This is a genomic window from Aeromonas sp. S16(2024) (assembly GCF_041403065.1).
Classification (GTDB): Bacteria; Pseudomonadota; Gammaproteobacteria; order Enterobacterales; family Aeromonadaceae; genus Aeromonas.
Window position 1 is genome coordinate 1 of the sequence record NZ_JBGLQX010000028.1, and the last position, 48,874, is coordinate 48,874.

Sequence of the window (48,874 nt, forward strand, 5' to 3'; positions counted from 1 at the left end):
GCGCACCTTGTCGCGAATAAAGTCAAAAGAGATGAACTTGTCGATTTTGCGCAGGAGGTGGTCTTGGGGGACAAGTTCTTCGAGAGTGACCATCTCGATCTCAAGTTGCTGAGGTGTGGGTTCTCTGAGCATGGTGCAGTCCATTTATTGACCATGCAGCAATTAGATCAAACCCCGAGATCGGCGTCCAGGGGTTTGTCATCAGTCTGAAGCCGACTCCCTGGAGTCGGCTTTTTTTATTCGCTCCTTCGTACACAGGCGAGCCCTCAGCGGGCCTGCGGATCCTCCATCCCCTCCACTTCTTCCACCTCGGGCGATGCGGGCGTAGCAAAGTTCGCGGGCACCGTCTCCCCTTCCGGATCCCTTATCGGCTCCAGCTCGGCCAGGGAAGTGGGCGCCCGCGGCCGCCCAGATAGCCCGCCAGCAGGGTATTGAACATGCCGTGACCCAGAACGAAGCTCACCAGGCCGGTCAGGGCCTTGTGAGTGTTATGGCACACCTCCTCGTGGCAAGCAGACATGGTCGCGCCCGTTTCTTGGCCGGCTTAACCCGATAGTCCCGGCCCTGTCGGGCTATTCTTAACGGGATCCCATCAAGGAGGTCGTCAAAATGAGACTCATGCTGTTGTTGGCAGCCCTGCTCTTCGCCGGGAGCGCCATCGCCTTCCACTGTCCCATGGACATGAAGAGGATTGATGATGCCCTGGCCACGAACCCCGCCCTCAGCGCCGAGAAACTGGCCGAGGTGAAGCAGCTCAGGGCCGAAGGAGAGACCCTGCATAACGCGGGTAAACATCAGGAATCCGTCGATACCCTGGCCAAGGCCATGGCCATCCTGGGCATAGACCAGGGCTAAGGTCACAGGACCCCCTCGCGACTGTCTGCGTCGCAGCGCACCCAAACGAGGTACCCGTGAAATAACAAAGGCCCTCGCCGTGAATGACGAGGGCCTTGTCATGTCGGGAAGCCTGCCCCAGTCAGGCCGATACCCGGCCACTGTAGACCAGGGTGCAATAGTTGAAAGATACCCTGCCGCCCACCGCATGGCGGCCAAACTCGCGGCGGATGAGCGCCGTCATCTGCTCATGGGCCGGGGTGCCGACGGCGGGGGCATAGGAGGAAGAGTTGAGCCGCCCCAGCACGCCGTCCAGATCGAACAGCTGGTGGTTCTCGAAGCGATCGAGCCGATACTCACCCTCGAAGAAAGCACGAAAGTCGTGCTCGCCGAGGTTGCGATGATTGACCTCCTCGTAATCCCCCGAATAGGCGTGCAACCCCTCCTCATAGGCCTTGAGAAACGGGGTGTCGGTCAGCCTGTCATTCCAGATGAGGGCGACCCGGCCACCGGGTCTGAGCAGGCGCTGGCACTCCTGCCGAAAGGCCGCGCGATCGAACCAGTGAAACGCCTGGGCGACAGTGACCAGATCCACCGAGCCCGCCGGCAGCCCGGTGGCCTCCGCACTGCCGTGGGACCAGCCGATATTGCCCACATCCGCCAGCAGTCGTCTGGCGGCGGCGCGCATCTCATCATTGGGCTCCACCGCCCAGACCCGCGCCACCCGGGGCGCGAGCAGGGCAGTCAGGATGCCGGTGCCCGCCCCTATGTCGGCCACCTGGGCCTCGGGCCCCATGGCAAGCTGCTGGGCCAGAAAGTCCAGCATGGCCGCCGGATAACCGGGGCGGTACTTCACATAAGCCTCGACCCGGGTCGAGAATCGCTGGGTACTGTCCATCGCGCACACCTCTCTTGTCAGTGACGGGCGCCATTGCCCGCATCCCGTTGCCCTGGCTGTCGCTCAACACGCCAAACCGGGTGATCCGGATCCCTATGCCACTACACTTGACGACATCATGCAACTCCCCGGCTGGTAACAGACGGGTCCAGGAGCCACCAGATGATGACAACCGCAAAGAACAGGATCTGCCTCTGGTATGACGGGGATGCCGAGGAGGCGGCACGGTTTTACGCAAGCCTCTTCCCCGACTCCGCCGTCGACGCCGTGCACCGCGCCCCGGCCGACTACCCCGCCGGCAAGCAAGGGGATGTGCTGACGGTCGAGTTCAGGGTGATGGGGATCCCCTGCCTCGGGCTCAACGGCGGCCCCGAGGTCAGCCACAGCTGGACCTTCTCGTTCCAGGTCGCCACCCAGACCCAGGCCGAGACGGATCACTACTGGCACGCCATCATCGAGAGCGGCGGCCAGGGGAGCGAATGCGGCTGGTGCCAGGACAAGTGGGGCATCTCCTGGCAGATCACCCCCTCGCCCTCACCGAGGCGATCACAGATCCCGAGGCCGAGGCTAAACGGCCGTTTGGGGACGCCAGAAACAACAAGGCCACCCCAGCGGGTGGCCTTGTGCTTATGGGTTGTCAGCCCTTCCGCGCGCCGTGATTACTTGGCGTAATCCTCGGTCGGAACGCAGGAGCAGAACAGGTTGCGATCGCCGTAGACGTCGTCGATGCGGTTCACCGAGGGCCACAGCTTGCTGGCGCGCACGGCGTCGGACGGGAAGACCGCCTCGGCGCGGGTGTAACCGCGGCTCCACTGCTCGTCCATGACGTCATCCTGGGTGTGCGGCGCATGGACCAGGGGGTTGTCGGTCAGGCTCCAGTGGCCGTCCTGCACCCGGGCTATCTCGGCACGGATGGCGGTCATGGCCTCCACGAAGCGATCCAGCTCGCGCTTGGATTCGGATTCGGTCGGCTCGACCATCAGGGTACCCGCCACCGGGAAGCTCATGGTCGGCGCGTGGAAGCCGTAGTCCATCAGGCGCTTGGCCACGTCCATCTCGCTGATGCCGGAGGCCTCCTTGAGCGGGCGGATGTCCAGGATGCACTCGTGGGCCACCCGGCCGTTGCGCCCGGTGTAGAGCACGGGGAAGGACTCGCCGAGCTTCTTGGCCAGGTAGTTGGCGTTGAGGATGGCGACCTGGGTGGATTTCTTGAGCCCCTCGTCACCCAGCATGGCGATGTACATCCAGCTGATGGGCAAAATGCTGGCCGAACCGAAGGGTGCGGCAGACACGGCGCCGTTGTCACGGCTCTCTTTCTCTGTCTTGACCACCGCATGACCGGCCACGAAGGGGGCCAGGTGCTGCTTCACGCCTATGGGGCCCATGCCCGGGCCGCCACCGCCATGGGGAATGGCGAAGGTCTTGTGCAGGTTGAGGTGGGAGACGTCAGCACCGATAAAGCCAGGCGCCGTCAGCCCGACCTGGGCGTTCATGTTGGCGCCGTCCAGGTAGACCTGACCGCCATACTGGTGAACGATGTCGCACACCTCCTTGATGGTCTCCTCGTACACCCCGTGGGTGGAGGGGTAGGTCACCATCAGGCAGGAGAGCTGGTCCCCCACCTCCGCAGCCTTGGCACGCAGATCGTCCAGATCCACGTTGCCAGCCTTGTCGCAGGCGGTAACGATGACCTTGAGGCCCGCCATCTGGGCGGAGGCCGGGTTGGTGCCGTGAGCAGAGGCCGGGATCAGGCAGACATCGCGATGCCCCTCGCCACGGGACTCATGGTACTTCTTGATGGCGAGCAGACCCGCGTACTCCCCCTGGGCGCCGGAGTTCGGCTGCATGCAGACGGCGTCATAACCTGTCACCTTCACCAGCCAGTCTTCCAGGTCTGCCAGCAGCAGCTGGTAGCCCTGGGTCTGCTTGAGCGGCGCGAAGGGGTGCAGCTTGCCGAACTCGGGCCAGGTCACCGGGATCATCTCGGCGGTGGCGTTGAGCTTCATGGTGCAGGAGCCGAGGGAGATCATGGCGTAGTTCAGGGCCAGATCTTTCGCTTCGAGACGGTGGATGTAGCGCAGCATCTCGGTCTCGGAGTGGTACTTGTTGAACACCTCGTGGGTCAGCACGGCGTCGGTGCGCAGCAGATCCTGCGGGATGGCCTGATGGCCCTGAGCCGCCTTGTCGAGGGCCTCCACATCCAGGCCGTGGCCTTGGCCGAGGAACAGATCAAACAGCTCGGCCACGTCGCCACGGGTGGTGGTCTCGGAGAGGGACACACCGACCGCGCCGTCCAGATCCGCGCGCAGGTTGATGCCCAGCCCCTCGGCACGGGCGATCAGCTCTGATTTGCCTGCGGTCAGGACTGTGAGGGTGTCGAACCAGCTGTCGTGCTTGAGGGCCAGGCCCTTGGCCTTGAGGCCGAGCGCCAGGATGCTGGTCAGGCGATGAACGCGGGAGGCGATGGTTTTCAGCCCCACCGGGCCGTGGTAGACGGCATAGAAGCTCGCCATGTTGGCCAGCAGCACCTGGGCGGTACAGATGTTGGAGTTCGCCTTCTCGCGGCGGATATGCTGCTCGCGGGTCTGCATCGCCATGCGCAGGGCATTCTTGCCACGGGCATCCTTGGAGACGCCTATGATGCGGCCCGGCATGGAGCGCTTGTAGGCATCGCGGGTGGCGAAGAAGGCCGCGTGAGGGCCACCGTAACCCATGGGCACGCCGAAGCGCTGGGCAGAGCCGAACACCACGTCGGCACCCAGTTCACCCGGAGATTTGAGCAGCAGCAGGGAGAGCATGTCGGTCCCGACGCAGGCCAGCCCCTTCTGGGCCTGGACGGCGGCGATCAGGGAACGCAGATCGGTCACCTGGCCTGTGGTGCCCGGGTACTGGAACATGGCACCGAACACCTCTTCGCTCACCGCGTCAGAGGCGGGGCCCACGGCCACGTCGAAACCGAAGTGCACCGCTCGCTCCTTGACCACGTCGATCACCTGGGGGTGTACGTCGTCGGCCACGAAGAAGAGGTTGGACTTGGACTTGGCCATGCGCTTGGCCAGCGCCATGGCTTCGGCGGCGGCGGTGGCTTCATCGAGCAGGGAGGCGCTCGCCAGATCCATGCCGGTCAAGTCCAGGGTGAGCTGCTGGAAGTTCAGCAGCGCCTCGAGACGGCCCTGGGCCAGCTCCGGCTGATAGGGGGTGTAGGCGGTGTACCAGCCCGGGTTTTCCAGCACGTTGCGCAAGATGACGTGGGGCACGTGGGTGTCGTGATAGCCCATGCCGATGTAGCTCTTGGCGATCTGGTTCTTGGCGGCATAGCCCTTGAGCTTGGCCAGGGCCTCCACTTCGGTCATGGGGGCGCCGATGCCGAGCGGGCCCGGGCGACGGATGGCGGCAGGGACAGTCTGCTCAATCAGATCGTCCAGGCTCTCGGCCCCCACGGTGGCGAGCAGGGCCCGCACTTCTTCCTCACCCGGGCCGATGTGACGGCGGATGAAATCGGTTTTTTGCTCGAGTTCAAACAGTGACTGGGTCATTTCCCTATTTCCTGGTATTAAGTCCTGATAACCAAGACCTGATGTTCCTGATAGCCGGCGGAAACCGGCTCCACTCATGTTCTGTGTCCGCCGCAGGCAGACGGGGAATGCGGCAAGGGCATCCCGAAGGCGCAAAGGCTGCACCCTTCCTGCAACCTCCATGGCCGCAGGATGGCAGTCATACAAGAGGGCCCTGCTGTGTTGGCAGGGCCCGGGGGCATTACTCTTCGTCCACCACGTTCTGGTAGCCTTCGGCATCCAGCAGGTTGGCGAGCTCGCCCGCGTCGTCCAGCTTGATGCGGAACAGCCAGCCGGCGCCGTAGGGGTCGGAGTTGACCAGCTCTGGGCTGCCTTCCAGCTCTTCGTTGATGGCCAGGATCTCGCCACTCACCGGGCTGTAGATGTCGGAGGCGGCCTTGACAGACTCGGCCACGGCGCAATCTTCGCCGGCACTCACCTGCTTGCCCACTTCCGGCAGATCGACGAACACCATGTCTCCCAGCAGATCCTGGGCGTGCTCGGTGATACCGACCACGGCTTCGCCGTTGGCTTCAACACGAACCCACTCGTGGGAGGTGGCATATTTCAGTTCGCTCGGGATATGGCTCATTTGTGCTTCCTTTATGCTCTTGGATCGCTTCAACAAAAATGGGTCGGCGAAGGGACACCCCTTCGCCGCAATCAATCATTACACCAGGGGCTGGCCGTTGCGCACGAAGGCCGGCTTGGTGACCTTCACGGTGACCAGCTTCTTGCGGATCTCGACCTGGGCTTCAGCGCCGATGTCGCGAGGAACCCGCGCCAGGGCGATGCTGTAACCCAGGGTGGGGGAGAAGGAGCCCGAGGTGATCACCCCTTCGCGCGGCTCACCGCTCGCGCTGGTGAAGGTGACCGGCATGCCAGCACGCAGCACCCCTTTCTCTTCCATCACCAGACCAACCAGCTTAGGGCTAGTGCCGGCGGTCTTCTGGGCCTCCAGGGCGGCGCGGCCGATAAACTGGCGGTCGGCAGGTTCAAAAGCCAGGGTCCAGGCCATGTTGGCGGCCAGGGGCGAGATTGACTCGTCCATGTCCTGGCCGTAGAGGTTCATACCGGCTTCGAGGCGCAGGGTGTCACGGGCACCCAGGCCGCAAGGGGCCACGCCGTTGTCCAGCAGGGCCTGCCACAGATCGCACGCCTTCTCTTGCGGCACCACTATCTCGTAACCGTCTTCACCTGTGTAACCGGTGGTGGCGATGAAGAGATCCCCGGCCTGCACGCCGAAGAAGGGTTTCATGCCCTCGACCGCCGCATTCTGCTCAGGGGTGAACACCTTGGCCGCCTTGGCCTTGGCGTGGGGGCCCTGCACCGCGATCATGGCAAGCTCGGGGCGCTCGGTCACGCTCACGGCAAAGTCGATGGCGTGGTGGCGGATCCAGGCCAGATCCTTCTCGCGGGTGGCGGAGTTCACCACCAGGCGGTAGAAGGTATCGGTCAGGAAATAGGTGATGAGGTCATCGATGACGCCGCCTTCCGGGTTGAGCATGCCGCTGTAGAGGGCCTTGCCGGGGACGGTGAGCTTGGCCACGTCGTTGGCCAGCAGGTGTTGCAGGAAGGCTTTGACCCGCTCGCCGGTCAGGTCGACTATGGTCATGTGGGAGACATCGAACATGCCCGCATCGCTGCGCACCGCGTGGTGCTCTTCCAGCTGGGAGCCGTAGTTGATGGGCATTTCCCAACCGTGGAAGTCCACCATCTTGGCGCCAGCTTCCAGGTGTTTGGGATGCAGTACAGTAGTCTGGATCATCGCTGTGTTTCCTTAAGCGTTCGCGACAACGCTCGCAATCCGCTCCGGCTCCCCAGCACAGCGGGAGGGCGGACCACAAGGTCTGTGCTCGTTCCCACCCGTGGGGCAGGAGTGATTCCTTGAACGGTGCGGATTATATGACAAGAGCGCCCGGGTGCCGCTCAAAAAAAACTAATACCGCACCGACAAACTGACACCAGACACTAAGACAAAAACAGTGATAAAAACAGTACAAACCCGGCATGCGCGAGATTTAATGTTGATTTTTACCGTTACGTCACAATTTACAGAAAAACGTTTCGCTCCCCGCCAACATTAAAGGCTGACACCCCGGAGGGGCATTCAGCCTCATCAGATTAGTTTTATTGTCAAAATCCGGGAGTAATATTAGATTTTTTCATCCTTTATTCACCCCTCTCGCCAATATTGATGCTGAGCGGATACTTAGGGCTGCAATAGCGAGCGCAACAGTTCGGCATCCAATCCCGCCACCTCCTGTTGTCCCCCCAGCACCCCTTCGGCCAGCTCTCGCTTCTGGGCGTGCAAGGCGACGATCTTCTCTTCCACCGTCTGCTCGCACACCAGGCGATAGACAGTCACCGCCTCGGTCTGACCGATCCGATGCGCCCGATCGCTGGCCTGATCCTCCACCGCCGGGTTCCACCAGGGATCGAGGTGGATCACTGTATCAGCCTCCGTCAGGTTCAGCCCGGTTCCCCCCGCCTTGAGGCTGATGAGAAACAGCGGCACCGGCTCGTGCTTGAAGCGCCGCACCGCCTGCTGGCGCTGACTGACGCTGCACTGACCGTCCAGATAGCAATAATCGAAATGCGCCTGTTCTAACCTGCTGCGCAACAGGTTGAGCAGCCCGACAAACTGGCTGAAGACAAGAATACGATGACCATTGTCGATAGAGTCTCGCACTAGTGTCATCGCCGCATCGAGCTTGCTCTGCTCCTGTTTCCAGTCGCTCACCAGCAGCGCTGGCGAGCAGCAGATCTGACGCAGTCGGGTGAGCTGGCTCAGCATCTCCATCAGCGCCGATCCCTCGCCGCTTTGCATCCTGCTCACCGCCTCCCGCCGACTCGCCTCATAGAGGCTCTGTTCGGCCTTGGAGAGCTGAACCCGGTGGATGATCTCGGTCTTCTCCGGCAGCTCGGTCAGCACCTCGCGCTTGAGGCGGCGCAACACAAAGGGGGAGATGATGGCCCGCAACTGGGCCAGGTGCGCCGGATCGCTGGCCGCCTTGCCAAATCGCTGCTTGAAGCGGGCCTGGCTGCCGAGCAGCCCGGGATTGATGAAATTGAACAGGCTCCATAGCTCGCCAAGGTGGTTCTCCACCGGCGTGCCGCTCAGGGCGAGCCGAAAATCCCCCGCCAACTCGAACAGCGCCTTGGCCCGCACCGTGCCGGCATTTTTGATCTGTTGTGCCTCATCAGCCACCAGGGTGGCCCAATGCTGTGCCGCCAGCGCCGGATGAGACGGCAGCAGACCGTAGGTGGTGAGCAGCAGATCTCCCGCCTTCAGGCCACCCAGCGCCTCCTCACGGTTACTCTGTTCGTTAAGGACGATGACGTTGAGCTCGGGGGCAAAGCGGCTCGCCTCCTCCCGCCAGTTACCGAGCAAGGAGGTAGGTACCACCACCAGCGCCGGCCCGGCCTGCTGGCGCAATCGCAGCAGGGTGAGCGCCTGAATGGTCTTGCCAAGCCCCATATCATCGGCGAGACAGGCACCGAAACGGTGGCTGGCGAGGTTAGCCATCCACTGAACGCCGCTCTTTTGGTACTCCCGCAGCGGTGCCATCAGCGACGTCGGGCACTCCACCTGGCGCTGCCACTCTTTCGCCAACGCCTGCCAACCGGCATCCCCCTCGACCGAGCTCTGCTCCAGCAGACGCAGCAAGGGGTAGGCAAGCTTGATCTCCAGCTCCTGCTTCTCATCCAGCAGCGCCGAGAGCAGGGTCATCTGCTCCTGCAGGGCCTTGCTCATCATCACCCGCGTCTGATCATCGAGGATCAGGTAACGCTGCCCACTCTTGAGGCCTCGCAGCAGTTGGCGCAGCTCCAGCACCCGCTGGTTGTCTACCTGAAGCCCCCCTTCTACCTGGAACCAAGCCTCTTTGGAGGTAATGTTCAGGCGCAGCGACTCCGTGCCCAGAGCCGTGATCTTCTGGCTGGCACTGTGCCAGCGCAACTCCATCCCCAGCGGTTCGAGGATGGCCGGCAACGTCTCGATCAGGGTCATGGCCTCGGTACCGAGATACCACCAGCTCTCGCCCTTTGGCTGCCCCAGCGCCTTGCGCAGTTGCCGGGCCAGCGCTTTCTCAGCCTCGATGTCCCGCTGCCAGTAGTGATGAGCCGTGCTGTTATCCCGAATAAAAGCCACCCCCTTCCCCAATACCTGAGGGTGCCGGACACCGCTATTTTCATGGATGGTGCAGAGTTGCAACCGGACCTCCCCCTCTTGCAGGTTGAGCAAGGCGCAGTGCTTGCCCGGCCAGGGGGTGATGCGGGTATGGCTGACCAGCGCTGGATGCGGGCTGTGCCAGTCGAGCTCGGCGCAGCGGTTGAGGGTCTCCTGCAGGCGCGGCAGTGCCTCGGCAGGTAACTGGGGGACCCGTGCCATCCCGTCGATCACCCGCGCCACCTCGGCAGGCAAGCCTGTGACCTGCCACCAGTCCGGGGTGATCTCGTCGATGTCAAAACCATCCCGGTTGAGATCCTTCACCAGTGGCTGCAAACTGGCCTGCCACCCCGCCCTGGTCTCTTCAAGCAGCAACAAAGGGGTGGTGAACTGCAAGGAGAGGGGCTCCCCTTGCGCCGTTTGCAGATGGGGATGGTTCCCGAGCAACTTGAGTGTTGCCAGGGTCGGCTGGTCACTGTAATAGCCTCTGCGCCGCTGACTCACCAGGATCTGCGAGTCCAGTTCGTGCAGTAGCTCCTCCGGCAGATTTTCCACATGCCAATGATCCAACAGACGACCGGATGTCCACCCTCCTTTGGCACTGATCTTTTGCAGGCGCGCCGCCAGTTTGCAGGGATGGGCGCTGAGCTGCCACACCAGACGCTCTTGTACCGCCGCCTGGCTGGCGGCAGGTTGCAGCATCTCCAACCAGCTCTCCCAAGGGGCGGTCCGATGAACCAGCCCAAAGAGCGGCAGTTGGGTCGGCATGGCCGCCAGATAGGCGATCAGGTCGAGGCAGAGTCGGTGCAGCAACCCCTCCTGCGGTGTATCCAGCACCTTGGAGAGCGGCTGCTTGCGCAAGGCTGCGCCCACCGCCTCCTGATCCTGGCAGAAGAGCAATTCACACAGGCAGACCCACAGCTCGCCGCAGGCCAGACGGGTGTTTTTCGGCACATTGAACAACTCGGGTAATCGATCCATCACTCTCAGACTGCTGGTCATGGCACCGTTTGCCAGAAAATCCACCGCCTCCTTCAGCCAGGGATCCTGCTTCTTGCTCCAGGTTTTCAACTGCCTGAGCCAGGGGGACAAATCGGCCTTCGCCAGCCGCATCAGGCCGAGCCAGACCAGGGTCAGGTTACCCGGGAAGAAACCACTTTTGGATTTGACCCGAAGGCGCCAGCGCGTCAGGGCATCGACCAGCGCACTCCCCAGGGGCCCTTCGCCCCCCTGAGTCAGCAGTGTGATCAGTTCGTCGGCACTGTCGACATACGCCGGGATCGTCTGACCGAGCAGCACCCCTTGCTCATAACCAGCCGCATCGGCCAGCGCTTGCACCGCCACATTGCGGCTCTGCGCCGCCAGTTCCGCCCAGTTAAAACAGATGAAACCGGTCTGGTGCTCATATTCAGCCCAACAGCTCAGCAGCTGGGCTTGTCCTTCAGCCGGCAGCAGGGGATAGACAAGCAGGGCGTAGGGTGAACAGCAGATCTCACGCTCAATGCCCTTGAGCGGGCCATACCATCTTGTCATGGTGGGATCGAGCAGCTTGCCCCGAATGTTATCTAACTGGCCATCGTCAAAGAGTGATCGGCCCCCGGCCCGCCCCCATTCCCCCCGCAAAAAGCTCGCAAGGGAGAGCCAGAAACCGTGACGAGTCAACCGATAGGCACTCTTGCCGCGGGCGGCGATGAGCCCCATCTCGATCAGTTCATCCAGTTGCTTTCGCTCATCTGAGTTGAGGATCCGGCCAACGATGCTACGCAGCCCGGTCAGGCTCTGCTCACGGTTCAACGCCACACTGTCGATGGCTTTTAACTGAAAGGGGGTCAAGATTTGCTGCATTTTTCTGTTCCGGCGATCAGGCTCAAGGGGTCATTTACCCTGACGAGCCCTGAATAAATCGAGGCATTAATGAAGAAAGTGGCGGGATATCATAGTGTCTCCCGCCTTCGAGTTAGATTTTTTCACCCTTGGCCAGGGCCGGCAGCTCACCGTCCAGCCCCATGGCCGCCCGGATCACCCCTTGTTTGAGCGGCGCCAACCCATCGACGGCCCGCAATCCCACCCCGCGCACCAGCTTCTTGAGGGGGTGGCTGCCACCAAATAGCCGCTTGAGCCCCTCCATCGCCGCCAGCATGCGGGCGGCCTCGCTCTTGCGCCAGCGCTCATAGCCGCGCAGGTTGGCCAGCAGGCCGATATCCGCCCCCGCGCTCTGGCTCTTGAGGAGCTGTTCGGCCAGGGCCGCCGCATCCAGCAGGCCGAGGTTGACCCCCTGCCCCGCCAGCGGGTGTATGGTGTGGGCCGCGTCTCCCACCAGCACCAGCCGCTCGCGGGCAAAGTCCCGGGCGTAGCGGGCGGTGAGCGGAATGGCGCTGCGGGCCCCCTCCACCTTGCACAGCCCCAGCCGTCCATCGAAGGCGGTGGTGAGCTGGCGACTGAACCCTTCGTCATCCAGGGCGCACAGCGCCTCGGCCCGCGTGGCAGGCACCGACCAGACGATGGAGCAGAGGTCGGGCTCCCACAGGGGCAGGAAGGCGAGCGGGCCGTCGGGGGTGAAGATCTGGCGGGCCACCGCCTCGTGGGGCTCTTTGCTGCGCACCGTCGCCACCAGGGCGTGATGGCCGTAGTCCCAGCTGGTGAGCGGTATGTCCGCCTGGCGGCGCACCCAGGAGTGGGCACCGTCGGCGGCCACCACCACGCGAGCCGAGAGGGCGCGGCCATCTTCCAGCAGCAACAGGGCCCCCGCCTCGCTCACTTGCAGGCTCTGGGCCCGGGCCGGGGTGAGCAGGCTGATGTTGCTCGCCCCCGCAATGGCATCGAGCAGCGCCAGCTGGATAACCCGGTTCTCGACGATGTGGCCGAGTGCCGGTTGGCGCAGGCTGGCGGCATCAAAGCCGATATGGCCGAAGCTGTCCTGCTCCCACACCGCCATGCTGTCGTAGGCTTGCAGGCGGCGCGCCACTATGCCGTCCCAGGCGCCGACCCCCTGCAGGATGCGTTGGCTGGCGAGGCTCAGGGCGCTGACCCTGTTGTCCGGTGCCTCCCCGAGTTGGGTGTCGGGCAACTGCCCCTCGACGATGGCGACCTTGAGCGCGCTGCTCTTGAGGGCGGCGGCGAGCCCAAGGCCCACCATGCCGCCCCCCACAATCACCACATCCACATTTTGCATCTGCATCATCTCTATCCTTTCGTGGCTGATCGCCAGGATCAGCAGGGGGACGCCCGCTGGCATCCCCGCATCAAGTTGTCCGCTGCGGCCTCTTCTGGGCACACCTCATTTTCGGCACAGATCGGCGACAAACCCCAGGGTACGGGAGGCAAGCGGTGCCTGCAGCCAGGGCAGTCGCTCCATCAGGGAGAGTGCCAGATTGCGGCCGGCCACCAGGGGGGCATGGCCGTTGGAGAAGAGCTGGGCCAGGGAGGAGGTGAGCCAGATGGTCTGCTCCTGATCCCCCTTGCGCCGCTGCCAGTAAGCGCTCAGCACCTCGAAACTGCCGATGTCCTCCCCGGCCGCGAGGGCCCGGGCCACCGCCTGGGTGAGCAGGTCCAGGTCGCGCATGCCGAGGTTGAAGCCCTGGCCGGCGATGGGGTGCAGCAGATGGGCGGCATTGCCCACCAGCACGGTGCGCTGGGCCAGGGGATAGTCGGCCACCGTCAGTACCAGGGGGTAGAGATGGCGCGCCCCTGTGCGCACGAAGCGCCCGAGCCGCCAGCCAAAGGCCTGCTGCAGGCGGGCCAGGAAGGCGGCATCATCCAGCGCCATCAGGGCCTGCGCCTCGTCCCGCGGGACGCTCCACACCAGGGAGGAGAGCCCCTCCTGCATGGGCAGCAGCGCCAGCGGCCCCCCTTCGGTGAAGCGCTCGAAGGCCCGACCGGCGGGATCCTCGGCGGTCTTGACCGTGGCGATGATGGCGCTCTGCTCATAGTCATGGCGACTGACCGGCAGCTTGAAGTGCTGGCGCACGAAGGAGTTGCCCCCATCGGCCGCCACCAGCAGCCGGGTCTGATAGCGCTCGCCACTGGCGAGGGTCAGCGTCACCCCCTCCTCCTGCGGCGCTATGGTGGAGAGCTGGGCCGGACAGCACAGCCTGATGTTCGCGGTGGCGTCCATTCCCTGCTGCAGCTCGATGCCGGCGGCGGAGAGTTCGATCACCTGGCCGAGGGCGGGCAGACCAAACTGCGCCGCCGTGAGCCGGGTCTGGCCACAGTGACCCCGATCCGAAACATGGATATGGGTGATGGGGGCGCAGTGAGGGGCAAGACGGGACCAGAGCCCGTGACGGGCCAGCGCCTCGCAGGTGCCCGCAGAGAGCGCGATGGCACGGGCATCGAAGCCGGGATGGGCATTGAGTTCGGGGGCGCTCGCCTCCAGCAGCAGGATCTGCAGGGGAGTACCGCTCGGCCCTTTCAGGGCGGCGAGGGAGAGGGCCAGCACGGCGCCGCTCATACCACCGCCGACGATAGCCACGTCGACGTGAACCGGATCAGAATGAGACATGAGAAGAGGGCATAGGCTAAAAACGTGGGCCAATGCTATCACAAAGGCGGGATGGGGGATGCGAGGCCACGGGCAAAAAACCGATTTGCCACCGTCAGTTGGCATGCAAGAGAGCGCCGAGCGCCCCCTCCCCCCTGGCAGAGCCGTCACGTCAAAAGAGCGCCATCAGGCGCTCTCTTATATGTCCGAGTGGGGACTCTTGCGGGATTCAGTGCAGGGTCGGCGGGGTGCTCGGGGTATCCGGGCGCTTGCCAAACTCCTCGAACGCCATCATGACCCCGAGGCGCACGTGTTCGTAGAGCACCAGGAAGGAGGCTTCGTTCTCGTCATCCTCCTGATCAAACTCCGCAGAGACCTGGGTGATGCTGGCAATGTCCTGGATCATCTCCTGCAGCTCCTCGGAAGCCTTGGAGAGCTCCTGCTGCACCACGCCGAAACCGGCCAGGAAGGCCTGGGACCAGTCCACCAGGGCATCGATGCGCTCGTCGAGGGGAGCCTCGTCGCTTGGCAGCAGCAGCTCGACCCCTTTTTGCGCCATCAGGCTCTCGATGACCCCCTGATAGAGATCGGTCATCACCTGGCGCACCGGCGCCGGCAGACCGAAACCATCGTTGATCAGATCGTTGAAAGGGGGCAGCCAGCTCTTGTCATCCAGTACCACGCCACCGCACACCAGGCCGCAGATCACGCCATGGGCCTCGACAGCCGTCGCCATCAGCTCGTGCTGCTCCATCAGGTCGGCCACGGCCGCGTATTTCAGGGGGTTCGTTTTGCTCATCGAAGATCCGCTCAAAGTTCAGGCAAATATGCAAAAATTATGGCCGAGATCCTAGCATTCTCCCCCTCCCAGAGCCAGCAAGGCCTTGAAACTTCTGCATCTGCGCTATATAGTCCCGCCCAGTTGTCCACGTGGATAAAGACGGGAATCAGCCCCGCCGTATTGAGGAAGGCATGAGCATAGAGGCCGTAGAAATCGTCATTTTGGGACGTCCCTACAAGGTATCCTGTCCCTTGGGACAACAGGATGCCCTGCGCCAGGCCGCCGACCAGCTGAGTGACAAGCTTATCGAGCTGCGTCAACGCTCCAAGGTCTCCAGCAATGAACAGCTTGCCATCATGGCGGCGCTCAATTTCTGTCATGAGCTCTGCCTTGAAAAAGAGAAGAACCACCAATACTCTGAGACCATGGACAAGCGGATCAAGATGCTGCAGCGCACCATAGAAGCGGCCTTGATCGAGCACGGACAATATGGTGATTCCAGCGATGAGGGCCTTAAGCCCTAACCGCGACCCGTTTTAAAATTCCCTGGGGTGTGCGTCAGCCGGTTCAAGTCCCCGAGCCGATAATCATACCCAACAGGAGTTCTATCTTCTGACTATTGCGCATGCTCGGCCCGACCGAGAAGCCTGCGGCCAGTTTAGAGCTCCGCCTTGAACTCACGGTTCAAGGGCCCAAACCGGCAACGGCATCTCCGGGGTACCTAGCACAAGAGCCCGTCATTGATATGACGGGCTCTTTCTTTTTCTGCACACTGCCCTGCAGCCCATCGTCCATGAACCAGGTTCAGTAAAAAGCCCGCCGACGAGGGCGGGCTCTTCACCTGAGTTGGCTGCCTCAGACGGCCATCTGCTCGTGGGGGGAGCCATGGTGGCGCAGCCAGAGGAAGCTCAGGGCCACGATCAGCACCATCACCACCATGATGGCCCCCAGAGTCAGCTGCCCTTCCATCGGGAAGCTGGCGGCCAGCAAGGTCACGATACCGGCCCCCAGGTTCTGCATGCCCCCCAGGATGGCCCCGGCGGTGCCCGCCTGACCCGGGAAGGGCTCGATGGCGCAGGAGGTGGCGGTCGGGTAGAGGATGCCGCTGCCGATAAAGTAGACAGCCGCGCCCCCGACCAGGGAGGCCGCACTCACCACCCCGAACAGGCCAGGCACCAGTATGATGAGGGCCCCCAGCCCCAGGAAGGCGATGCCAAGGCGCATCAGCTTGCCCTGACTCAGCCGGAAGCTCAAGCGGGCGGAGAGCCAGGCGCCGAACAGGTAGCCGGGCAGCGGCAGCACGAACAGCACGCTCACTGTGCGGGCGCTCAGCTTGAGCACGTCGCCGAGCAGCACCCCGGCCGCCGCCTCGAATACCGCGAGTCCCGCGAAGGTCGCCATCAGGCAGAGCAGGTTGCCCTGAAAGCGCGGGTTGCCGAGCACGTGGCGGTAGGCGGCGCCGACCCGCAGTGGCTGCTGACGGGCGCTCGCCGGCAGGGTCTCGCCAAACCAGGCCAGCAGGGCCAGGGTGGTCAGGGCGCCGAAGCCGAACAGGAACCAGTAGCCAGCGCGCCAGTTGAACAGCTCGGTCAGCCAGCCCCCCAGCACGGGTGCCAGCAGGGGGGAGAAGATCACCCCCATGCTCACCAGGCTGTTGGCGCGGTTGAGCTCGGCGCCGCTGTAGCGATCCCGCATCACGGTCCTGCTCATGGCGCCACCGGCTCCCGTGCCTAACCCCTGGATGAAGCTGCCGGCCAGCAGGGCGGCAAAGTGCGGGATCAGCTGAATGGTCAGGGTGCCCACCAGAAACACCATCATGCCGATGAGCAGCACAGGGCGGCGGCCGATGCGATCAGACAGCGGACCGTAGACGAACTGGGAGAGGCCGTACGGGATCAGGTAGCAGGCCATCACCGCCTGCAACTGGCCGGAGGCCACATGAAAGTCCCCCGCCATCATGGGAATGGAGGGCACATAGAGGGTCTGGGTCATCTGGCCCACGGCGACCATCAGAATGGTCAGGAAAAACAGCGGATAAAAACTGTGCCGATACATATCTCAGTCCCGAAAAATCATCGAAAAGCTGCCCGCCTCTGGCAGAGAACCGCAGAGGGGATCCAATAAACAGGGTCAATCAAAGGTGAAACGCAAGGCGGAGGACCCGCACCGGCCAGGAGCAGGACGCTCTTTGGCTTGCGGTGATCTTAGTGATTCATGTCACAAAAAACGAACGAATCTTTATAATCTGCTTTCCCAAGTTTTTCTAATGTGACGGGGCCAGCGGCCCCGTCGAACTGACATCGAACGGGAGCGGGGCGCCTGTGTCCAGGCGCCCCGCTCCCCTTAGCCCACCCGCCCCAACCCGGCGGGCGCCAGCCCCTGCTCGGGTGTGCCAGCCGCACCCAGTCGCAGGCAGCGCCCGGCCACCTTGCCCGCCAGCGCCTCGTCATGGGTCACCAGCAGCAGGGCGCAGCCTATCTCCGCCAGCTTCCCCAGCAAGCAGGCGATGGTCTGCTGCTGGCTAAGGGGATCGAGCCGGGAGGTGGGCTCGTCGGCAAACAGCAGCACGGGGCGCAGCAGCAGGGCCCGGATCAGGGATAGCCGTTGCAGCTCTCCCCCCGACACCTGGCTCGGCAGCCGGCTCAACAGGCTCTCATCGAGGCCTAGCCTCGCCAGATAGTCGGTGAGAGGCTGGCGGGGCAGCCTGTGCAGGCGCAGCAGATCGTCAAACTGGGTGGCGAGACGCACCCGGCTGGCGAAGGCCTGCACCGGATCCTGATAGAGCTTCTGCCAGCGGTAAGGGGCTATGCCCCCCTGGCGCAGCACCCGCCCTCGCAGCGGGCGCTGCAACCCCAGCAGCACATTGCCGAGGGTGCTCTTGCCCGCACCGCTCGGCGCCATGATGGCGAGCCGCTCCCCCCGGGCCAGTGGCAGGTCGAGCCCCTCGAACAGGGTCTGATCCCCGTAGCCCATGGCGAGCCCCTCCCCCCTGAGCAGCCAGTCGCCGGTCGGGGGATGCACGGCCTCGGGCCAGGCCGAGGGCTCCGCCGCCAGCAGGGCGCGGGTGTAGGCATGGGAAGGCGCCTGCAGCACCTGCTCGGCGGGCCCCTGCTCCACTATCTCTCCCCCCTTGACCACCAGCACCCAGCCCCCCAGCGCCCGGGCCAGGGAGAGATCATGGGTGATGGTCAGCAGGTGGCGCCCCTCGGTCAGATAGCCCTGCAGCAATGTCTGCAGCCTGGCACTGGCCCGGCGGTCGAGCCCCTTGGTGGGCTCGTCGGCGATGAGCAGGCGCGCCTGCCCCAGGGTGGCGGCGGCAAAGGCGGCGCGTTGGGCCATGCCCCCGGAGAGCTGGTGCGGGAAGTGGCGCTCCCGCCCGGCAAGCCCGAGCCGCTCGAGGGCGTCCCGCGCCCGCGAGCGCGCCTCCTTGCCGCCCGCCAGCCAGCCCTCCTCCACCTGAGGCAGCAGCCCCATGGTGGGGTCCAGCGCCAGCACCGGCTCCTGGGGCAGCATGGCCAGCTCCCGCCCCCAGAGGGCGCGCAGGGCCAAGGGGTCCGCCAGGCTGTGGCACAGGCCGTCCATCGCCATCTCACCCCGGCCGCGCAGGGGGGCAGGCAGGGTCCCCATCAGGGCATGGGCCAGCAGGGATTTGCCCGAGCCGCTCTCCCCTATCAGGGTCAAGGCGCTGCCGGGGTAGAGGGTGAGATCCAGCGCCTGCAGCAGGGTCTGTCGACCGTCATCCACCTGCAGGCCCTTGATATGAATGGTCGTCATGGGGTGACTCCTTGCGGGGATCCAGGATGAAGGGTGCCCTTCTGATTGAGCAGCACCAGGGCCAGCAGCATCACTCCCATCACCAGTATGGGGGCCAGCAGCAGGCGGGGCGCCTCCTGATAGTGGGGCAGCGCCTCCGTCATCATCAGGCCGAGCTCAGGGGTGGGTGGCTGGATACCCACCCCGACGAAGCCCAGGGTCGAGAGGGTCAGGATGGCCCCGGCGAGGCCAAAGGCCATCATGGTCAGCAGCTGGGGAGCCAGCTCGGGCCAGAGGTGGCGCCGCAGGATCTGGGCGTTGCCAAAGCCCAGCAGCCGGGACGCCTCCACCTGGGGCGAGGCAAGCAGCGCCCGGCTGCGAGCCCGCACCACCCGGTAGTACTCCACCCACTGGGCCATGGCCAACCCGAGATAGAGGATGGCGAAGCCCCCCTGGGCCATGGCGGAGAAGAGCAGCACCAGCAGCAGGCTCGGCAGGGCCAGCACGCCGTCGGCCAGGCTGCGCAGCAGGCCGTCGACCCAGCCGCCGCGCCAGGCTGAGAGCCAGCCCAGCAGCGACCCCAGCAGGGCCGCCGTCAGGACGCACAGCATCCCCAGCAGCAGGGAGAGCCGGGTCGCTGCCGCAAGCCGCGCCATCAGGCTGCGGCCCATCTGATCCCGCCCGAGCGGCTCCTGCCAGGAGGGATCGGCCAGGAACTGCACCAGATCCTGGGCGGCGGGATCGGGCCAGAGCACGGGGCCCAGCAGGGCGAACAGCACCACCAGCAGGAGCAGGCTTGCTCCCGCCTTGAGAGAGAAAGACATGATCAGGACTCCTTGGGACCGCGGGGATCGATGGCGAGGCAGAGCAGATCCGTCAGGGTATTGAGCAGCACGAAGAGCGCCGCCAGCACCAGCACGGTTCCCTGCACCATGGGGATGTCGCGCCAGAAGATGGCATGCACCAGGGCATGGCCGATGCCGGGCCAGGCGAACAGGCTCTCGACCACCACCACCCCTTCGATGAGCAGCACCAGCTGAACCCCTGTGTAGGCGATGACGCTGACCCCGGTGTTGCGCAGGCCGTGACGCCTGAAGACCCGGGCGGGCGAGAGCCCCTTGGTGAGGGCGAAGCGGTAATAACCGGACTGCACCACGGTGAGCACGCTCTCGCGCACCACCCGGGAGAGCACACCCGAAAGCCCCAGCCCCAGGGTGAGGGCGGGCAACAGCAGGTTGCTCCCCTCCCCGTGGCCGGCGGCGCTGACCCAGCCCAGCTCCACCGAGAGCAGCACCATGAGCACCAGGCCGAGCAGGAAGGGAGGCAGCGCGCGCATCAGCACGCTCCAGCCCAGGGTCAGGCGATCGCACCATCCCCCCGGACGCAGGGCGCTCAGGCTGCCGAGCGGCAGTGCCAGCAACAGGGCCAGGGCCACGGCGGCCACCGCCAGGGACAGGGTGGCCCCCAGGTGGTGGCCCACCTCGCTGGCCACAGGCGTGCCCGTCACCAGGGAGCTGCCAAGATCCCCCTGCAGCAGGGCCCCCAGCCAGTCACCGAAGCGGGAGAGGGCCGAGCCGGCCAGCCCCAGCTCGCTTCGCACCGCGTTGGCGGCCTCGGCGGTGACATAGTCATAGCCGTAGCGGCCCGCGGCGATGCGAAAGGCAAGGTCCCCGGGCAGGGATTGCACCATCAGAAAGCAGAGCCCGGCCACCAGCAGGGCCACCATCAGCGCCTGCACCAGCCGCTGGCCCAGTATTCCCATGACGGCAGAGAAGGGCGCCGCTGTCATTGTGCACTCCATGTGAGTTTGTCCAGACGGTAGCTGCGCTCCTGGGGATCCAGCTCAAAGCCCTTCAGCTCACGGCTGACCGCCGCGCTCTGGCGATACCAGGCGATGGGCAGGAGGGGCAACTCCTGCTGCAGGGTGGTGGCGATGTCACGGCGCAGTGCCGCGGCCTCCCCTGCGGGCAGGGTCTCCTTGCCAAGGCGGGCCAGTGTTTGCTCCATGGCTTGGGATTGCCAGTTCATCACCCCCCAGTCGGCACCGGCGGGGGCCAGATCCCCCAGCAGGGTGACCAGGGGATCCGGCACCAGGGCATAGTTGCGGGCATAGAGGCCGAGCTGGAGCGAGCCATCCTGATGACCGGCCGGGATCTCGCTCGAGTTGCCCACCGCCACCTTGAGGTCCACCCCCACCGCCTTCCACTGCGCCTGCAGTGCCGTGGCCAGCAGGGGCAATTCCGGGCGATCCGGGAAGGTGCGCAGGGTCAGGGCGAAGCGCTCCTCCCCCTTGTGCAGCACGCCATCCGCCCCCAACAGCCAGCCTGCCGCCGCCAAGGCCGCCTGAGCCGCCTTGACGTCATAGGCGAGCGGGGTCAGCCCGGGTTGATGCCACTCCCCCAGGGTGGGAGGGAAGAGCTGGGTCGCCGCCATCTCGGGATCCCGCAGCAGGGCCGCCGCCATGCCACGGCGATCGATGGCGAGGCTGAGGGCGCGGCGCACTACCGGATCCTTCAGACGGGGATCGGTCCCATTGAGCTTGAGCTGTATGGTGCGCGGCAGGGTGACGGAGACGATGGAGACCCGGGGCGCCTGCTGCAAGCGGCGGATGCTGACCGGATCCAGCCCCCAGGCGATGTCGGCCTGACCGCTCTCGGCCATCAGGGTACGGCTCTCGGCGCGGCCCACCGTCAGGTAGCTCACCTGCGAGATGGCAGGCTGGGGGCCCTGCCAGCCATCGAAACGCACTGTCTCTATCCGCTGGGGCTGCTGCAACCGGGTGATGCGATAGGGGCCTGAGCCGATGACCTGGGTCACCTCCCCCTTGGCATCATAGGCCCCCTTCGCCAGGATCTGGGTGCTGGGGTGAGCCAGCACGGCGGCCAGGGGCGCGAAGGGGCCGGTGAGGGTGACCAGCAGGGCCCCCTCATGGGCCTCGATAGACGCGATGGGGGCACTGGTCATGACGCCGGGCTTGCGCCATGCCTGCTGCAGGGCAAAGGCGGCCTGCTCGGCGCTCACCTCGCTGCCATCGTGAAAGCGGGCCCCGGGGCGCAAGGTGAATCGCCATTGCAGGCCATCCTCGGAATGAGACCACTGGCTGGCGAGCCCGGGTTGCAGATTGCCCTGGCTGTCGACCTCGACCAGGGTCTCCGCCACCTGCATGCGGGTAAAGAAGACCCCGTTGCTGGCAGGGTCGACACTGTGGATCTCCCAGGGCCCCACCATGGCCAGCGGCTTGCCGTGAGCCACATTCATTCCGGTCATCAACACCAGGGCGCACCATCCCCAACGGGCGTGTATTTTTGTCATCCTTTCCATCCAAACGATAATGATTACCAACCAAGAGCTGGCGTTATAACATAACAGTTAATCGAGATGAATGACTTTTCATTTTTGATAGATGGCTTATTTGCAGCGGGAAAGGGGGAACAGATGAGCGGTCCAGCAGGCGTGAAGGGCGGCAATGGGGCTGCAATCATAAAAAGCGATGGCCCGTCATCGGGCCATCGTCATCATCCTAGCGGGTCACCATCTGCTGTGCCCGCTTGACCAGATCCTCGGGGCTCTCGTTGCGCAGCGGTATGGTGATGCCCTTCTGGCAGGCGGGTCTGGCCTCCATGCGCGCCATCCAGGCCTGCAGATGGGGCAGGCCCTCGATGGAGATGCCGCTCCAGTCATGGATCCGCACCCAGGGCCAGGTGGCGATGTCGGCGATGCTGTACTCGTCGGCCAGGTACTCATGGTGCGCCAGGTGACCGTCGAGTACCTCGAACAGACGGCGCCCCTCCTTCTGGTAGCGCTCGATGGCCGCCGGGATCTTCTCGGGGAAGTAGCGGTAGAAGACGTTGGCCTGCCCCATCATGGGGCCGACGCCACCCATCTGGAACATCAGCCACTGGATGGCCTGGGAGCGGCGCTTGGGATCTTGCGGCAGCAGCTTGCCGGTTTTTTCCGCCAGATAGATAAGAATGGCGCCGGATTCGAACACGGCGAAGTCACCGTTGTCCCGATCGACGATGGCCGGAATGCGGCCATTGGGGTTGATGGCCAGAAACTCGGGCTTCTTCTGCTCCATGGTCGAGAAATCCAGCGGGATCACCCTGTAAGGCAACCCCAGCTCCTCGAGGGCGATCGACACCTTGAACCCATTGGGCGTGGCGGCAGTGTACAACTCTATCATCTTGGACTCCTTGGACGTTCAAACGTAATGATCAGGCCTGGGCACTGGGGCGGGCGCTCACCCGCTCATGCCAGGCCTGCAAATGATGCTGGTGCGGGGCGATGCGAAGGCCGACCACCTTGCCAAAGTCGATGGTGCACAGGGCCAGGATGTCGGCGATGGTGAAGCGCTCTCCTGCCACATAGGGCACCTCGGCAAGACGGGCATCGAGCCTGGCAAACCAGGCCAGGGCTGCTGCTTGCACTCCTCCCCCCACTATGCCCTTCTGCGCCAGAAACATCCTGACCCGGCGGGCGTTGGAGGCACGGTTCAACTCATAGACCTTCATCTCGCCTCCGTTGTCGGAAACACTGCGGGCCGCTTCCCATTCCCATGAGGAGCAAAAGCCAAGCGGCACAATATCGGTCTGTTGGAACATTCATGCCAACGACTGGCGTAAAATGTTTCCCTGCCCCTTATGACAAATATTGCGCCGCTTGAACAGCCCGAATAGAGGGGGGATCGATTAGCTGCACAGCACCACGGGTTGACGCTGTCGCAGCAGGATGAGGCGGGAGAGGAGCGGGAAATAGGACTCTAACTTGCTCTGCAGTACCAGGCTGCAGGCGGGATCCGCCAGCTCCGCCTCGTCCAGCACTATGCCATTGGAGACGAAGTAGAAGCGCGGATCCCTGACATCCGGCCCCTGGGGGGGCGTCTCATATTGTCGATGAACCAGCAAGGGCAGCACGGGCAAGCCCAGAGTAGTGCCGCCGGCGGGCCAGACCGGCTCCGGCCATGCCGCACCATCTTCTTCCAGCAGCAAGATGGCCGCCTCCTCCTTCGAGGGTTGCCACTTATCCGGTTGTGCCACCCTCACCTCGGTGAAGTAATCCCCCTCTACGCTGGCGGCACGCAGTGCGGCCAGCACACCCAATGTCGTCGCTGCCGACGGTTTTTGACTGACTAATGACAGATTCATGGCTCATGTCCCTATGCTCACCACAGCCTGTTAATCGGCTGTCGCGTTAAGACTAGCCGATAACGGGTCTTTATTGGAGCCGTCAGATCTGCCAGCACTCGCCCTGACCGAATGCGGGTACCATGGTTGCTATTCCAGAATATCTTGGTAAGATACCGCGTCCTTTTATCCCCCGTTCTTTAACATCCAGTGGTGAACCTATGCATCCGATGCTGAATATCGCCGTGCGCGCTGCGCGCAACGCCGGTCAAGTTGTAGTAAAAGCCTTCTCCCAGCCCGAGAACATCGAGGCTATCCAAAAAGGCAGCCACGACTTCGTGACCAACGTTGACCGTGAAGCCGAAGCGGCCATCATTCACACCATCAAGAAGTCTTACCCGGAACACAGCATCGTGGCTGAAGAGTCTGGTGAGATTACCGGTACCAATCCGGATTACCAATGGATCATCGACCCACTGGATGGCACGACCAACCTGGTCAAGGGCATTCCGCACTTTGCCGTCTCCATCGCCCTGCGCGTCAAGGGCAAGACCGAACAAGCCGTCGTTTACGATCCCATTCGTGACGAGCTGTTTACCAGCACCCGTGGCAACGGCGCCCAGCTGAACGGCTACCGCATCCGTGTCGGCAAGGCCAAAGAGATGGCTGGCACAGTACTGGCCACCGGTTTCCCGTTCAAGCAGAAGCACCACATCGAGCCGTACCTGAAGATGTTCCAGAGCATGTTCATCGAGTGCGCCGATATCCGCCGCGCCGGCTGCCCCGCGCTGGATCTGGCCTATGTGGCCGCTGGTCGCATCGACGGTTTCTGGGAAATCGGCCTGAAGCCTTGGGAAACGGCCGCCGGTGAGCTGCTGGCCAAGGAAGCCGGTGCCATCGTCACCGACTTCGTGGGTGGTCACAACTACGAGAACTCCGGCAACATGGTGGTTGCCAACCCGCGCGTCCTGAAAGAGATGCTCGGCAAGATCCGCGAAAATCTGCCGGACTCTTTGGCTAAATAAGCTGGCCAGGTCAGTCGCGAACCCTTGAAAAAAATGCCAGTCGGCCCAGCCGACTGGCATTTTTTTATCTCAGTGATCGGAAAAATCAGCCGCTGCAGCGTGGAACCGGCCCCTGCCAAGTTCCAGATGAGCAGGCTAGAGGTGCATGGTTTTTCACTTTAGATGGTGCCGTTGCGCCCCATGTTGATCACGACCCGCCGGTTCTTGGCTCGGCCCGCGTCCGTCTCGTTGGAGGCCACGTGCTGTTTCTCGCCATGCCCCTCCACCGAGATCTTGCCCTCCTCGATGCCAAGATCCACAAACACCTGCTTGATGGCATCTGCCCGCTTCTCGGAGAGCTTCTGATTCGGCCAGCGACCGCCGTAGCTGTCGCTGTAGGCGTCGATCACCACCACGTCTATGCTCTTGTCCGCCTTCACGTAGTCGCCGATCAGCGCCAGTCGCCGCCTGGAGGCAGGCGACAGCTGATCGCTGTTCTTGTCATAGGAGAGCACGCTGAAGGCGATGTCGTTGAAGCTGTAGGGCAAGAGGCCGCTCAGGCAATCCATGAAGGCCTGGTATTTGACCCTGAAGTTGACCGAGGAGAGCGACACCCGCACCGGCCTGTCCTGGCGATACCAGTCTCTGTACTGGAAGGTGGGCATGCGCCCCCCCTCCAGCTCGTCCAGCATGGTCCAAGCGGTCTGCCCCGCCACCAGGCCGTCGAACTGCTGATAGAACTGCAGCTGGCTTATCTGGCGTCCGGAGACACCGGGGCGCCAGCTGGGGGGCATGATCCCGAGGCTCACCGTCTGGGTCCTGGCCTGCGGCCGCTGCCCCTTCAGCTCGAAGTCCAGGTTGATCTTGCGACCGGCCCGGCTGACGAAGGCACCCGTGCCCCAGCGGGGTATGGGGTGTTCGAGACGGCACTCCACCTGAGTATCCGAGGTCAACCGCCAGACGGATTGATCCAGACCGGCACCGAACTCGGTCACTCCCGCCTGCAACTGCATACTCACGGATATGCTGATCAACCCTAACACCCAAGCATTCAACGGCTTGCCCTCCACACGATCTCGGATTAACTATCGGCAGCGGCAAGCCAAGCTTTAGGGCAAAACCTCAATGGGGAGCGGGGCGCTCCATCAGTTTGAAGCTGGCGATGCGGGCCGTCAGATCCTGGGCCAGCTGATCCAGCTCGACACTGTTTTGTTGCAGGGTCTCCGAGTGCAGGCGGTGGGCCTCATAGACCTCCCGAATGGTCAGCACGTTGTGCTGGATATCGTCGGTCACATAACGCTGCTCCTCGGTGGCGGTCGCCACCTGGGCGGTCATGTCGTTCACCTTGCGCACCTCCTTGACGATATCGGTCAGCTCGCTGCCTGCCCGTTTCGCTTCGGTCACACTCAGCCCCACCTGCTCGGTGCCCAGGTGCATGGCCGTCACCGCCTGACTGGCGCCCTGGCGCAGACGGGCCAGCATACGCGCAATGTCATCCGCCGCCTGCTGGGTGCGCGAGGCCAGCGCCCTCACCTCCTCCGCCACCACGGCAAAACCGCGACCGGATTCGCCGGCGCGGGCCGCCTCGATGGCGGCGTTGAGGGCCAGCAGATTGGTTCTGTCCGAGATCTGCTTGATGAGGCTGAGCGCCTCGCCGACCGACTCCGTCTCCCGATGCAGGTTGTCCACCAGCTGCTGGGTATCGACCAGGGTGCCCGCCACCTGCTGGATGGCGTCTATGGTCTGATCTACCTCCCTGTCACCCTGATGGGCACGTCCGATGGCCTGCTGGGTCGCCTGCGAAGTCTGGGTGGCGTTGCGGGCAATCTCCGCCACCGTCGAGGCCATCTCGGTCGCGGCGGTGGCGACCAGATCCACCTGGCCAACCCCCTTGGCCACACCGGCGTTGACCTGTGCTATCACCTCTGCCGAGGCGGCGGCGCTGCGCGCCAGCACGTCGCAGGAGCGGCGCACCGCCAGCAACAGCCCTTCCAGATGTTCGAGGAAGCGGTTCAGATCCTGTGCCAACGCCCCCAGTTCATCGCCGGATCGCCAGTTGACCCGCACCGTCAGATCGTTCTCCTGCACCAGCCGCTTGAAGGTGTGATGCAGCGCCAGGAACCCCAGATGCAGGTCGCGCACCACCCGCCAGCAGACGGCACTGGTCAGGGCCACGCACAACAGTACGCCGAGGGCGGCCCACCAGAAGTCGCTGGCACTCCTGGCCCGCATCTGCTCAACCCGATCGTACAGCTGTTGATAGAGGCGATCCTCGCTCTCCTTGAGCAGGCTTATCTTGTCGGTACTCAAGGCAAACCAGGCTTCGGCATCCACCCCAAAGCCGCCGCTGGCCGCCTTCTCCAGCGCCAGTTTTTCGATGTCGGCCACCTTGGCCACCACGGGAGAGGCCAGGCTGTCGGCCAGCAGCTGACGTTGTGAGGGGCTGGCTAACGCCTGGAAACGTTCGAGATAGGTATTCTGGGCGGCGAGGAGGGAGATGTATTGCTGCAACAGCGCCGGGGTGAAGCTGCCTCGCGCGAACACATTGCTCAGGGTCGCCCGCTCCAGCCCCATGCGTTCCTTGCTCTGCAAGAAGGCGGCGTAGGCACTGGTCTGCAGCGCTATGGTGGCATCCTGACTGCGAATGCTGACCTGATCCACCACCGCCAGCAACTGGGTGATGAGACGGGTATAAAAGCCAACCTGCTCCGCCACCTCGACCCCCAGGGCACCAACCCGCTCACGCATGGCGGTGAGCCCGGTCAACCCCTGCTGCACCTCTGTCAATGCCAGCAAGGCAGGATCCTGATGAAAACGCGCCAGCAGAGTGTCGACCACCTTGCGCTGGGCAGGCAGGGCATCACGGAACTTGTTGCCGCCAGAACCGAGGAAGCCGGCCGACATGCCACGCTCCTTTTGCAGCTCATGGGCGAGCTGCGCCGCCTCCCGCACCACTCCAAGTGCAGCCTGTGCCTGACTCATCTCCTGCTCGACCCGATAACGCTCATAGACGTATCGACCGGAAAAAAACAGCAGGGCCAACAGTGGCAGACAGACCACCAGCAACATCTTGTGCGCCAATCCCAGCTTCTTCATCGCCTCTCCCCTCCATGGTTGAAGTGGCCAATTATAAGCGCAACTGCTTTTAATAGAACCAGTTGGCCTGCGCATGGCGGCCCAGGAGGGACAAGGGCCGGCTTTTTTGCCATAATGCCGCCTCCTTTCACGCCGACCGAGATACCATGACCGACGCCGTTCACACCCTCAAGGGCCGTTTTCGTGGCTTTTACCCCGTCGTCATCGATGTTGAAACCGCCGGATTCAATGCCAAGACCGATGCCCTGCTGGAGATCGCCGCCTATACCCTCAAGATGGATGAGCAGGGCTGGCTCATGCCCGATCAGATCTTCCATTTTCATGTGGCGCCATTCGAAGGGGCCAATCTGGAGAAGGCCGCCCTGGAGTTCACCGGCATAGACCCCTTCAATCCACTGCGCGGCGCCGTGGACGAGAAGGAAGCGCTCACCGAGATCTTCAAGGGAGTGCGCAAGGGCATGAAGGAGAGCGACTGCGGCCGGGCCATCATTGTGGCCCACAACGCCACCTTCGATCACGGCTTCGTGATGGCTGCCGCCGAACGGGCCGGTCTCAAGCGCAATCCGTTCCATCCCTTCGCCACCTTCGATACCGCAGCCCTCTCGGGCCTGGCACTGGGACAGACGGTGCTGGCCAAGGCCTGTCAGAGCGCGAACATCCCCTTTGACAATAAAGAGGCCCACTCCGCCCTCTACGACACCGAGCGCACCACAGAGCTGTTCTGTCATATCGTCAACCGCTGGAAGAGCCTGGGGGGTTGGCCCCTGGCCACTCCGGAGGACGCACCCGCCGATGACAACCCCAGCAGTGCCATTGGGGAATGAGAAAGAGGCTGCCTTGGCAGCCTCTTTCCATGAGGTCGGAACCGCCGCCGGGCATCTGGTTTGACCAGAACGGCATAAACAGGGTCATCCAGCACCGTTTTCAGCATTCCATCCCGACAGCGCTGGATTAGCTCGGCAGGAATGCCGTGAAGAGGCCATTTTGCCGTTTTTTTTCTCGACATTTGTCACGTTTTTCGCAAACTAGCTGACTTTCCCCCGACAGACAGCAACACAATCTATAAGGAAATCAAATGAATCCTGTTGTTATCGCGGTGGCGCTGATGCTGGTGCTCAGCCTGCTGCGGATCAATGTGGTGGTCTCTCTCGCCATCGGCGCCATCGTCGGCGGCCTGCTCGGCGGCCTCTCCCTCGAACAGACCCTCAGCACCTTCACCGGCGGACTGGGTGGCGGCGCAGAAATCGCCCTCTCCTACGCCATGCTGGGGGCCTTCGCGGTGGCCATCTCCCGCTCCGGGATCACCGACCTGCTGGCCCGCAAGGTGATCAGCCAGCTAGGTAAGGATGCCAGTTCGTCCCGCATCCTCTGGGTCAAGAGCCTGCTGTTCACCTCGGTACTGGGGGTCTCCATCTCCTCCCAGAACCTGATCCCGGTCCACATCGCCTTCATTCCCATCCTGATCCCGCCGCTGTTGCACGTCATGGCCCAGATGCAGATCGATCGCCGCCAGGTGGCCTGCGTCATCACCTTCGGCCTGACCGCGACCTACATGCTGTTGCCGGTAGGTTTTGGTGGCATCTTCCTCAACAACATCCTGGCCAAGAACCTGATCGACAACGGGGTGGCGGTCGAGTTCAGCCAGCTGCCGCTGGCGATGGCAATCCCTGTTCTGGGGATGTTCGTTGGCCTGCTGGTCGCCCTGTTCATCACCTACCGCAAGCCGCGCCAGTATGATCTGGAGAAGATCCTGGCCGCCGAGCCGGAAACCGTCGAGCTGAACCTCAACCATATCTGGGTCGCCCTGCTGGCCATCGCCGTCGCCCTGGGGCTGCAGCTGATGACCAACAGCATAGTGCTGGGGGCCCTCGCCGGTTTCATCATCTTCACCTGCGGTGGCGTCATCAAGTTTCGCGAGAGCCAGGACGCCTTCACCCAGGGCGTGCGCATGATGTCCCTCATCGGCTTCATCATGATCTCCGCCGCCGGCTTCGCCGCCGTGATGAAGGAGACCCACGGGGTGGAGAGCCTGGTGCAGTCCGTCTCCGGCATGATGGCGGGCCACAAGGGGCTGGCCGCCTTCCTGATGCTGCTGGTGGGCCTGCTCATCACCATGGGGATAGGTTCCTCCTTCTCCACAGTGCCCATCATCGCCACCATCTATGTGCCCCTGTGCATCCACCTCGGCTTCTCCCCCATGGCGACCATCGCCCTGGTGGGGACCGCCGGTGCGCTGGGGGATGCGGGCTCCCCCGCCTCCGACTCGACGCTCGGCCCCACCTCGGGCCTCAACGCCGACGGTCAGCACGACCACATCTGGGACAGCGTGGTGCCCACCTTCATCCACTACAACATCCCGCTCATTATCTTTGGCTGGATAGCCGCCATGGTGCTCTGACCCAGCGCCACGCAGGCAGACGAAAGGCGACCCCAGGGTCGCCTTTATTGTCTCTGGTGCCCGTCTCAAGGGGCCGGTTGCAGACTCCGCTTCCCGGCGAGGGCGGCCATACTGGCCGTCAGCGCCAGCGCGAGGCCCGCCCAGCCCACATCGACCCAGCTCCCCTGCTGCCAGGCCAGCATGGCCAGGCTTGAGCCGAGCGTTCCTCCCAGGAACATGCCCGTCATGAAGAGGGTATTGATCCGCCCCCTCGCCTCGGCTCTGAGGCCATAGATGAGCTGCTGATGGGCGACGAGCGCACTCTGTACCCCCAGATCCAGCAAGATGACCCCGAGCGCCAGCCCGACCAGAGAGAGCCATGTCTCGAACAGGATCCAGGCCAGCACCACCAGCAGGGCGCCCACCAGCACCACGGGCCTTGCTCCCAGCCTGTCGGCCATCCGTCCTGCCAGCGGGGCAGCCACCACGCCCGCCACGCCAATCACCCCGAACAGCCCGGCGACCTCGGCCCCGAGTCCGTAGGCGGGATCGGCGAGGTAGAAGGCCAGCACAGTCCAGAAGGCACTGAAGGAGGCAAACAGCAAGGCCTGGGTCAAGGTGGCGCGGCGCAAGGCGGGCTCTTGGCGCCACAAGCCGATCAGGGAGTGCAGCAGGCGGGCATAACTCAGGGTGGAGCGAGGCAACCCCAGCGGGATCATCCGGGCCATCAGCAGCCCCCCCAGCAGGGCCAGTGGCACCCCGCACCAGAACATGGCCCGCCAGCTGCCATAGGCGGTGACAAGGCCCGCCAACGTACGGCTGAGCAGGATCCCGGCCAGCAGGCCGCTCATCACGCTGCCGACCACGGCACCCCGCCTGGCCGGGTCGGCCAGAGTGGCCGCCACCGGCACTATCTGCTGGGCCGCCGTGGCGCCTATCCCGAGCAGGACGGAGGCCAGCATCAACATGGTCGCCCCCGTGGCCACGGCCGCCATAGAGGAGGCCAGTGCAATCAGCACGAACTGCCCCAGAATGAGCCAGCGACGCTCGACCACATCCCCAAGCGGCACCAGCAGCAACAGGCCGGCCGCATAACCGAGCTGGGTCAGCATGGCAATCAGGGGGATGGCGGATTGGCCGGGAAAATCCTGTGCCATTACCGCCAGCATGGGCTGGTTGTAATAGATGTTGGCGACCGCCAGACCGCAGGAGAGGGCCATGGCAAAGACAAGGGCGGGGCCGGGCGTGCTGTTGGCCATGGCGGCCCGCTCGGTGGAGACTGATGAACTCATGATGCCATCCTCATAGATGAATGAACCCCGTGCAGGCACGGGCTGGATGAGCACAGCCTACCCATGGACACGGGGCGGCAGTAGCAGGCGCCACGCCATAACACCTATTCCACCCCGGCATGCTCCGGCCCCTGCCCCACGCCGGGCAGCCCGGCCACGAAGGTCAGGAAGGCGCGCGCCTTGGCGCTGAGTTCGCGACCTGCCGGCAGCAGGGTCCAGAGCTCCAGCGTCGGCAATTGCCACCCCGGCAGCGCCACCACCACCTCCCCCCGGGCAAGCTCGGGGGCGAACATCCACTCGGAGGCGATGCCGAGCCCGAGCCCCGCCAGCACGGCGGCCCGCATCCCCTCGGCGGCCGAGACCGTCAACCGTCCCCGCCCTCGCACCGCAATCCGTTCGTCTCCCCGGCAAAACAGCCACTGCTGCCCCGTGCCGGGCTTGGGGCTGTAGAGCACCAGATCGTGATCCTGCAACCCCTGGGGGGAGGCCGGCATGCCCCTGGCCGCGAAGTAGGCCGGAGTGCCCAGCACCCGCATCTCGCAGCGGGAGAGACGGCGGGCCACCAGCGCCGAATCCGCCTGCTCCCCGAGCCGCAAGGCGACATCGATGCCGGCCGAGATGAGATCGACGTTGCCATCGTCCAGCAGGATCTCGAGCTCCAGCCCAGGGTGATCCCCGAGAAAATCCGACAGGTGCGGGATGATGTGCAGGCGGGCGAAGGTGACGGGGGCGCTCACCCGCAGGCGACCGCTCAGGCCGGCCCGGCACTGCTGCACCATGGCGTCGGCCTCGTTGACCTGCGCCAATATCTCCCTGGCGCGCCTATAGTAGGCCTCCCCCGCCTCGGTGGGGGCCAGGCCACGGGTCGAGCGCAGCAGCAGGCGGCTGCCAAGACGCTCCTCCAGCTGGGCAATCAGCTTGGAGACAGTGGGTTGACCCAGTCCCAGCCGACGCCCCACCGCCGAGAAGGAGCCGGTCTCCACCGCCAGCACGAAGACCTCCATCACCCCCAATCTATCCATCCGTCTCTCCCCTGCCCGTCACTGCCGGCGGCGTCTCACCTTGCGCCGTCGGCATCCAGTGGCACAAGGTAGCATCCCGCCCCCTCGGCTGCATCCCTGCCCTGTCCGACATGGCCCAGGGCTGGCCCCTTTGCCATCCTGTCCGGTCTCTTGCGGGATCCGCTTGCCCGAACTTTTGTCCAAACGAGGCGCACAAAAAAAGGCCGCTCATGGAGCGGCCTTTCATCAATCAGATCTGGACTCAGCTGTCGCGGCGCTTGTTGCCACCGAACTTGCGATCCTTGTTGAAGCCACCTTCACGGCGCTCCCCGCTCTTGTTGAACGGACGGTCACCGCTGGGGCGGCGATCCTTGTTGAAGGGACGATCGCTGCGGGGCGGACGGGGGGCAGTGTTGCTGCCGGCCGGCACCTCGGTGTAGCGGGTGATCATCAGCGGACGCTGGCAGACACGGGCCTTCTTGATCACTTCCAGCACATCGGCGGTCATGCCCTTGGGCAGATCGACGGTGGAGAAGTCATCGGCGATGTCGATGTTGCCGATGAAACGGCTCTCGATGTTCGCTTCGTTGGCGATGGCGCCCACGATCTGGCCCGGCTTGACGCCGTGATGGGCACCCACGTCTACGCGGTAACGCTCCATCTCTACGTCAGGATTGTCTTTGAGCGGGCGCGGCTCCAGGGACGGCATGCGACGGGCAGGACGATCGCCACGGTCACCGAAATCACGGGGAGCACGATCACCGAAGTCACGGCGCTCGAACTCACGGCCAGCACGGTCGCTTGCCGGTTCAGTGACAGAGTCATCCAGCAGCAGCGGTTGGTCACCCTGCACCAGCTTGGCCAGGGCGGCAGCCAGCTCCAGCGGATCGGCAGAATCTTCTTCGATCAGCTCGTTCACCAGATTCACGTAGATCTCGAGCTCTTCGCCCATCATGGTTTCCCGGATGCGCTCCTTGAACTTGGTCATGCGGTGCTGGTTGATGTCCTCGGTGCTCGGCATCTTCATCGGCTCGATGGCCTGACGAGTGGCGTGCTCGATGGCGCGCAGCATGCGGCGCTCGCGGGGAGCCACGAACAGGATGGCCTCACCCTTGCGACCGGCACGGCCGGTACGGCCGATACGGTGAACGTAGGATTCGGTATCGTACGGAATGTCGTAGTTCACCACGTGGGTGATGCGCTCGACGTCCAGACCACGGGCGACCACGTCGGTGGCGATCAGGATGTCCAGCTGGCCTTGACGCAGCTTGTCGACGGTACGCTCACGCAGCTTCTGCGGAATGTCACCGTGCAGCGCTTCACAGGCGTGACCACGGGCGGCCAGTTTGCCCGCCAGCTCTTCGGCGGCGTTCTTGGTGCGCACGAAGACCAGTACGGCTTCGTACGGTTCGACTTCCAGCAGACGGGTCATGGCGTCCAGCTTGTGCAGACCGGTTACCTGCCAGTAGCGCTGGCGGATGGTCGGTGCGGTGGACGTCTTGGTGATGATCTTGATCTCTTTGGGTTGCTTCAGGTGCTTCTGGGCAACACGACGGATCTGGTCCGGCATGGTGGCAGAGAACAGGGCAACCTGACGGGTGGCCGGGCACTGCTCCATGATCCAGTCCACGTCGTCGATGAAGCCCATACGCAGCATTTCATCGGCTTCGTCCAGAACCAGGGCTTTCAGGCCGGAGAGGTCCAGGTTCTTGCGACGGATCAGGTCCATCACGCGGCCAGGGGTACCCACGACAACCTGAGCACCACGACGCAGGGCGCGGGTCTGGGTTTCGTAAGAGGAACCACCGTAGATGGGCAGAACATGGAAGTCCGGCATGTGCTTGGCGTAACGTTGGCACGCCTCGGCAACTTGCAGCGCCAGCTCACGGGTCGGTGCCAGCACCAAAATCTGGGTGTTGCGGTTACCAGCTTCCAGACGAGACAACAGAGGCAAGGCAAAAGCAGCGGTCTTCCCCGTACCGGTTTGCGCCTGCCCCAGCAGATCGTGTCCCGCCATCAGGTGGGGAATTGCTGCGGCCTGGATCGGTGACGGGCGCTCATAGCCCACGTCTTGCAGCGCTTTCAATACAGGCGCGGCCAGTCCAAGCTCACTAAAAAGGGGCATTTGTTCGGTATGGGTATCAGACATAGATTCTTCCAGAGTAAGGCAGGCGGCTAAGCACCGCGGAATAGCAAAAAGGCGGCGATTATAGCGCCACTTTGTTCTGCTGTCTTGAAAAATGTGATAAGCGTCTCAAGACGTTGGCAATTATAGAGGGATCTTGCGACTATGGCTTGCTTATTTTGCACTACTGGTGCGTTATTGCTTGTCACGCCCCGCTGGAGTCCTTGTCCCGCTTGTGTTTGAGCACCGCCATGGTCAATCGGCTGGTGCACAATAAACGCCCACGTTCATCCCGAATGTCAATCTGCCACACCTGGGTCGTTGCCCCCAGATGCAGTGGCGAGCAACGCCCTGTTACCACACCTTCCCGCTTGGACCGCAAGTGGTTGGCGTTGACTTCCAGCCCCACACAATAGCTGTCTAGTCCGACCGCCATATTGGCCGCCAGCGACCCCAGCGTCTCCGCCAACACCACGGAGGCACCACCGTGCAGCATGCCGAGCGGCTGATGGGTACGGTGATCCACCGGCATGCTGGCTTCAAGCCAGTCGGGGCCAACATCCGTGTAGATGATATCGAGGTGGGCCATCAGGGTGTTGCGGGAGCTGGCATTGAGCCCTTCGAGGCTCATGGGTTTGCGCCAGATGGGGGCGTTTTCTTGACTCATGGCGAGCAGACTCCTTATGTGATCAATGGGTTGGACGCGAGCATGTCGGCGAAAAAGACGAAGAAAAGAAGATGCCCCGACCGGGGCATCTTGGCAACCACCTTGCATCACCAGGGGTAGGTCACCCCGGGCCACTCGGCCCAGGGCAGCTCACGCCCCGGCAGGCGCGGGTGGTGCCAGTGCCACACCTTGCCCAGCCAGGCGCGCAGCTCGGCCTCCAGCAAAGCGTCAGCGAGGGGAGCCTCGGCCACCTTCCAGAAGAAGAGCTCCACCTCCACCTCCGGCAGCACCGAAGGGTAGAGATAGACCCCACCCCAGAACTCGGGCTCCCGCTCCGGGCTCCAGAGGCCGTAGGCAAAGGATCGCTTGGCGAGAAACTCCGAGCACTGCCACTCCAGATCGGCCTCGTGCTGGCTCAGGCTGAACTGGGCCGAGGGCCAGACGTCATCCGGGCGAAACAGCTGATGGAGCTGCTCCCGCTCGCGCAGCATGGCGACAAACTCCACCACTGCCTGGGTCGGGTTGACCGGCAGCAGCAGGAAGTGCGGGTGCCGATAGGCTTGCGGCACCCGAAACCGCTTGGGAAAGCGCAGCATCAGAGCAGTTCCAGCAGCGCCTGCAGCGGATGCTTGAGTTTCTCCCCCTCCATCCGCTTGACCTGACTGCGGCACGAGTAACCCGTGGCCAGACAGCGATCCTTGGGCAGACGTGCCAGGGGCTCGGCCCAGCTGAGGCCATAGATCCCCTTGGAGTTCTCCACCTGCCTGGCGTCGTGGCCATAGGTACCGGCCATGCCGCAGCAGCCCACAGACACAGGCCGCAAGCTGGCCCCAAAACGCTGGAACAAGGTGCCCCAGTCGCCGTGGGTCGAGGGCTTGGCGGTCTTCTCGGTGCAGTGGGCAAACAGATACCAGGGCTCGACCTCCCCCTGCTCTTCCTCGGCCCTGACGTGCGGGGCCGGAAGAGAGAGCAGCCACTCCTGGGGCAGCTGCACCTGGAAGTCGCCGCGGGCGGGGCCCAGGGCCTTCACATACTCGTCGCGATAACAGAGCACCAGGGAGGGGTCCACCCCCACCATGGGGATGCCCAGTGCCGCCATCTTGTTGAGGAACTGGGCGCTGCTCGCAGCAGTGCGGGCGAAGGCACGCAGGAAGCCCTTCACGTGCTGGGGCTTGCCGTTGGGCTTGAACGGCAGCAGGTAGGGCTGATAGCCCAGCTTGCTGGCGAGCGTCACCAGGTCCCGCACCACGGGGGCGTCGTAGTAGCTGGTGAAAGGATCCTGCACTATGAGCACCACTTTTTTACGCTGCTCGGGGCTCATGGCCTCGAGGCCCGGCAGGTCGAAATAGCGGGCCTTGTGATCACGCAGCTCCTCGGCCAGGGTGGGAATGCTCAGGAGTGGCACATCCACCATGCCGATGCTCTTCTCGGTCGCCTTCTGGGCCCACTCTTTTTCCAGGAAGAAGTTGACCAGCTTGGGCGCCTTGGCGAGCAGGGGCGCGTAAGCTTCGACGGTGCCGACGAAGTAATCCTTGGGGCCGCGCAGATAGCGGCTGTGGTAGAGCTGCATGAAGCGGGCACGGAAGCTCGGCACATCCACCTTGATGGGGCACTGGCTGGTGCAGGCCTTGCACGCCAGACAGCCTTCCATCGCCTCCATCACCTCGTGGGAGAAGTCATACTGGCCGCGGGCGCGAGCCAGGGTGTTGCGCGTCTTGTCGATGATGGCCTTGATAGACAAGCCGCCGCTTTGCAGGGCCACCTCTTGCGCGAGCGGGTCGAACCCCTGCTCCGCCATCTGGCGCAGCCATTCACGCATCAGCCCGGCCCGCCCTTTGGGGGAGTGGCGGCGGTCGCGGCTGATCTTGACCGAGGGGCACATGGGTGAGTCGGTCTCGAAGGTGAAGCAGAGCCCGTTGCCGTTGCAATCCATGGCGCGGGTGTAGCTTGTCCGTACCGCAATGGGGATCTGGCGGTCAAACTTGCCGCGCTTGGGCCCGTCCACCGACACAAGCGAAGCGCCGCTGCCATAAGGGATGCAGATCTTGCCCGGGTTGATGCGGTTGGCGGGATCGAAGGCGCCCTTGACCCGCTGCAGCTCTTCCCACAGCTCGCCGAAGAAGGCGGGGCTGTATTCGGAGCGGAAACCCTTGCCGTGCTCCCCCCACATCAGGCCGCCATATTTGGCGGTGAGGGCTACGACCTGATCCGAGATGCGTCGCAGCAACACCTCCTGCTCGGGGTCGCACAGGTCCAGCGCCGGGCGCACGTGCAGCACCCCGGCATCGACGTGGCCAAACATGCCGTAGTCGAGGCCGTGGCCGTCCAGCAGGGCACGAAACTCCATGATGAAGTCCGCCAGGGATTCCGGCGGTACGGCGGTGTCTTCGGTGAAGGCCACCGGCTTCTTGCGCCCTTCGGCGTTGCCAAGCAGCCCTACCGACTTCTTGCGCATGCCGTAGATGGTCTCGATGCTCGGCAGGTGGTCACACACCTGATAGCCGATGATCCCCGCCTCCCCCTTGGCCAGCAGGCCGTCGATACGACGGCACAGCTCGGCCACCTTGGCCTTGTGCTCGGCTTCATCGGTGTCCGCAAACTCGACAATGTTGAGCCCCTGCAAGTCCTTGCCGGGCACGTCCTGGATGAGGTCTTTCACCGAGTGCCAGATGATGTCGGCGCGGGCCAGCCCCAGCACTCGGGAGTCCACTGTCTCCACCGACAGGGCATGAGCCTGCACCATAAAGGGGGCATTCCTGAGGGCCGAAGGGAAGCTGTCGTACTTGACGTTGACTAGGGTGCGGTAGCGCGGGATGGGGGTGATGTTGAGGCGAGCCTCGGTGATGAAGCCCAGCGACCCTTCAGATCCGCACAACACCCGGCTTACATCCAGGGTGTCGGTATCGGGTTGATATAGATGCTTGAGGTCGTAACCGGTCAGGAAGCGGTTGAGCTTGGGGAAGGTCGCCTCTATGTCGGCGCGCCTCTCCTTGCCGATGCGATAGAGGGTGCGGTAGATCTCCCCCTCGCGGCTCTCGAGGGCCAGCTTGTCCGCCAGGCGCTGGCCGGTCACCGGCTCGGTCGCCATGATGTCGCCGTTTTCCAGCACGGCTTTGAGGCCGAGCACGTGATCCGAGGTCTTGCCGTAGACCAGGGACCCCTGCCCCGAGGCATCGGTGTTGACCATGCCGCCCAGGGTGGCGCGGTTGGAGGTGGAGAGATCCGGCGAGAAGAAGTAGCCATGAGGTTTGAGGTAGGCGTTGAGCTGATCCTTCACCACCCCGGCCTGGGCGCGCACCCAGCCCTCTTCCAGATTAATTTCCAGGACCTGGTTCATATGGCGCGAGAGATCGACGATAATGCCGCCGCCCAGGGACTGGCCATTGGTGCCGGTGCCGCCGCCGCGAGGGAAGAAACTCAAGGTGGTGTATTCCGGCCCCTGAGCCAGCTTGAGCATCACTGCAATATCATCCGCGCTGCGCGGATAGAGAACCGCCTGAGGTACTACCTGATAGACGCTGTTATCCGTCGCCATCGCCAACCGGCTTGCATAAGACTTTTCGATATCACCACGAAATGCTGATCGCGCCAGCAACTCAAGAAACTGCAGGGTTGTAGGTGACAAACTGTCCTGGTAATCGAGTCTCGGGATCATGAATCCTTGTTCCCTTCCTTTGCTTGATGCCGGCATTCCGGCGACAACGACCGTTCGGGGCTGCCTCTTTGCGGGCCCCCGAACCAGTCCGCTCACATGTGAGCGGGCAGTATATCAGCTAGAAAACCGCTTGCGCGTTCAATCTTCACCATTTGAAAGGAGGACTCTTATGGCTCATTACAGCCATGTTATCAGTACGCTGGTTCGCACCGAGAAACAGGCCCTGACCCTGTCACTGTTCGGCTGCATCAGCTTCGCCATCTTCGGGATCGGCTACGGCCTCTTCGTCGGCTCCAACGCCATCATGCTCGATGGCATCTTCACCCTGTTCAGCATGGGCATGACGGGCCTCGGACTCATCACCGCCTACCTGGTGACCCGCCCCTCAGATGCGCGCTTCCAGTATGGCTACGCCCACTTCGAGCCCATCACCAACGTCATCAACGGCACCATCATACTGCTGCTCTGCCTCGGCGCCCTCTATAGCGGCATCACCTCCTTGCTCGAAGGGGGACGGGAGATAGACCTTGGCCACGCCCTCATCTACGCCGCCGTCTGCACCTTCTTCTGCGCCATCATCTACCGGATCGAGGCGGGCGTCGCCGAGCGGATCGACTCCGAACTGGTGCGGGTCGACTCCAAGGAGTGGCTGGTCGACACCCTGCTCAGCGCCACCCTGCTCATCGGCTTCGTGGTCGCTATCGGCCTCGACGCCCTCGGCTACGGCCACTACAACCGCTACATAGACCCGGTACTGGTCACCCTGCTCGCCCTGTGCGCCACCCTGATCCCCATCAAGGTGCTCGGCCGCAACCTGCGGGAAGTGTTGAAAATCGCCCCCAAGGGGGATGTCTCCCAGCTGGTGGCCAGCGAAATCGAGGCCCTGCGCCTGCGCCATGGCATCGAGTGCTATAGCCATCTGGCGAAAAGCGGCCGCCGCTTCGATCTGGAATTGAACATACTGGTGGCCCCGGATCAGGAGTGGCCTGTCGAGCGCCAGGATGCCCTGCGCCAGGAGCTCTGGTCCCGCCTCGGCGAGACTCTGGGGGATGCCTGGCTCTCGGTCTGCTTCACCCGCGAGAAACGCTGGCTCTGATCCGGCGCTTGCCATCCTGATGCAACGCGGGGCCCCGTCGCCCCGCGTGACAAATGTCCCAAACAGGGCCTACTGCAACCCGCCCCGCAGCCTCGCCCAGCTTCACTCTCGTCGCCACTCTCCTGCCCGTTATTTCTCTGCTTTTTTTAATCTTTAAACCATTGACAGGGAAAACCGTTTGCCGAGTCCCTTGAATCAATAACCATTTTCAACGGCACAAAAAGTTACGAAAATTTCGTTGCTAAAATTAAGTCGGCCAGCTATCTATTTTCGCCAAGGACAAACGGCAGACTGCGCGCCGAAATACAGTGATGTTGTTATCCACCGGACAATAAAAACAAATACACTTATTCCACTTTGTTAAACAGTTAAGGTAAGTCCCATGAAAAAGGTGTTGATCACAGTATTTGCATTGACCATGGCGGGCACCGCCAGTGCTGCCCTTCCCCAGCTTAATTACGAGTGCCCGGGTCAGATCCAGATGCACAGCGATGAGGGTGGCCCCGTCTATATCAATGGCAAGGAGGCCAAGCTCAAGAAGTTCAGCGATGACTTCTATGAGGCCAAGGGCTCGGGAGTCACCCTCTCCATCAGCAACACCGGGGGCCAGTACGATGTCTCCTACAACAGCAAGCAAGGCTCGGGCGTCTGCCAGCCGGCAGCCACGTCAGCAGCGCCTGCGGCCTCGGCAAGCCCTGCCAGCCCTGCCAGCCCTGCGGAGAAAGCCTGTCTGAAGGCGGTCTCCGAGAAGACGAACGTGCCCCAGGCCCAGCTTCAGGTGACTGACGTCATGGACTCCGAAGCCGGGGTCGGCGTCACCATCAAGGTGCCGGGTGCCGATGCCCCCTGGTCCTGCCTCAGTGACAAGAAGGGCCATGTTCAGGGCGCCGCCTACACGGGCCAGTGACGGGTTCCATTGCGCTCGACATCAGATCCCCATGACATGACGGGATTGACCGACAGGGAGGCCATGCCTCCCTGTCTTCAGGTTCAACGCCTTATATTGAAGCGCCAACTTCCCTGTCTTCATCTTCGAAGTTTTATATTGAGTCGCCAGCCTCCCTTAAAATAACCTCCCCCTTTCGTCACTCCAAAAACAGCCGCTACCTGTTCGCGCTCCCTTATATAACAAAATAAGCTGACACTTATTAAAACAAGCACCCGATGATAGGCACCTGAAATAAGTTGTTACACATTATCCACTCGCAGATATATACATGACCCGCGTTTTATGGGCTTTTCTCATCCATATGGCGAGAGACTCTCCATAGGCCGACCCGGCAGCGCAGGCACCCCATGCCCGGTAGCCGCTCATCTCTCGTGCGCCCGGTGCTTGCCAAATGCGGGATTCCCGTTATCATCAGGGCTCACTTTTGACCCGAGGTTTTATTGCCCATCATGGACACCCCCCGAAGTAGCCCTTCGTTTTTCCCCATCAAAACCTATCTGTACCTGCTCAACCAGCGCCTCTGAAAACAGCCTTGCCCTGCCACGGCCCCTTGCCGTGAGCGACATCCACTGCGTCTGTTTTTATTGAGGTCATCCTAATGGAATTTTTGCTGGACCCGTCTATCTGGGTCGGTCTGTTCACCCTGATCATCCTCGAGATAGTGCTCGGGATCGACAACCTGGTCTTCATCGCCATCCTGGTGAAGAAGTTGCCCCCCGCCCAGCGGGACAAGGCCCGGCTCATCGGCCTCTCACTGGCCCTGATCATGCGCCTCGCCCTGCTGAGCGTGATGTCCTGGCTGGTGACGCTCACGGCCCCCATACTGCACATCTGGGATCACCCCTTCTCGGGGCGAGATCTCATCCTGATGGGGGGCGGCCTCTTCCTGCTGTTCAAGGCCACCTCAGAGCTGCATGAGCGGCTGGAAGCCAAACCGGAGGAGCAGGGCCCGGTCGGTGTCTATGCCGGATTCGGGGTGGTGATCGCCCAGATCCTGGTGCTGGATGCGGTCTTCTCCCTGGACTCCATCATCACAGCGGTCGGCATGGTGGAACACCTGGGCGTCATGATGGCGGCCGTGACCATCGCCATGGTGGTGATGGTGATCGCCTCCAAGCCCCTGACCCGCTTCGTCAACGCCCATCCCACAGTGGTGGTGCTCTGCCTGAGCTTCCTGCTGATGATAGGTTTCAGCCTGGTGGCGGAGGGCTTCGGCTTCCACATTCCCAAGGGCTATCTCTATGCGGCCATCGGCTTCTCCGTGCTCATCGAGTTCTTCAACCAGCTCGCCCAGCGCAGTGCCCAGCGCCACGAATCCAGGCAGCCCCTGCGCGAGCGCACCACGGCCGCCATCTTCAAACTGATGGGGGGAAGCCGGGCCAACCAGCACCCGCAGCAAGATGATGAGGAAGAGGAGCAGGATGCCCCCCGCCCCATCAGCTTCGGAGAAGAAGAGCGCTACATGGTGACCGGGGTGCTGTCGCTCGCCGAGCGCTCCATCCGCACCATAATGACACCCCGCGCCGAGATGGAGTGGATCGACGTCAATGACTCCCCGGACGAGATACGGGCCCTGCTGCAGCGGGCCCCCCATAGCCTGTTCCCGGTCTGCGACGGTGAGCTGGACGAGATCATCGGCGTGATGAAGGCGCGGGATCTGCTGTTTGCCCTCAACGAGGGGCAGTCCCTGACCGAGCTTGCCAAGCAGAACGACCCCATCATAGTGCCCCAGACCATCAACGTGATCCGGCTGCTGGCGGAGCTGCGCAAGGCCAGGGGCAGCCTCATTCTGGTGGCGGACGAGTTCGGCATCATCCAGGGGCTGGTCACCAACCACGATCTGCTGGAGGCCATCGTCGGCGAGCTGCCGGATGAGGATGAGACCCCGGACATAGTCCAGGAGGGGGAGAGCTGGCTCATCAACGGCAGCACCAACATCCACCAGATAGAGCAGACCCTGGGGCATGACGGCCTGGTGAGCGAGAGCGATGAGTACGTGACCCTCGCGGGCATGCTGCTCTCCCACTTCGGCAGCCTGCCCACCTGCGGCCAGCAACTGCGCCTCGGTCAGCTCTGCTTCGAGGTGCTGGCGGTGAGCGAGCGGCGGATAGAGCGGGTGAGGGTCACCCCGATAGGCGCCAGCGCCGCCTGATCTGCCGCGACACTGAAGAGGGCCAACAGGCCCTCTTTTTCATGGCCTCGGGCCCATTGCTGTGCCAATGGCAATTCTCTTCTGCAATTACCCCTCTTTTTCACAATGACAATCCCCTCTAGAGTCTCCTCCATCCCAACACGAGGAATTCACCATGAACCACGATCCCCTGTTCTGCCCCCTTCGCCTCGGCCAGTTGCACCTCTCCAACCGCATCGTCATGCCGCCCATGACCCGCTCCCGTGCCAGCCAGCCTGGTGACGTGGCCAACGCCATGATGGCCACCTACTACGCCCAGCGCGCGGGCGCTGGCCTCATCATCGGCGAGGGCACCCAGATAGATCCCCTGGGCAAGGGCTATGCCTGGACCCCGGGCATCCACAGCGCCGAACAGGTGGCGGGCTGGAAGCAGGTGACCGATGCGGTGCACGCCAAGGGGGGCATCATGTTTGCCCAGCTCTGGCACGTGGGCCGGGTCACCCACCCGGACAACATCGGCGGCGCCCAGCCCATCTCTTCCTCCGCCATCAAGGCGCAAGGGGTGAAGGTCTTTGTCGACAACGGCAGCGATGCCCCCGGCTTTGTGGAGACGGTCACTCCCCGTGCCATGACCCAGGCCGACATAGACGCCGTGGTGGGCCAGTTCCGCCAGGCTGCCCGCAATGCCATGGAGGCCGGCTTTGACGGCATAGAGCTGCACGCCGCCAACGGCTACCTCATCAACCAGTTCCTCGACTCCGAGTCCAACGCCCGCACCGACAACTACGGCGGATCCCTTGAGAACCGGTTGCGCTTCCTGAAAGAGGTAACCGAGGCGGTGAGCAGCGAAATCGGGGCAGACAGAGTGGGCGTGCGCTTGGCGCCACTCACCACCCTCAACGGCACTGTGGATGCGAACCCGCAGGAGACCTATCTGGCTGCCGCGAAGCTGCTGGGGGAAATAGGCATCGTCTACCTGCATATCGCCGAGGCGGACTGGGACGATGCCCCATTGATGGCGGAGGGCTTCAAGCAGGGGCTGCGGGATGCCTTCCCCAACACTCTCATCTATGCGGGAAAATATGACGGCGAACGGGCCAGAGCCGCGCTGCAGGCGGGCTGGGCCGACCTGATTGGCTTCGGTCGCCCCTTCGTGGCGAACCCGGACTTGCCGAACCGGCTGCGTCACGGCTATCCCTTTGCCCCCCATGATCCCGCCACCCTGTTTGGCGGCGGCGAGCAGGGGCTCATCGACTACCCCGTCTACCAGGCCGAGACAGCGCAGCAGCCTGCCTGAGACTGGCAACCAGCCTAGCCATGCCACGCGCCCGCCCTTATCGGCGGGCGCGTTGTTGTTGAACGTCAGGCGCCTAGTAGAGAGCCACCCCGTGGCAGGCGCCATAGCCCCTGATCTCCTGGGTCAGCCTCACCTTGTCGGCCAGGCTCAGCCAGCTCGCCTCCACCCCATTGAGGGAGAGGCGGCAGAGCTGCTCCCGCGTGGCGCCGAGCCCGTCGGCCAGGGCCCTGAAATTGGCCCCCAGATAGCCGCCGAAATAGGCGGGATCGTCGGAGTTGATGGTGACGCAGAGCCCCTGCTCCAGCAGGGTCAGCACATTGTGTTCCGCCATGGTGCCAAACACCTTGAGCCGCACGTTGGAGAGAGGGCAGACGGTGAGCGGCAGCCGGGTGTCGGCCAGGTAGCGCACCAGCTCGGGATCCTCGGCGCAGCGCACCCCGTGATCGATACGGCGCACCGCCAGCTCCCGAATTGCCTGCCAGATATAGTCGGCCGGCCCCTCTTCCCCGGCGTGGGCCACCACAAGCAGCCCCAGCGCCCTCGCCCGGGCGAAGACCCCGGCAAACTTGCCGGGGGGATTGCCGAGCTCGCCAGAGTCGAGGCCGACCCCGTGCAGCCGGGCCAGATAAGGCTCGGCCTCGCGCAGGGTGGCGAAGGCATCCTCTTCGCTCAGGTGGCGCAAGAAGCTCATGATAAGCCGCCAGCTGATGCCAAGCTGCCGCTCCCCGCGCTGCAATGCCCGCTCTATGCCGCCGAGCACAGTGGCAAAGGGGATGCCGCGGGCACTGTGGGTCTGGGGATCGAAGAAGATCTCCACGTGTACCACCTTGTCGGCGGCGCAGCGTTCAAGATAGGCCCAGGTGAGGTCGAAGAAATCCTGCTCGGTGACCAGCACGCTGGCCCCCAGGTAGTAGAGATCGAGAAAGGATTGCAGGCAGTCGAACTCATAGGCGGCCCGCAGGCTCTCGACGTCGGGCCAGGGCAGGGTCACCCCGTTGCGCTGGCCAAGGGCAAACATCAGCTCGGGCTCCAGGGTGCCCTCGATATGCAGGTGCAGCTCCAGCTTGGGCAAGCCGGCAATAAAGTTCTCCATGATGACGGCTCCATCGTCAGCGCCTGATGGTTAAGGCAAGTCCAGGCGCCGACGGCGCCCTCTCTCTGCGGTCATTGTGCACCCATCTGGCGCGCCGGGGGAGACTTGTCATCAAAGCGCCTTATAATGGCGGCACAAAAAAGCCATAAGTGATTGAAGACATTCGAGGTTGGCAACCACCTCCCCCTACAAGGAGTTTCCATGAAGAAAAGCGTCATCTGTGATATCGACGGCGTCATCCTGCACAACAACGATCTGGTGCCCGGCGCCGACCGTTTCGTTCATCGCCTGCTGGAGCAGGGCAGCAAGCTCCTGTTCCTCACCAACTACCCGGCCCAGACCCAGAAAGATCTGCAAAACCGCTTCCGCTCCGCCGGGATCGAGGTGCCGGAGGAGTGCTTCTATACCTCCGCCATGGGCACCGCCGACTTTCTCAAGCGCCAGGATGGCAAGAAGGCCTATGTAATTGGCGAAGGGGCCCTGACCCACGAGCTCTACAAGGCCGGCTTCACCATCACCGACATCGACCCCGACTTCGTGGTGGTGGGGGAGACCCGCAACTACAACTGGACCATGATGCAGCTGGGGGCCAAGTTCGTGGATCAGGGGGCCCGCTTCATCGCCACCAACCCCGATACCCACGGCCCCATGATGCACCCGGCCTGCGGCGCCCTCTGCGCCCCCATCGAGCGGATGACCGGCAAGAAGCCGTTTTACGTGGGCAAGCCGAGCGCCTGGATCATACGCGCGGCCCTGAACCGGATGGAGGCCCACTCCGACGACACCATCATCATCGGTGACAACCTGCGCACCGACATACTGGCGGGCTTCCAGGCCGGCCTCGAGACGGTGCTGGTGCTCTCCGGGGTGAGCAAGGTTGCGGACATCGACCGCATGCCGTTCAGACCGAACCACATCTTCGACTCAGTAGTGGACATCGATATCGTCTGATCCCCCTCATCGGCTTCCCCTTGGCAAGGTGGCGCACATCGTTTAACGTAAGCGCAACATTGTTAAACAAACTAAACGGGAGCAGGACGCTCCCCTCGCCACCCCAAGGACGCACCATGAAGAGCCTGAACGACTGGATCCTGCTGGACCAGCACCCCGTCTCCCCCACCCCGCTGATGCCCGCTCCCGAGCGGATCCGGGCCGGCAACCCGAGCCAGACCCTCTGGAACCACTATTCGGACCCCAGCCAGCAGTTTCACGTGGGCTTCTGGGCCTGCGAGCCGGGGCGCTGGGCTGTGCACTACACGGAGCACGAATATTGCCAGCTGCTGGAAGGGGAAGCGCGGATCCACGACGGCCAGGGGGGCGAACTGCACCTCAAGCCAGGGGATCAGTTCGTCATCCCGGCGGGCTTCGTCGGCGAGTGGGAGACCCTGGTGGCCTGCCGCAAGCTCTATGTGATCTTCGAACCCGCCGCGACCTGACGCGCACGTCAAGCAAGCCCCTCTTTCCTGCCCCCCTTCTCATCCGCCGACTTGACGTTGGCGGCATGATTTTCTGCGGTTTTCCCGCTTGCAAAAGGTTTTTGCGCTAGGCATTGTGATTGGCGAGGAATGTAAATGGAATTTCGAGCCCGAACGTGGGGGGCTCATATAAAAATCAAGAGGATTACCGCCAATGTGTTCTATTTTCGGCATTCTGGACATCAAGACCGACTCCGCCACCTTGCGCAAATCGGCCCTGGAGATGTCCAAGCGACTGCGTCACCGCGGGCCTGACTGGTCCGGCGTCTACAGCTCCGACAAGGCCATCCTGGTGCACGAGCGCCTGGCCATCGTCGATCCGGGCAATGGCGCCCAGCCGCTCTACAACCCGGAGCGCACTCACGTATTGGCCGTCAACGGCGAGATCTACAACCACAAGGAACTGGAGAAGAACCTCAAGGTCGACTTCCAGTTCCAGACCCACTCCGACTGCGAGGTGCTGCTCGCCCTCTACAAGGAGAAGGGCCCGGCCTTCCTGGACGATCTCAACGGCATCTTCGCCTTCATCCTCTATGACGCCGAGCAGGATGCCTACCTGATTGGCCGCGACCACATGGGGATCATCCCCCTCTATACCGGCCGCGACGAGCACGGCAACTTCTATGTCGCCTCCGAGATGAAGGCCCTGGTGCCGGTGTGCAAGAGCGTCGAGACCTTCCCGCCGGGACATTACCTCTGGAGCAAGGATGGCGAGCTCAAACAGTGGTACAAGCGCGACTGGATGGAATACGGCGCGGTCGAGCACAACGTCAGCGACAAGGCCGAGCTGAAAGCCGCGCTGGAAGCGGCGGTCAAACGCCAGCTGATGTGTGACGTGCCCTACGGCGTGCTGCTCTCCGGCGGTCTGGACTCCTCCGTCATCTCCGCCATCACCAAGCTCTATGCCGCCCGCCGGGTAGAGGATGATGGCAAGAGCGAGGCCTGGTGGCCCCAGCTGCACTCCTTCGCCGTCGGCCTGGAAGGGTCGCCGGATCTCGCCGCCGCCCGTAAAGTGGCAGATCACCTCGGCACCATCCACCACCAGATCCACTTCACCGTGCAGGAAGGGCTGGATGCCCTGCGCGACGTCATCTATCACCTCGAGACCTATGACGTCACCACCATCCGAGCCTCCACCCCCATGTATCTGATGGCGCGCTACATCAAGGCGATGGGCATCAAGATGGTGCTTTCGGGCGAAGGCTCCGACGAGCTGTTCGGCGGCTACCTCTACTTCCACAAGGCCCCCAACGCCCGGGAGTTCCACGAGGAGAACGTGCGCAAGCTGGCCTCCCTGCATCTGTATGACTGCCTGCGGGCCAACAAGTCCATGGCGGCCTGGGGCGTCGAGGGTCGCGTGCCCTTCCTCGACAAGGAGTTCATGGACGTGGCGATGCGCCTGCAGCCCGCCGACAAGATGTGCGGCAACGGCAAGATCGAGAAGCACATCCTGCGGGAAGCCTTCGAGGAGCTGTTGCCCCACGAGGTGGCATGGCGTCAGAAGGAGCAGTTCTCCGACGGCGTGGGCTACTCCTGGATTGACAGCCTCAAAGCCATGGTCGAGACCGAGGTGACGGATCAGATGTTCGAGGCGGCCGCATTCCGCTTCCCCATCAACACCCCGCTCACCAAGGAGGCCTACTTCTACCGCGCCATCTTCGACGAGCACTTCCCGCTGGAGTCCGCCGCCCGCACCGTGCCCTATGGCAAGTCGGTCGCCTGCTCCACCCCGACCGCGCTGGAGTGGGATGCCAAGTTCAAGGAGATGGCCGATCCCTCAGGCCGCGCCGTGATGGACGTCCACCAGCAGAGTTACTGACAGGCTGACGGATATGCGCAGATAAGCAAATACCCACGACCAAGCCAGTCCATCACTGCCAAGCCCCTCACTCAGCTGAGGGGCTTTTTTTTGGCTATGTCCCAATTACGTGTTGCATGGGGCGCCCCAGCGCCTCATGCAAGCAACTTGGGATATTCACTTCCCGCCCGTAGCGCTCCAACATCCTTCGCCAACCCAGATAA

General features: G+C 63.3%; 39 protein-coding genes, 1 other RNA gene and 1 pseudogene. 14 read left to right on the plus strand and 27 right to left on the minus strand.

Translation table 11 applies throughout. The features are described 5' to 3' along the window. Positions 1-364: 364 nt before the first annotated feature. Entirely contained in the window at positions 365-499 is a 135-nt protein-coding gene (locus ACB030_RS17510; RefSeq protein ID WP_371161555.1) for a hypothetical protein, read from the minus strand. A gap of 110 nt (positions 500-609) precedes the next feature. Between ACB030_RS17510 and ACB030_RS17515 the strand changes: the two genes are divergently transcribed. Beyond that, the gene (locus tag ACB030_RS17515; protein ID WP_371161557.1) at positions 610-855 is read left to right on the plus strand and encodes a hypothetical protein; all 246 of its coding nucleotides are present in this window, start codon (positions 610-612) and stop codon (positions 853-855) included. A 121-nt stretch (positions 856-976) separates the two neighbouring features. Here ACB030_RS17515 and ACB030_RS17520 read toward each other — a convergent pair whose 3' ends face one another. Then, complete coding sequence (locus tag ACB030_RS17520) at positions 977-1,732, minus strand: class I SAM-dependent methyltransferase (protein ID WP_371161559.1); 756 nt, start codon at positions 1,730-1,732, stop codon at positions 977-979. Between the two features lie 162 nt (positions 1,733-1,894). Between ACB030_RS17520 and ACB030_RS17525 the strand changes: the two genes are divergently transcribed. Further along, a complete protein-coding gene (locus ACB030_RS17525; protein WP_371161561.1) occupies positions 1,895-2,404 on the plus strand; it encodes a VOC family protein in 510 nt (169 codons plus the stop codon). On the opposite strand, the gene gcvP is transcribed toward ACB030_RS17525, so the two are convergent. The 7 genes from gcvP to ACB030_RS17560 all read right to left on the minus strand — a co-directional run bounded on the left by gcvP (position 2,392) and on the right by ACB030_RS17560 (position 14,736). Next, positions 2,392-5,268 (minus strand): aminomethyl-transferring glycine dehydrogenase, encoded by a 2,877-nt coding sequence (gcvP, locus tag ACB030_RS17530; protein WP_371161563.1) that lies wholly within the window; start codon positions 5,266-5,268, stop codon positions 2,392-2,394. The two genes, ACB030_RS17525 and gcvP, sit on opposite strands and share 13 nt — an antisense overlap. Before the next feature lie 220 nt (positions 5,269-5,488). Beyond that, the gene (gcvH, locus tag ACB030_RS17535) at positions 5,489-5,878 is read right to left on the minus strand and encodes a glycine cleavage system protein GcvH (RefSeq protein WP_005329287.1); all 390 of its coding nucleotides are present in this window, start codon (positions 5,876-5,878) and stop codon (positions 5,489-5,491) included. Positions 5,879-5,956: 78 nt separating this feature from the next. Then, the gene (gene gcvT, locus ACB030_RS17540; RefSeq protein ID WP_371161566.1) at positions 5,957-7,054 is read right to left on the minus strand and encodes a glycine cleavage system aminomethyltransferase GcvT; all 1,098 of its coding nucleotides are present in this window, start codon (positions 7,052-7,054) and stop codon (positions 5,957-5,959) included. 444 nt (positions 7,055-7,498) lie between these two features. Further along, a complete protein-coding gene (locus ACB030_RS17545; RefSeq protein ID WP_371161568.1) occupies positions 7,499-11,302 on the minus strand; it encodes a DEAD/DEAH box helicase in 3,804 nt (1,267 codons plus the stop codon). 112 nt (positions 11,303-11,414) lie between these two features. Beyond that, positions 11,415-12,635: an FAD-dependent 2-octaprenylphenol hydroxylase gene (locus ACB030_RS17550; protein ID WP_371161617.1), complete on the minus strand. Its 1,221-nt coding sequence runs from the start codon at positions 12,633-12,635 to the stop codon at positions 11,415-11,417. Between the two features lie 99 nt (positions 12,636-12,734). Next, positions 12,735-13,958 (minus strand): 2-octaprenyl-6-methoxyphenyl hydroxylase, encoded by a 1,224-nt coding sequence (ubiH, locus tag ACB030_RS17555; protein ID WP_371161570.1) that lies wholly within the window; start codon positions 13,956-13,958, stop codon positions 12,735-12,737. 208 nt (positions 13,959-14,166) lie between these two features. After that, entirely contained in the window at positions 14,167-14,736 is a 570-nt protein-coding gene (locus ACB030_RS17560; protein WP_139434232.1) for a UPF0149 family protein, read from the minus strand. A gap of 173 nt (positions 14,737-14,909) precedes the next feature. On the opposite strand from ACB030_RS17560, the gene zapA reads away from it, so the two are divergent. Both zapA and ssrS read left to right on the plus strand, forming a co-directional pair. Further along, positions 14,910-15,242, plus strand: a complete 333-nt coding sequence (gene zapA / locus ACB030_RS17565; protein WP_139434231.1) for a cell division protein ZapA — start codon at positions 14,910-14,912, stop codon at positions 15,240-15,242. Positions 15,243-15,258: 16 nt separating this feature from the next. Further along, positions 15,259-15,441, plus strand: a non-coding RNA gene (gene ssrS / locus ACB030_RS17570) — 6S RNA. Positions 15,442-15,573: 132 nt separating this feature from the next. Here the strand turns inward: ssrS and emrD are convergent. The 8 genes from emrD to ACB030_RS17610 form a co-directional block, all read right to left on the minus strand. After that, positions 15,574-16,773 (minus strand): multidrug efflux MFS transporter EmrD, encoded by a 1,200-nt coding sequence (gene emrD, locus ACB030_RS17575; RefSeq protein ID WP_371161573.1) that lies wholly within the window; start codon positions 16,771-16,773, stop codon positions 15,574-15,576. A 288-nt stretch (positions 16,774-17,061) separates the two neighbouring features. Further along, the gene (locus tag ACB030_RS17580; RefSeq protein WP_371161575.1) at positions 17,062-18,492 is read right to left on the minus strand and encodes an ABC transporter ATP-binding protein; all 1,431 of its coding nucleotides are present in this window, start codon (positions 18,490-18,492) and stop codon (positions 17,062-17,064) included. Continuing rightward, positions 18,489-19,295, minus strand: coding sequence for an ABC transporter permease (locus tag ACB030_RS17585; RefSeq protein ID WP_371161577.1), 807 nt, complete (start codon positions 19,293-19,295; stop codon positions 18,489-18,491). Before ACB030_RS17585 ends, ACB030_RS17580 begins: the two co-directional genes overlap by 4 nt. Before the next feature lie 2 nt (positions 19,296-19,297). Next, the gene (locus tag ACB030_RS17590) at positions 19,298-20,260 is read right to left on the minus strand and encodes an ABC transporter permease (protein ID WP_371161579.1); all 963 of its coding nucleotides are present in this window, start codon (positions 20,258-20,260) and stop codon (positions 19,298-19,300) included. Further along, entirely contained in the window at positions 20,257-21,783 is a 1,527-nt protein-coding gene (locus tag ACB030_RS17595; protein ID WP_371161581.1) for an ABC transporter substrate-binding protein, read from the minus strand. The genes ACB030_RS17590 and ACB030_RS17595 overlap by 4 nt, the downstream gene beginning before the upstream one ends. Before the next feature lie 208 nt (positions 21,784-21,991). Beyond that, the gene (locus ACB030_RS17600; RefSeq protein WP_371161583.1) at positions 21,992-22,654 is read right to left on the minus strand and encodes a glutathione S-transferase family protein; all 663 of its coding nucleotides are present in this window, start codon (positions 22,652-22,654) and stop codon (positions 21,992-21,994) included. Positions 22,655-22,685: 31 nt separating this feature from the next. Beyond that, a complete protein-coding gene (locus ACB030_RS17605; protein WP_371161585.1) occupies positions 22,686-22,982 on the minus strand; it encodes a glutathione binding-like protein in 297 nt (98 codons plus the stop codon). A gap of 177 nt (positions 22,983-23,159) precedes the next feature. Continuing rightward, on the minus strand, positions 23,160-23,615 hold the full coding sequence (locus ACB030_RS17610; RefSeq protein WP_371161587.1) for a hypothetical protein: 456 nt from the start codon (positions 23,613-23,615) through the stop codon (positions 23,160-23,162). A gap of 200 nt (positions 23,616-23,815) precedes the next feature. On the opposite strand from ACB030_RS17610, the gene suhB reads away from it, so the two are divergent. Then, positions 23,816-24,619 carry an inositol-1-monophosphatase gene (suhB, locus tag ACB030_RS17615; RefSeq protein WP_234567271.1) on the plus strand — a complete coding sequence of 268 codons (804 nt, stop codon included), beginning with the start codon at positions 23,816-23,818 and terminating at the stop codon, positions 24,617-24,619. Between the two features lie 158 nt (positions 24,620-24,777). On the opposite strand, the gene ACB030_RS17620 is transcribed toward suhB, so the two are convergent. Then, entirely contained in the window at positions 24,778-25,653 is an 876-nt protein-coding gene (locus ACB030_RS17620; protein WP_193558756.1) for an OmpA family protein, read from the minus strand. A gap of 67 nt (positions 25,654-25,720) precedes the next feature. Continuing rightward, positions 25,721-27,694, minus strand: a complete 1,974-nt coding sequence (locus ACB030_RS17625) for a methyl-accepting chemotaxis protein (protein ID WP_371161590.1) — start codon at positions 27,692-27,694, stop codon at positions 25,721-25,723. Positions 27,695-27,840: 146 nt separating this feature from the next. On the opposite strand from ACB030_RS17625, the gene rnt reads away from it, so the two are divergent. Then, on the plus strand, positions 27,841-28,518 hold the full coding sequence (rnt, locus tag ACB030_RS17630) for a ribonuclease T (RefSeq protein ID WP_371161591.1): 678 nt from the start codon (positions 27,841-27,843) through the stop codon (positions 28,516-28,518). 251 nt (positions 28,519-28,769) lie between these two features. Continuing rightward, a complete protein-coding gene (locus ACB030_RS17635) occupies positions 28,770-30,092 on the plus strand; it encodes a Na+/H+ antiporter family protein (RefSeq protein ID WP_371161593.1) in 1,323 nt (440 codons plus the stop codon). A 65-nt stretch (positions 30,093-30,157) separates the two neighbouring features. Here ACB030_RS17635 and ACB030_RS17640 read toward each other — a convergent pair whose 3' ends face one another. The 6 genes from ACB030_RS17640 to ACB030_RS17665 form a co-directional block, all read right to left on the minus strand. Continuing rightward, positions 30,158-31,363 (minus strand): MFS transporter, encoded by a 1,206-nt coding sequence (locus ACB030_RS17640; RefSeq protein ID WP_371161595.1) that lies wholly within the window; start codon positions 31,361-31,363, stop codon positions 30,158-30,160. A gap of 104 nt (positions 31,364-31,467) precedes the next feature. Continuing rightward, positions 31,468-32,385, minus strand: coding sequence for a LysR family transcriptional regulator (locus ACB030_RS17645; RefSeq protein ID WP_371161597.1), 918 nt, complete (start codon positions 32,383-32,385; stop codon positions 31,468-31,470). Between the two features lie 241 nt (positions 32,386-32,626). After that, a complete protein-coding gene (locus ACB030_RS17650; protein ID WP_041205964.1) occupies positions 32,627-34,513 on the minus strand; it encodes a DEAD/DEAH box helicase in 1,887 nt (628 codons plus the stop codon). Positions 34,514-34,694: 181 nt separating this feature from the next. Next, positions 34,695-35,156, minus strand: coding sequence for a hotdog fold thioesterase (locus ACB030_RS17655; RefSeq protein WP_371161599.1), 462 nt, complete (start codon positions 35,154-35,156; stop codon positions 34,695-34,697). A 107-nt stretch (positions 35,157-35,263) separates the two neighbouring features. Then, positions 35,264-35,752, minus strand: coding sequence for a hypothetical protein (locus tag ACB030_RS17660; RefSeq protein WP_371161601.1), 489 nt, complete (start codon positions 35,750-35,752; stop codon positions 35,264-35,266). Then, complete coding sequence (locus ACB030_RS17665; RefSeq protein WP_371161603.1) at positions 35,752-38,811, minus strand: FAD-binding and (Fe-S)-binding domain-containing protein; 3,060 nt, start codon at positions 38,809-38,811, stop codon at positions 35,752-35,754. The genes ACB030_RS17660 and ACB030_RS17665 overlap by 1 nt, the downstream gene beginning before the upstream one ends. Positions 38,812-38,980: 169 nt before the next feature. On the opposite strand from ACB030_RS17665, the gene ACB030_RS17670 reads away from it, so the two are divergent. The 4 genes from ACB030_RS17670 (at position 38,981) to ACB030_RS17685 (ending at position 44,284) form a co-directional block, all read left to right on the plus strand. Next, a complete protein-coding gene (locus ACB030_RS17670) occupies positions 38,981-39,907 on the plus strand; it encodes a cation diffusion facilitator family transporter (protein ID WP_371161605.1) in 927 nt (308 codons plus the stop codon). 382 nt (positions 39,908-40,289) lie between these two features. Further along, positions 40,290-40,814: a hypothetical protein gene (locus tag ACB030_RS17675; protein ID WP_371161607.1), complete on the plus strand. Its 525-nt coding sequence runs from the start codon at positions 40,290-40,292 to the stop codon at positions 40,812-40,814. Between the two features lie 640 nt (positions 40,815-41,454). Then, positions 41,455-43,008 carry a TerC family protein gene (locus ACB030_RS17680; RefSeq protein ID WP_371161609.1) on the plus strand — a complete coding sequence of 518 codons (1,554 nt, stop codon included), beginning with the start codon at positions 41,455-41,457 and terminating at the stop codon, positions 43,006-43,008. Between the two features lie 154 nt (positions 43,009-43,162). Then, entirely contained in the window at positions 43,163-44,284 is a 1,122-nt protein-coding gene (locus ACB030_RS17685; protein ID WP_371161611.1) for an alkene reductase, read from the plus strand. A gap of 73 nt (positions 44,285-44,357) precedes the next feature. Here the strand turns inward: ACB030_RS17685 and ACB030_RS17690 are convergent, their stop codons facing one another. Next, positions 44,358-45,377 (minus strand): adenosine deaminase, encoded by a 1,020-nt coding sequence (locus ACB030_RS17690; protein ID WP_371161613.1) that lies wholly within the window; start codon positions 45,375-45,377, stop codon positions 44,358-44,360. A 201-nt stretch (positions 45,378-45,578) separates the two neighbouring features. Between ACB030_RS17690 and ACB030_RS17695 the strand changes: the two genes are divergently transcribed. The 3 genes from ACB030_RS17695 (at position 45,579) to asnB (ending at position 48,671) form a co-directional block, all read left to right on the plus strand. Further along, on the plus strand, positions 45,579-46,328 hold the full coding sequence (locus tag ACB030_RS17695; protein ID WP_005302324.1) for an HAD-IIA family hydrolase: 750 nt from the start codon (positions 45,579-45,581) through the stop codon (positions 46,326-46,328). Positions 46,329-46,444: 116 nt separating this feature from the next. After that, entirely contained in the window at positions 46,445-46,813 is a 369-nt protein-coding gene (locus ACB030_RS17700) for a cupin domain-containing protein (protein WP_205641951.1), read from the plus strand. A gap of 193 nt (positions 46,814-47,006) precedes the next feature. Then, complete coding sequence (gene asnB / locus ACB030_RS17705) at positions 47,007-48,671, plus strand: asparagine synthase B (RefSeq protein WP_371161615.1); 1,665 nt, start codon at positions 47,007-47,009, stop codon at positions 48,669-48,671. 94 nt (positions 48,672-48,765) lie between these two features. On the opposite strand, the pseudogene ACB030_RS17710 reads toward asnB, so the two are convergent. Next, positions 48,766-48,874, minus strand: a pseudogene (locus ACB030_RS17710) (IS1595 family transposase); the annotation flags it as partial.

Coding starts and splice junctions, on each gene's coding strand:
- ACB030_RS17515 (WP_371161557.1), top strand. CDS start 610: ATGAGACTCATGCTGTTGTTGGCAGCCCTGCTCTTCGCCGGGAGCGCC.
- ACB030_RS17520 (WP_371161559.1), bottom strand. CDS start 1,732: ATGGACAGTACCCAGCGATTCTCGACCCGGGTCGAGGCTTATGTGAAG.
- ACB030_RS17525 (WP_371161561.1), top strand. CDS start 1,895: ATGATGACAACCGCAAAGAACAGGATCTGCCTCTGGTATGACGGGGAT.
- gcvP (WP_371161563.1), bottom strand. CDS start 5,268: ATGACCCAGTCACTGTTTGAACTCGAGCAAAAAACCGATTTCATCCGC.
- gcvH (WP_005329287.1), bottom strand. CDS start 5,878: ATGAGCCATATCCCGAGCGAACTGAAATATGCCACCTCCCACGAGTGG.
- gcvT (WP_371161566.1), bottom strand. CDS start 7,054: ATGATCCAGACTACTGTACTGCATCCCAAACACCTGGAAGCTGGCGCC.
- ACB030_RS17545 (WP_371161568.1), bottom strand. CDS start 11,302: ATGCAGCAAATCTTGACCCCCTTTCAGTTAAAAGCCATCGACAGTGTG.
- ACB030_RS17550 (WP_371161617.1), bottom strand. CDS start 12,635: ATGCAGATGCAAAATGTGGATGTGGTGATTGTGGGGGGCGGCATGGTG.
- ubiH (WP_371161570.1), bottom strand. CDS start 13,958: ATGTCTCATTCTGATCCGGTTCACGTCGACGTGGCTATCGTCGGCGGT.
- ACB030_RS17560 (WP_139434232.1), bottom strand. CDS start 14,736: ATGAGCAAAACGAACCCCCTGAAATACGCGGCCGTGGCCGACCTGATG.
- zapA (WP_139434231.1), top strand. CDS start 14,910: ATGAGCATAGAGGCCGTAGAAATCGTCATTTTGGGACGTCCCTACAAG.
- emrD (WP_371161573.1), bottom strand. CDS start 16,773: ATGTATCGGCACAGTTTTTATCCGCTGTTTTTCCTGACCATTCTGATG.
- ACB030_RS17580 (WP_371161575.1), bottom strand. CDS start 18,492: ATGACGACCATTCATATCAAGGGCCTGCAGGTGGATGACGGTCGACAG.
- ACB030_RS17585 (WP_371161577.1), bottom strand. CDS start 19,295: ATGTCTTTCTCTCTCAAGGCGGGAGCAAGCCTGCTCCTGCTGGTGGTG.
- ACB030_RS17590 (WP_371161579.1), bottom strand. CDS start 20,260: ATGACAGCGGCGCCCTTCTCTGCCGTCATGGGAATACTGGGCCAGCGG.
- ACB030_RS17595 (WP_371161581.1), bottom strand. CDS start 21,783: ATGACAAAAATACACGCCCGTTGGGGATGGTGCGCCCTGGTGTTGATG.
- ACB030_RS17600 (WP_371161583.1), bottom strand. CDS start 22,654: ATGATAGAGTTGTACACTGCCGCCACGCCCAATGGGTTCAAGGTGTCG.
- ACB030_RS17605 (WP_371161585.1), bottom strand. CDS start 22,982: ATGAAGGTCTATGAGTTGAACCGTGCCTCCAACGCCCGCCGGGTCAGG.
- ACB030_RS17610 (WP_371161587.1), bottom strand. CDS start 23,615: ATGAATCTGTCATTAGTCAGTCAAAAACCGTCGGCAGCGACGACATTG.
- suhB (WP_234567271.1), top strand. CDS start 23,816: ATGCATCCGATGCTGAATATCGCCGTGCGCGCTGCGCGCAACGCCGGT.
- ACB030_RS17625 (WP_371161590.1), bottom strand. CDS start 27,694: ATGAAGAAGCTGGGATTGGCGCACAAGATGTTGCTGGTGGTCTGTCTG.
- rnt (WP_371161591.1), top strand. CDS start 27,841: ATGACCGACGCCGTTCACACCCTCAAGGGCCGTTTTCGTGGCTTTTAC.
- ACB030_RS17635 (WP_371161593.1), top strand. CDS start 28,770: ATGAATCCTGTTGTTATCGCGGTGGCGCTGATGCTGGTGCTCAGCCTG.
- ACB030_RS17640 (WP_371161595.1), bottom strand. CDS start 31,363: ATGAGTTCATCAGTCTCCACCGAGCGGGCCGCCATGGCCAACAGCACG.
- ACB030_RS17645 (WP_371161597.1), bottom strand. CDS start 32,385: ATGGATAGATTGGGGGTGATGGAGGTCTTCGTGCTGGCGGTGGAGACC.
- ACB030_RS17650 (WP_041205964.1), bottom strand. CDS start 34,513: ATGTCTGATACCCATACCGAACAAATGCCCCTTTTTAGTGAGCTTGGA.
- ACB030_RS17655 (WP_371161599.1), bottom strand. CDS start 35,156: ATGAGTCAAGAAAACGCCCCCATCTGGCGCAAACCCATGAGCCTCGAA.
- ACB030_RS17660 (WP_371161601.1), bottom strand. CDS start 35,752: ATGCTGCGCTTTCCCAAGCGGTTTCGGGTGCCGCAAGCCTATCGGCAC.
- ACB030_RS17665 (WP_371161603.1), bottom strand. CDS start 38,811: ATGATCCCGAGACTCGATTACCAGGACAGTTTGTCACCTACAACCCTG.
- ACB030_RS17670 (WP_371161605.1), top strand. CDS start 38,981: ATGGCTCATTACAGCCATGTTATCAGTACGCTGGTTCGCACCGAGAAA.
- ACB030_RS17675 (WP_371161607.1), top strand. CDS start 40,290: ATGAAAAAGGTGTTGATCACAGTATTTGCATTGACCATGGCGGGCACC.
- ACB030_RS17680 (WP_371161609.1), top strand. CDS start 41,455: ATGGAATTTTTGCTGGACCCGTCTATCTGGGTCGGTCTGTTCACCCTG.
- ACB030_RS17685 (WP_371161611.1), top strand. CDS start 43,163: ATGAACCACGATCCCCTGTTCTGCCCCCTTCGCCTCGGCCAGTTGCAC.
- ACB030_RS17690 (WP_371161613.1), bottom strand. CDS start 45,377: ATGGAGAACTTTATTGCCGGCTTGCCCAAGCTGGAGCTGCACCTGCAT.
- ACB030_RS17695 (WP_005302324.1), top strand. CDS start 45,579: ATGAAGAAAAGCGTCATCTGTGATATCGACGGCGTCATCCTGCACAAC.
- ACB030_RS17700 (WP_205641951.1), top strand. CDS start 46,445: ATGAAGAGCCTGAACGACTGGATCCTGCTGGACCAGCACCCCGTCTCC.
- asnB (WP_371161615.1), top strand. CDS start 47,007: ATGTGTTCTATTTTCGGCATTCTGGACATCAAGACCGACTCCGCCACC.